49 protein-coding genes and 1 pseudogene (2 of these 50 only partly in view) are annotated in these 56,570 nt (G+C 69.1%); 26 read left to right on the top strand and 24 right to left on the bottom strand.

Annotated elements, in window-relative coordinates; genetic code table 11:
• Together LGM42_RS03275 and LGM42_RS03270 are read right to left on the bottom strand one after the other, a co-directional pair.
• Positions 1-652, bottom strand: the 5' portion of a protein-coding gene (locus LGM42_RS03275) for a helix-hairpin-helix domain-containing protein (protein ID WP_226231556.1). It extends 230 nt beyond the left edge of the window; only the first 652 of its 882 coding nucleotides appear in the window; the start codon lies at positions 650-652; its stop codon lies beyond the left edge, outside the window.
• 182 nt (positions 653-834) lie between these two features.
• The gene (locus tag LGM42_RS03270; RefSeq protein WP_226231555.1) at positions 835-2,358 is read right to left on the bottom strand and encodes a sigma-70 family RNA polymerase sigma factor; all 1,524 of its coding nucleotides are present in this window, start codon (positions 2,356-2,358) and stop codon (positions 835-837) included.
• A gap of 298 nt (positions 2,359-2,656) precedes the next feature.
• On the opposite strand from LGM42_RS03270, the gene LGM42_RS03265 reads away from it, so the two are divergent.
• Together LGM42_RS03265 and LGM42_RS03260 are read left to right on the top strand one after the other, a co-directional pair.
• Positions 2,657-3,082 carry a hypothetical protein gene (locus tag LGM42_RS03265; RefSeq protein WP_226231554.1) on the top strand — a complete coding sequence of 142 codons (426 nt, stop codon included), beginning with the start codon at positions 2,657-2,659 and terminating at the stop codon, positions 3,080-3,082.
• Positions 3,083-3,110: 28 nt separating this feature from the next.
• Complete coding sequence (locus LGM42_RS03260; RefSeq protein WP_060311728.1) at positions 3,111-3,962, top strand: SH3 domain-containing protein; 852 nt, start codon at positions 3,111-3,113, stop codon at positions 3,960-3,962.
• 120 nt (positions 3,963-4,082) lie between these two features.
• Here the strand turns inward: LGM42_RS03260 and ilvD are convergent, their stop codons facing one another.
• The 5 genes from ilvD to LGM42_RS03235 form a co-directional block, all read right to left on the bottom strand.
• Positions 4,083-5,942, bottom strand: coding sequence for a dihydroxy-acid dehydratase (gene ilvD, locus LGM42_RS03255; protein ID WP_226231553.1), 1,860 nt, complete (start codon positions 5,940-5,942; stop codon positions 4,083-4,085).
• Between the two features lie 304 nt (positions 5,943-6,246).
• A complete protein-coding gene (locus LGM42_RS03250; protein ID WP_226231552.1) occupies positions 6,247-7,269 on the bottom strand; it encodes an Ldh family oxidoreductase in 1,023 nt (340 codons plus the stop codon).
• Positions 7,262-8,854, bottom strand: coding sequence for an aldehyde dehydrogenase (NADP(+)) (locus LGM42_RS03245; protein WP_226231551.1), 1,593 nt, complete (start codon positions 8,852-8,854; stop codon positions 7,262-7,264). Before LGM42_RS03245 ends, LGM42_RS03250 begins: the two co-directional genes overlap by 8 nt.
• Before the next feature lie 83 nt (positions 8,855-8,937).
• The gene (locus LGM42_RS03240; protein WP_226222381.1) at positions 8,938-10,563 is read right to left on the bottom strand and encodes an APC family permease; all 1,626 of its coding nucleotides are present in this window, start codon (positions 10,561-10,563) and stop codon (positions 8,938-8,940) included.
• Between the two features lie 234 nt (positions 10,564-10,797).
• Complete coding sequence (locus LGM42_RS03235) at positions 10,798-11,718, bottom strand: dihydrodipicolinate synthase family protein (RefSeq protein WP_226231550.1); 921 nt, start codon at positions 11,716-11,718, stop codon at positions 10,798-10,800.
• A gap of 251 nt (positions 11,719-11,969) precedes the next feature.
• On the opposite strand from LGM42_RS03235, the gene LGM42_RS03230 reads away from it, so the two are divergent.
• The 8 genes and pseudogenes from LGM42_RS03230 to LGM42_RS03195 all read left to right on the top strand — a co-directional run.
• Complete coding sequence (locus LGM42_RS03230) at positions 11,970-12,902, top strand: 4-hydroxyproline epimerase (RefSeq protein ID WP_226231708.1); 933 nt, start codon at positions 11,970-11,972, stop codon at positions 12,900-12,902.
• The gene (locus LGM42_RS03225) at positions 12,899-14,026 is read left to right on the top strand and encodes an NAD(P)/FAD-dependent oxidoreductase (protein WP_226231549.1); all 1,128 of its coding nucleotides are present in this window, start codon (positions 12,899-12,901) and stop codon (positions 14,024-14,026) included. Before LGM42_RS03230 ends, LGM42_RS03225 begins: the two co-directional genes overlap by 4 nt.
• 127 nt (positions 14,027-14,153) lie before the next feature.
• Complete coding sequence (locus tag LGM42_RS03220; RefSeq protein WP_226231548.1) at positions 14,154-14,387, top strand: 2Fe-2S iron-sulfur cluster-binding protein; 234 nt, start codon at positions 14,154-14,156, stop codon at positions 14,385-14,387.
• The gene (locus LGM42_RS03215) at positions 14,384-15,661 is read left to right on the top strand and encodes an FAD/NAD(P)-binding oxidoreductase (RefSeq protein WP_226231547.1); all 1,278 of its coding nucleotides are present in this window, start codon (positions 14,384-14,386) and stop codon (positions 15,659-15,661) included. The genes LGM42_RS03220 and LGM42_RS03215 overlap by 4 nt, the downstream gene beginning before the upstream one ends.
• Positions 15,662-16,054: 393 nt before the next feature.
• Positions 16,055-16,405: an ArsR/SmtB family transcription factor gene (locus LGM42_RS03210; RefSeq protein WP_060311098.1), complete on the top strand. Its 351-nt coding sequence runs from the start codon at positions 16,055-16,057 to the stop codon at positions 16,403-16,405.
• The gene (locus LGM42_RS03205) at positions 16,395-16,829 is read left to right on the top strand and encodes a YeeE/YedE family protein (RefSeq protein ID WP_060311097.1); all 435 of its coding nucleotides are present in this window, start codon (positions 16,395-16,397) and stop codon (positions 16,827-16,829) included. Before LGM42_RS03210 ends, LGM42_RS03205 begins: the two co-directional genes overlap by 11 nt.
• Before the next feature lies 1 nt (position 16,830).
• Positions 16,831-17,253 carry a DUF6691 family protein gene (locus LGM42_RS03200; RefSeq protein WP_226231546.1) on the top strand — a complete coding sequence of 141 codons (423 nt, stop codon included), beginning with the start codon at positions 16,831-16,833 and terminating at the stop codon, positions 17,251-17,253.
• Positions 17,254-17,304: 51 nt separating this feature from the next.
• Positions 17,305-17,544: pseudogene (locus tag LGM42_RS03195) on the top strand (PLP-dependent aminotransferase family protein); the annotation flags it as partial.
• Positions 17,545-17,628: 84 nt separating this feature from the next.
• Here LGM42_RS03195 and LGM42_RS03190 read toward each other — a convergent pair.
• The 3 genes from LGM42_RS03190 to LGM42_RS03180 all read right to left on the bottom strand — a co-directional run bounded on the left by LGM42_RS03190 (position 17,629) and on the right by LGM42_RS03180 (position 20,840).
• Entirely contained in the window at positions 17,629-17,907 is a 279-nt protein-coding gene (locus tag LGM42_RS03190) for a hypothetical protein (protein WP_060311094.1), read from the bottom strand.
• A 96-nt stretch (positions 17,908-18,003) separates the two neighbouring features.
• A complete protein-coding gene (locus tag LGM42_RS03185; RefSeq protein ID WP_373453021.1) occupies positions 18,004-19,317 on the bottom strand; it encodes a cytochrome-c peroxidase in 1,314 nt (437 codons plus the stop codon).
• A 59-nt stretch (positions 19,318-19,376) separates the two neighbouring features.
• Positions 19,377-20,840 carry a metallophosphoesterase gene (locus LGM42_RS03180; RefSeq protein ID WP_226231545.1) on the bottom strand — a complete coding sequence of 488 codons (1,464 nt, stop codon included), beginning with the start codon at positions 20,838-20,840 and terminating at the stop codon, positions 19,377-19,379.
• 170 nt (positions 20,841-21,010) lie between these two features.
• Here LGM42_RS03180 and LGM42_RS03175 point away from each other — a divergent pair, with 170 nt between their 5' ends.
• The gene (locus tag LGM42_RS03175) at positions 21,011-21,859 is read left to right on the top strand and encodes a class I SAM-dependent methyltransferase (RefSeq protein WP_060311091.1); all 849 of its coding nucleotides are present in this window, start codon (positions 21,011-21,013) and stop codon (positions 21,857-21,859) included.
• Positions 21,860-21,967: 108 nt separating this feature from the next.
• Here LGM42_RS03175 and LGM42_RS03170 read toward each other — a convergent pair whose 3' ends face one another.
• The 5 genes from LGM42_RS03170 to LGM42_RS03150 form a co-directional block, all read right to left on the bottom strand.
• Positions 21,968-22,279: a hypothetical protein gene (locus LGM42_RS03170; protein WP_226231544.1), complete on the bottom strand. Its 312-nt coding sequence runs from the start codon at positions 22,277-22,279 to the stop codon at positions 21,968-21,970.
• Positions 22,276-24,297 carry a BCCT family transporter gene (locus LGM42_RS03165; protein WP_060311089.1) on the bottom strand — a complete coding sequence of 674 codons (2,022 nt, stop codon included), beginning with the start codon at positions 24,295-24,297 and terminating at the stop codon, positions 22,276-22,278. Before LGM42_RS03165 ends, LGM42_RS03170 begins: the two co-directional genes overlap by 4 nt.
• 310 nt (positions 24,298-24,607) lie before the next feature.
• The gene (locus LGM42_RS03160) at positions 24,608-25,795 is read right to left on the bottom strand and encodes a porin (RefSeq protein WP_226231543.1); all 1,188 of its coding nucleotides are present in this window, start codon (positions 25,793-25,795) and stop codon (positions 24,608-24,610) included.
• Between the two features lie 127 nt (positions 25,796-25,922).
• Complete coding sequence (locus LGM42_RS03155; protein ID WP_226231542.1) at positions 25,923-28,343, bottom strand: glycoside hydrolase family 31 protein; 2,421 nt, start codon at positions 28,341-28,343, stop codon at positions 25,923-25,925.
• Positions 28,344-28,369: 26 nt separating this feature from the next.
• The gene (locus LGM42_RS03150; protein WP_059582281.1) at positions 28,370-29,641 is read right to left on the bottom strand and encodes an MFS transporter; all 1,272 of its coding nucleotides are present in this window, start codon (positions 29,639-29,641) and stop codon (positions 28,370-28,372) included.
• A gap of 472 nt (positions 29,642-30,113) precedes the next feature.
• Here LGM42_RS03150 and LGM42_RS03145 point away from each other — a divergent pair, with 472 nt between their 5' ends.
• The 8 genes from LGM42_RS03145 (at position 30,114) to LGM42_RS03110 (ending at position 39,438) form a co-directional block, all read left to right on the top strand.
• The gene (locus tag LGM42_RS03145; RefSeq protein WP_059639331.1) at positions 30,114-31,058 is read left to right on the top strand and encodes a MurR/RpiR family transcriptional regulator; all 945 of its coding nucleotides are present in this window, start codon (positions 30,114-30,116) and stop codon (positions 31,056-31,058) included.
• The gene (locus LGM42_RS03140; RefSeq protein ID WP_124658066.1) at positions 31,055-32,047 is read left to right on the top strand and encodes an isoaspartyl peptidase/L-asparaginase family protein; all 993 of its coding nucleotides are present in this window, start codon (positions 31,055-31,057) and stop codon (positions 32,045-32,047) included. Before LGM42_RS03145 ends, LGM42_RS03140 begins: the two co-directional genes overlap by 4 nt.
• A gap of 26 nt (positions 32,048-32,073) precedes the next feature.
• Positions 32,074-33,978, top strand: a complete 1,905-nt coding sequence (locus tag LGM42_RS03135; RefSeq protein ID WP_226231541.1) for a dipeptide ABC transporter ATP-binding protein — start codon at positions 32,074-32,076, stop codon at positions 33,976-33,978.
• Between the two features lie 102 nt (positions 33,979-34,080).
• Entirely contained in the window at positions 34,081-35,643 is a 1,563-nt protein-coding gene (gsiB, locus tag LGM42_RS03130) for a glutathione ABC transporter substrate-binding protein GsiB (protein WP_060311085.1), read from the top strand.
• Positions 35,644-35,710: 67 nt separating this feature from the next.
• On the top strand, positions 35,711-36,631 hold the full coding sequence (gsiC, locus tag LGM42_RS03125; RefSeq protein ID WP_059582267.1) for a glutathione ABC transporter permease GsiC: 921 nt from the start codon (positions 35,711-35,713) through the stop codon (positions 36,629-36,631).
• 7 nt (positions 36,632-36,638) lie between these two features.
• Positions 36,639-37,532, top strand: a complete 894-nt coding sequence (gene gsiD, locus LGM42_RS03120; RefSeq protein WP_059582264.1) for a glutathione ABC transporter permease GsiD — start codon at positions 36,639-36,641, stop codon at positions 37,530-37,532.
• The gene (locus LGM42_RS03115; RefSeq protein WP_226231540.1) at positions 37,532-38,614 is read left to right on the top strand and encodes a P1 family peptidase; all 1,083 of its coding nucleotides are present in this window, start codon (positions 37,532-37,534) and stop codon (positions 38,612-38,614) included. Before gsiD ends, LGM42_RS03115 begins: the two co-directional genes overlap by 1 nt.
• Positions 38,611-39,438, top strand: a complete 828-nt coding sequence (locus LGM42_RS03110) for a M55 family metallopeptidase (RefSeq protein ID WP_226231539.1) — start codon at positions 38,611-38,613, stop codon at positions 39,436-39,438. The genes LGM42_RS03115 and LGM42_RS03110 overlap by 4 nt, the downstream gene beginning before the upstream one ends.
• Before the next feature lie 35 nt (positions 39,439-39,473).
• On the opposite strand, the gene LGM42_RS03105 is transcribed toward LGM42_RS03110, so the two are convergent.
• A complete protein-coding gene (locus LGM42_RS03105; RefSeq protein ID WP_226231538.1) occupies positions 39,474-39,668 on the bottom strand; it encodes a hypothetical protein in 195 nt (64 codons plus the stop codon).
• Between the two features lie 74 nt (positions 39,669-39,742).
• On the opposite strand from LGM42_RS03105, the gene LGM42_RS03100 reads away from it, so the two are divergent.
• Positions 39,743-40,522: an AraC family transcriptional regulator gene (locus LGM42_RS03100; protein ID WP_060311081.1), complete on the top strand. Its 780-nt coding sequence runs from the start codon at positions 39,743-39,745 to the stop codon at positions 40,520-40,522.
• A gap of 436 nt (positions 40,523-40,958) precedes the next feature.
• On the opposite strand, the gene pcaG is transcribed toward LGM42_RS03100, so the two are convergent.
• From pcaG to LGM42_RS03085, 3 genes are all read right to left on the bottom strand, one after another.
• The gene (gene pcaG / locus LGM42_RS03095; RefSeq protein ID WP_060311080.1) at positions 40,959-41,552 is read right to left on the bottom strand and encodes a protocatechuate 3,4-dioxygenase subunit alpha; all 594 of its coding nucleotides are present in this window, start codon (positions 41,550-41,552) and stop codon (positions 40,959-40,961) included.
• Positions 41,553-41,555: 3 nt separating this feature from the next.
• Complete coding sequence (gene pcaH / locus LGM42_RS03090) at positions 41,556-42,263, bottom strand: protocatechuate 3,4-dioxygenase subunit beta (RefSeq protein ID WP_226231537.1); 708 nt, start codon at positions 42,261-42,263, stop codon at positions 41,556-41,558.
• A 279-nt stretch (positions 42,264-42,542) separates the two neighbouring features.
• Positions 42,543-43,127 carry a YiiX/YebB-like N1pC/P60 family cysteine hydrolase gene (locus LGM42_RS03085; protein ID WP_226231536.1) on the bottom strand — a complete coding sequence of 195 codons (585 nt, stop codon included), beginning with the start codon at positions 43,125-43,127 and terminating at the stop codon, positions 42,543-42,545.
• A 120-nt stretch (positions 43,128-43,247) separates the two neighbouring features.
• On the opposite strand from LGM42_RS03085, the gene LGM42_RS03080 reads away from it, so the two are divergent.
• The 4 genes from LGM42_RS03080 to LGM42_RS03065 all read left to right on the top strand — a co-directional run bounded on the left by LGM42_RS03080 (position 43,248) and on the right by LGM42_RS03065 (position 45,906).
• Positions 43,248-43,985, top strand: a complete 738-nt coding sequence (locus LGM42_RS03080) for a helix-turn-helix domain-containing protein (protein ID WP_059582244.1) — start codon at positions 43,248-43,250, stop codon at positions 43,983-43,985.
• A gap of 76 nt (positions 43,986-44,061) precedes the next feature.
• Positions 44,062-45,048, top strand: a complete 987-nt coding sequence (pcaQ, locus tag LGM42_RS03075; RefSeq protein ID WP_226222358.1) for a pca operon transcription factor PcaQ — start codon at positions 44,062-44,064, stop codon at positions 45,046-45,048.
• A gap of 127 nt (positions 45,049-45,175) precedes the next feature.
• On the top strand, positions 45,176-45,535 hold the full coding sequence (locus LGM42_RS03070; RefSeq protein ID WP_099317895.1) for a type II toxin-antitoxin system RelE/ParE family toxin: 360 nt from the start codon (positions 45,176-45,178) through the stop codon (positions 45,533-45,535).
• A 74-nt stretch (positions 45,536-45,609) separates the two neighbouring features.
• Positions 45,610-45,906, top strand: a complete 297-nt coding sequence (locus tag LGM42_RS03065; RefSeq protein WP_006479223.1) for an XRE family transcriptional regulator — start codon at positions 45,610-45,612, stop codon at positions 45,904-45,906.
• A gap of 87 nt (positions 45,907-45,993) precedes the next feature.
• On the opposite strand, the gene LGM42_RS03060 is transcribed toward LGM42_RS03065, so the two are convergent.
• From LGM42_RS03060 to LGM42_RS03050, 3 genes are all read right to left on the bottom strand, one after another.
• The gene (locus LGM42_RS03060; protein ID WP_226231535.1) at positions 45,994-47,268 is read right to left on the bottom strand and encodes an APC family permease; all 1,275 of its coding nucleotides are present in this window, start codon (positions 47,266-47,268) and stop codon (positions 45,994-45,996) included.
• A gap of 141 nt (positions 47,269-47,409) precedes the next feature.
• Positions 47,410-51,873, bottom strand: a complete 4,464-nt coding sequence (locus LGM42_RS03055) for a DEAD/DEAH box helicase (protein ID WP_226231534.1) — start codon at positions 51,871-51,873, stop codon at positions 47,410-47,412.
• A 268-nt stretch (positions 51,874-52,141) separates the two neighbouring features.
• Positions 52,142-52,666, bottom strand: coding sequence for a metal-dependent hydrolase (locus LGM42_RS03050; protein WP_226231533.1), 525 nt, complete (start codon positions 52,664-52,666; stop codon positions 52,142-52,144).
• A 398-nt stretch (positions 52,667-53,064) separates the two neighbouring features.
• Here LGM42_RS03050 and ggt point away from each other — a divergent pair, with 398 nt between their 5' ends.
• Both ggt and ppk2 read left to right on the top strand, forming a co-directional pair.
• Positions 53,065-54,786, top strand: coding sequence for a gamma-glutamyltransferase (ggt, locus tag LGM42_RS03045; RefSeq protein ID WP_011547886.1), 1,722 nt, complete (start codon positions 53,065-53,067; stop codon positions 54,784-54,786).
• A gap of 210 nt (positions 54,787-54,996) precedes the next feature.
• Positions 54,997-55,947 carry a polyphosphate kinase 2 gene (ppk2, locus tag LGM42_RS03040; RefSeq protein WP_059582228.1) on the top strand — a complete coding sequence of 317 codons (951 nt, stop codon included), beginning with the start codon at positions 54,997-54,999 and terminating at the stop codon, positions 55,945-55,947.
• 55 nt (positions 55,948-56,002) lie between these two features.
• Here the strand turns inward: ppk2 and LGM42_RS03035 are convergent, their stop codons facing one another.
• Together LGM42_RS03035 and LGM42_RS03030 are read right to left on the bottom strand one after the other, a co-directional pair.
• The gene (locus LGM42_RS03035) at positions 56,003-56,290 is read right to left on the bottom strand and encodes an H-NS family nucleoid-associated regulatory protein (protein WP_060311073.1); all 288 of its coding nucleotides are present in this window, start codon (positions 56,288-56,290) and stop codon (positions 56,003-56,005) included.
• 175 nt (positions 56,291-56,465) lie between these two features.
• Positions 56,466-56,570 carry the 3' end of an IMPACT family protein gene (locus LGM42_RS03030; RefSeq protein WP_059582223.1) on the bottom strand. 483 nt of this gene lie beyond the right edge of the window, so the window shows 105 of its 588 coding nt (coding positions 484-588); its start codon lies off the right edge, out of view; it ends in the stop codon at positions 56,466-56,468.

Raw genomic sequence — 56,570 nt, 5'->3', positions numbered from 1 at the left:
GCGGCGGCACGTAACCGTCCGCGTTCAGGCGCCGGTGCGTGAGCGTCGGCAGCACGCCGGCGGCCGCCTTGTTGCGGTACTGGCGATCGATGTAAAGCAGCAGTTCGACCGGCGGCTCCGTGCCGGGGCCGGCGTTTCGCATGTGACCTTGCCAGCGTCGGCGGCGGCTCAGCACGTCGTCGAGCGCGGCGCGGATGCCGACCGCGCGCCGCGGGCCGACGCCCGCGATCGTTTCGAGCTGGCCGTTGCGGGCCGCGCGTTCGAGTTCCTCGAGCGTATCGATGTGCAGCGCGTCATGAATGCGCAGCGCGAGCGCGTGACCGATGCCCGGCACGGCTTCGAATGCGGACGCGCGTTCCGCGTCGCCGCGCAGGCGGTCGAGCTGGCGCCAGCGGCCGGTCACCAGCAGCTCGGCGATCGCCTGCGCGACGCCCGCGCCGACGTCGGGCAGTGCGCCGAGCGCCTCGACGCCGCCGGTTTCGAACACGGTGCGGACGTCGCGGTCGAGCGCGTCGACCGTGTCGGCCGCCGCGCGGTACGCGGCGACCCGGTACGGATTCGCGCCCTGGTCGACGAGCCGTTGCGCGGCCTCGCGCAGGCAGGCCGCGATAGGCCGGTTTTCCTCGTACGTCTGGCTGACGGTCGACTGCATGGCGAGGGACCCGAAAAGCACAAACGGAATGGCTGCGGCGAGCGATGCGCCGGTCGGCTTTCAACCATTGTCGTGACGCGCGATGAAGAAGACTTGATGTGCGTCAATGGCAAACGTAGCACAGGCGCGCCGCGCACGGTCATGCAGCATTTCGGCACGACCGTGCGCGGCGCGCGATGCGGTTACGCGTCGAGAAACGACTGCGCGTTCTCGGCCTCGGCGGCCGTGCGCAGCGCAGCGAGCGCCCGTTTCTCGATTTGCCGCACGCGCTCGCGCGACATTCCCGCATCCTGCGCGATCGCGTCGTAGGTGTCGGGCTCGGCGCCGCCGAGGCCGAACCGCCGGCGCAGCACGTCGGCCTCCGTCGGCGTGACCGACCGCAGCAGCGACAGCACGCATTCGCGCATGCGCGTGTCGGCCAGTTGCTCGAACGGGCTGGCCGATGCCCGATCCTCGATCAATTCCACGAGGCCGGTATCCGCATCGGGCAGCGGCGTGTCGAGCGAAACCGGCTCGGCCGGCAGCGCGAGCACCGCGCGCAGCTTGTCTTCGTCGAGGCCGGTTTCGGCCGCGAGTTCGGCCGGCGTGGCCCGACGGCCCGTGCGCTGGCGAAAGCGCAGCACATGCCGCTGCACGCGTTGATACTGGTCGCCGACATGCACCGGCACGCGGATCGTGCGGGAGCGATCCGCGACCGCCCGTGCGATCGCCTGGCGGATCCACCACGTCGCATAGGTCGAGAACTTGAACCCGCGCCGGTATTCGAACTTCTCGATCGCGCGCATCAGGCCGAGGCAACCGTCCTGCACGAGGTCGGACAGGTCGACGCCGCGGTTCAGGTACTTGCGCGCGATCGACAGCACCAGCCGCAGGTTCGCCTCGAGCATCGCGCGCGTTGCATCGCGCACCTTTTGCTGGCCGTCGCTCAGTGCCGCCGCGAGCGCGCGCCGTGCGACCGCGTCGAAGTGCGCTGCATCGACCGCCGACGGATCGTGCGCTGCGCTCGCGAGTGCGCGCACGGTACGGCTTGCGTCGTCGACGGCCGGCGGGACCCACGCGAGCGAGCCGAGCAGGGCGGCCACGTGGTTGCGCGCGTCGCGATATTCGTCCGAACGGCTGCCATGCGCATGCAGCGCGCCGCGCAGCGCCGAGACCGCCGTGTGCAGCGCATCGTAGCGGGCGGGCGCCGGCGTATCGTCGTCGCCGTCGGCCGACCCGGTCGCGCCTGTCGTGCGATGACGCTCGAGCAGCACGTCGACCGCGGGCGGATAGCCGGCGATCGCATGCAGTACCTGATGACGGCCCGTCTCGATTTCGCGGGCGAGCGCGATTTCGCCTTCGCGCGTGAGCAGCGGCACCGCTTGCATGCGCCGCATGTAGAGCGCGAGCGGATCGGTCGACGCGCTCGTGCCGCGTGCGAGCTCGCCGAGCATGGCCCTGCCTTCGTCGAGCGCGTCGCGATCGACCTCGACCGGCGCCGCGCCGGCGAACGGTGCGGGCGCGGCCGGCTCGTCGAGTACCGCGATGCCGATGTCGGCGAGCGCGGCGCGCACGACGTCGAGCGCATCGGGGCTGTCGCTTTCGGGCGGCAGCGCGTCGACGAGGTCGGCGTGCGTCAGATAACCCTGCTCGCCGGCGAGCGCCAGCAACTGGATGATCGGATCGAGCGGTGTGTCCGCCCGGGGAGTGGGGCGTGGCGTAGTCATGTCGATGGCGGCGCGAGCCGCGTTCCTGTCTGGGCGGGCCGAAGCTCGCCGGTTTGCGGTTGCCGGTGGATCGCGGACGCCCGTCCGCGCCGGTCAGCCCGACATCGTTCAAGTTGAGGGCATTTGCGCCAACTTCAACGCCGGCGCCGCGGACGGGCCAGCACGCGGCGTGCCCGCGCGGCGCTCCGGAGCAGGAAACAAAAAGTAACCGATCATACGCGCGGAAATCCGCAGGGGACGTAAGCTAGAGTCACGCGCGCTGCCTGGCGGTGGCGCGCGGATTCTGCCGGAGTACGAGATGAACCCGATTCCCGCCGCGAGGCCGGCCGTCGTCGCGCTGGCCGCACTGATGCTTGGCGGCTGCTACTACACGAGCCCGTACGGCTATGCACCTTATTACGCACCCGTGCCCGCCACGGTGACGCAGCGCGAGATTCCGGCCGCACCGGCCACGCCTGGCCCGGCCGAGTCGACCGTGCCGCAAGCGCAGGTCGACGCCGGCACGGCGGTGCCCGTGTATGTCGCCCCGGCCTACGTGCCGGCGCCGTATCCGTATTACTACCCGGCGTACTACTCGGGCTGGTACGGGCCGCCCGTGACGATCGGCTTCTGGGGCCGCTGGGGCGGCGGCGGATACTGGGGTGGGCGCGGCGGGTACTGGCATCGTCCATGGGGTGGCGGCCATGGGGGCGGGGGCCATTGGGGCGGCGGCCATCGGCACTGACGGGCGCGCGGCGGCGCGGGAGAGCATCATGTTGAACACGATTGTCCGAAGTCTGTGCGTCGTCCTGGCCGGCCTCGCGGCCGTGCCGGGCGTCGCCGATGCGCAGAGCAGCGCTTACACGAATTCGCCGGCCGAGCTGTTTGCGGGGCCGGCGCCCGATTATCCGGTGGTCGCGCAGATTCCGCCCGGCACGGCGCTGGACGTATTCGGCTGCCTGAGCGACTACACGTGGTGCGACGTCGCGCTGCCGGGCGTGCGCGGCTGGATCGATGCGCAGTTGCTCGACTATCCGTACCAGGGCAACTATGTGCCGCTGCTCGAGTACGGCGCGATCATCGGTGTGCCGGTGACCGGATTCGCGATCGGCGCGTACTGGGACCGCTATTACCGGCACCGCCCGTGGTATCCCGACCGCGATCGCTGGGCGCGCCGTGCGGAGCCGCGGCTCGGCCCCGGCGGCATGCCGCCGGGGCAAGGGCGGCCGCGGCCGGGCGCACCGATGCAGGTCGCGCCGGCCGGCCCGCCGCCCGTGCATGACACGCGGCCATCGGCCACGCGCGGCGGCTGGAACGGCGCGAATCGCGTGCCGCCACCGGCTGCGCCTGCTCCTGCACCGACACCGATGCCGGGTGGAGTGGGTAATGCGCGCCCGGCCAGCCCGCCAGCGCCGACCCCGATGCCGGGTGGGGTGGGTAATGCACGTCCGGCCAGCCCGCCGCCGGCCGTGCCGCGCCCGTCATCGCCCATGCCGGGCGGCGAGGGCCACATGATGCCGCCGCCGGTGCGGCAGGGAGGCGGCGGTTATGCGCGGCCGCAAGGCGGCGGAAATGGCGGCGGTAATCGCGGCGCAGGCGGTGGCCCCGACGAATTCCGTCACTGAGGGCGCCGGTGCCGCGGCTTCTCCGGGCACCGGACGAAAAAAAGCCGCTCCGAAGAGCGGCTTTCGGATCGGGCGAGCGGGAACGGGCGAGCCGCTACCGGCCGCCCGTGGCGCGCCGTATCAGTCGTCGAGCAGGGACAGGTCGCGTACCGCACCCTTGTCGGCCGACATCACCAGCTTCGCGTATGCCTTCAGCGCCGCGGACACCTTGCGCGGACGCGGCTGGGCGGGCTTCCAGCCCTTCGCGTTCTGCTCCTCGCGGCGACGCGCCAGTTCCTCGTCCGACACCAGCACGTCGATCGTGCGGTTCGGGATGTCGATGCGGATGCGGTCGCCGTCGCGCACGAGGCCGATCGCGCCGCCCGCTGCCGCTTCCGGCGAGCAGTGGCCGATCGACAGGCCCGACGTACCGCCCGAGAAACGGCCGTCCGTCAGCAGCGCGCATGCCTTGCCGAGGCCCTTCGACTTGATGTAGCTGGTCGGGTAGAGCATTTCCTGCATGCCCGGGCCGCCCTTCGGGCCTTCGTAGCGCACGATCACGACGTCGCCGGCCTTGACCTTGTCGTTCAGGATGTTCTCGACCGCTTCGTCCTGCGATTCGGTCACGTGAGCGGAGCCTTCGAACACGAGGATGCTCTCGTCGACGCCGGCCGTCTTCACCACGCAGCCGTCGAGCGCGATGTTGCCGGTCAGCACGGCGAGGCCGCCTTCCTTCGAGAACGCATGCTCGTACGAGCGGATGCAGCCTTCGGCGCGGTCGAGGTCGAGGCTCGGCCAGCGCGTGTTTTGGCTGAACGCGACCTGCGTCGGAATGCCGGCCGGGCCGGCCAGGTAGAACGTGCGGACCGCTTCGTCTTCCGTGCGGACGATGTCCCACTGGTCGAGTGCGTCCTTCAGCGTCGGCGCGTGCACGGTCGGCACGTCGGTGTGCAGCTTGCCGGCGCGGTCGAGCTCGCCGAGGATCGCCATGATGCCGCCTGCGCGGTGCACGTCCTCGATGTGGTACTTGTTCGTGTTCGGCGCGACCTTGCACAGCTGCGGCACGCTGCGCGACAGGCGATCGATGTCCTTCATCGTGAATTCGATGCCGGCTTCCTGCGCGATCGCGAGCAGGTGCAAGATCGTGTTGGTCGAGCCGCCCATCGCGATGTCGAGCGTCATCGCGTTCTCGAACGCCTTGAAGCCGACCGAGCGCGGCAGCACGCGTTCGTCGTCCTGCTCGTAGTGCTGGCGCGTCAGTTCGACGATGCGGCGGCCGGCGCGCTTGAACAGCTGTTCGCGATCGGCGTGCGTGGCGACGACCGTGCCGTTGCCGGGCAGCGACAGGCCGAGCGCTTCGGTCAGGCAGTTCATCGAGTTCGCGGTGAACATGCCCGAGCACGAGCCGCAGGTCGGGCACGCCGAGCGTTCGACTTCGGCGACGTCGGCATCCGAATACGACTGGTCGGCCGCGATCACCATCGCGTCGACGAGGTCGAGCTTCTTCAGTTCGATGGCTTTGGTGACCGGGTTCGCGAGGCGCGTCTTGCCGGCTTCCATCGGGCCGCCCGACACGAAGATCACCGGAATGTTCAGGCGCATCGCGGCCATCAGCATCCCCGGCGTGATCTTGTCGCAGTTCGAGATGCAGACCATCGCGTCCGCGCAGTGCGCGTTCACCATGTATTCGACCGAGTCGGCGATGATGTCGCGGCTCGGCAGCGAGTACAGCATGCCGTCGTGGCCCATCGCGATGCCGTCGTCGACCGCGATCGTGTTGAATTCCTTCGCGACCCCGCCCGCGGCTTCGATCTCGCGCGCGACGAGCTGGCCGAGATCCTTCAGGTGCACGTGCCCGGGCACGAACTGGGTGAACGAGTTGACGACCGCGATGATCGGTTTCGAGAAATCGTCGTCTTTCATGCCGGTGGCACGCCACAGCGAGCGCGCACCTGCCATGTTGCGGCCGGCGGTGGAGGTTTTGGAACGGTAAGTGGGCATGGTGAAAGCTGAAGAAATATCGCGGGAAAAGGGTGGAGGCTCGGGAATAAAGGCCTCTCTCGCGCCCGTGCGAACAACCTCTTGAGCTGCGCCCTGGGCAAACTTCGCGATTATCCCACAGCCGCCGGGCCCGTGGCGCCGGCGGGAGCGGGCGAGCGGCGCGCCGGACAGCGGCCATGCTCGCCCGGCGCGCCCGGGCTCGCCGGCACGCAGCCCGACGCAGGTCATTGCCGGCGCAACGGGCGCGCGGCTTCACCGCCCGTTCTGCCGATGGTGAAGCCGCGCCGTGCGGCTCGATCGCGCGTCAATCGAGCAGCGTCAGGATCTCGTCGTACAGCGCCTTCGGAATCCGCACGCCGTTCGCGATGCTGCGCGCGCGAGCGTCGAAGCGCCGTTGCGACGGCAGCCGCGCGCCCTGCGCGACGATCGATTCGAACATCCGTTCGCCGCGCGCGAGCCCCGCGTCGAGATCGTCGCCGAGAAACACCTTCGGGTCGAACGCGATCACGAGCTCGCCGTGGCAAGGCGTCGCGCCGACGCCTTCGTCGAAATCCATCGATTCCCGGCTCGTCATGTCGCCGATCAGCGCGCCGCCGAGCAGCTCGACCATCGCCGCGAGCGCCGAGCCCTTGTGCCCGCCGAACGTGCGCATCGCGCCCTGCAGCGCGGCTTTCGGATCGGTGGTCGGCTGGCCATCCGCGTCGATCGCCCAGTGCGGCGGAATCGTCTTGCCCTGTTTCGCGTGCAGCTCGATGTCGCCGCGCGCGATCGCGCTCGTCGCGAAATCGAACACGAACGGCTCGCCGCCCGGGCGCGGCCATGCGAACGCGATCGGGTTGGTGCCGAACACCGGTTCGTGGCCGCCTTCCGGCGCGACCCAGCTATGGCTGGGGTTCATCGCGATGCCGACCAGCCCTTCGGCGGCGATCGCCTCGACCTCGGGCCACAGCGCGGAGAAGTGATAGCAGTGGTTGATCATCATCGCGGCGATGCCGTGCTGCTTCGCCATCTCGACCAGCACGGGCAGCCCGGTTTCGAAGCTCAGCAGCGAGAAGCCGCGATGCGCGTCGACCGCGACGATCGACGACGACAGCCGCCGCAGCGTCGGCACGGCCTGCGGATCGACCTTGCCCTTCTTCAGCGAGCGCACGCACACGAGCAGCCGGTACACGCCGTGCGAATGGCATTCGTCGCGCTGGCCCTGTGTGATCACGTTGGCGATGGCCCGCGCGTGTGCGTCGGACATCCCGTTGTGCGTCAGCACGCGCAGCGCGAGCGCGTGGACTTCGTCGAGCGACAGGATGACTTCGGTTGCGCGCTCAGCCATGGTTCACCTCGCACGGGGCGGGCACGCCGTCGATGCGTTGCGGCACGTGCAGCGGATTGCCGCTGCGAATCGCGTCCGGCAGCAACGCGTCCGGCACGTCCTGGTACGACACGGGGCGCAGGAAGCGCTCGATCGCGCGTGCGCCGACGGACGTCGTGCGCGTGTCGGACGTCGCCGGGAACGGGCCGCCGTGCACCATCGCGTGGCCGACCTCGACGCCCGTGCCGAAACCGTTGACGAGAATGCGGCCGGCCTTGCGTTCGAGCGTCGGGCGCAGCGCGGCGAACAACGCGGCGTCGCCGTCGGCGAGATGCGCGGCGATCGTCAACTGACCTTCGAGCGACTTCAGCACGCGATGCAGCGTGCCGGCATCCGGGCAGCGCACGATCAGCGATGCGGGGCCGAACACTTCGTCGCGCAATTCGGGGTGCGCGACGAACGCATCAGCGGACGTCGCGAACAGCGCCGCGCGGGCCTGGTGACGGCCGCCTTCCGCGCCTTCGGCCAGCAGCTCGACCGCATCGTGATCGCGCAGCGCCGCGACGCCTTGCGCGTAGCTCGTGTGGATGGCCGGTGTCAGCATCGTCTGCGCGGCGACGGCACGCACGGCATCGGCCGCCGCGGCTTCGAATGCGCGCAGCGCGGGGCCGTCCACCGCGAGCACGAGGCCTGGATTCGTGCAGAACTGGCCGGCGCCGAGCGTGAGCGACGCGACGAACTGCGCTGCGATGGTGTCGTGACGGGCGTCGAGCGCGGCGGGACACAGCAGCACGGGATTGATCGAGCTCATTTCCGCATAGACGGGAATCGGCTCGGCTCGCGCGGCCGCGATATGCATCAGCGCGACGCCGCCGCGGCGCGAGCCGGTGAAGCCGACCGCCTTGATGCGCGGATCGGCGACGAGCGCCTGACCGATCTCGCGCGACGCGTCGAACAGCAGCGAGAACACGCCGGCCGGCATCCCGCATTCGCGCACGGCCTGCTGGATCGCGCGGCCGACGAGTTCCGACGTGCCCGGATGCGCGGAATGCGCCTTGACGATCACCGGGCAGCCGGCCGCGAGCGCCGACGCCGTGTCGCCGCCGGCCACCGAGAACGCGAGCGGGAAGTTCGACGCACCGAACACGGCGACGGGCCCGAGCGCGACGTTGCGCAGGCGCAGGTCGACGCGCGGCAGCGGCTTGCGCTCGGGACGCGCCGGATCGATCCGCGCGTCGAGAAAGCCGCCGTCCCGGACGAGCGACGCGAACAGCGCGAGCTGCCCGACCGTGCGGCCGCGTTCGCCTTCGATGCGTGCGCGCGGCAGCCCGGTTTCGACGACGCAGCGCTCGATCAGGTCGTCGCCGAGCGCCATGATGTGGCGGCCGATCGCGTCGAGGAACGCGGCGCGCGCGTCGGGCGACGTTTCGCGATAGGTGTCGAACGCGTCGTCGGCGAGCGCGCACGCCGTTTCGAGGTCGTGCAGGCTCGCGCCGCCGAATGCCGGTTCGAGCGGTTCGCCGGTGGCGGCGGCGAGCGCGTGGAGGGTGCCGTTCTGCCCGGTGACGGCCGACGGGCCGATCAGGAGCTGACCTGTGAGTTGCATGGTTTTCCTCGGAAAAGGCAGGGCCGGGCGTACTGCGCCCGGCCGTTGGAAGGGGAAAAGGGCTGAAAAAGGGCGCGGGCGCGTCAGTCCTCGTCGTCGTCGAGTTGCAGCTTGTCGGCGCGCACGCCGGTGTTTGCGCCCCAGTAGTAGATGACGAGCGCGACGGCCGCGACGACGACCGTGTCGTACGGATGCGCGAGCCGGCCCGTGCCGCCGAAGCCGCCGAGATACGACAGCACGATCATCGCTGCATAGAACGCGATCAGCCACGCGGACGAACGCACCTGCTCGGCGAGGCTCAGGTGCGCGGTCGGCACCCAGCGGCGGCACGCGAGATAGATGACGAACATCACGATCTGCAGCCCGAGTAGCCAGGACACCGTGCTCCAGCCCGACCAGTAGACGATCAGCGCGGCGATCACGAACGACGCGGGGCCGGTGACGCCGAACGCGCTGGCGCGGAACGGCCGCGGCAGGTCGGGCGCGGTGCGGCGCAGCGCGGCGACCGACACGGGCGCGACCGCATAGCTCAACACCAGCGCGGCCGACACGATGTTGATCAGCGCTTCCCACGACGGAAACGGCAGCGTCCAGAAGATCGCGAGGCCGAACGTGAGCCACAGGCCCGCGCGCGGGATGCCCGACGCTTCGTCGACGCGCGTGAACACCTTGAAGAACGTGCCCGTTTTCGCCCAGCCGTAGACCACGCGCGGCGTCGCGTTCATATAGATGTTGCCGCAGCCGCTCGGCGAGATCATCGCGTCGGCGACGACCATCACCGCGAGCCAGCCGACGCCGAGCGCAAGGGCGATGTCGCGGTACGGCAGCGAGAACGCCTTGCTCACGTCGTGCCAGCCGGCGGCGAGCATGGCCGTCGGGATGCTGCCGATGAACGCGAGCTGCAGCAGCACGTAGATCAGCGTCGACAGCAGGATCGACAGGATCAGCGCGATCGGGATCGTGCGCTGCGGATTGCGCACCTCGCTCGCGACCGAGACGATCGGCGTGAGCCCGAGATACGCGAAGATGATGCCGCCGGCCGACACGGCCATCTCGATGCCCGGCATGCCGAACGGCGCGAAGCCGTGCACGGTCAGGTTCGCGGGCTTGAAGAACGTGAACAGCACGCCGATCACCGCGAGCGGCACGATGAACTTGAAGACGCTGATGATGTTGTTCGCCTTCGCGAACGTCTTCACGCTCGAATAGTTCAGGTAAAAGAAGAAGCAGAGCAGCGCGGCCTGCACGAGCCAGCCGAGTGTCGTCGGGTCGCTCGATCCTTCGATCGTCAGGCCCGGAAACCACGCGGCCGCGTACTGGCGCGCGGCGACCACTTCGATCGCGATCAGGCTCGAGAACGCGATCAGCGTGATGAAGCCCATCAGGTAGCCGAGCAGCGGGCCGTGCGAGAACACCGGGTAGCGCACCACGCCGCCCGCGCGCGGCAGCGCGGCGCCGAGTTCGCAGTAGACGATGCCGAGCAGCAGCACCGCGAAGCCGCCGAGCAGCCACGAGAAGATGCCGGCCGGGCCCGCGATCGTCGATACGTGACTCGCGGCGAACAGCCACCCCGAACCGAAAATGGCGCCGAGACCGATGAACGTGAGATCGGTCAGCGACAGCTGTTTCTTGAACTTGCCGTGACCCGCGTCGGGGTGCGCGGAACGGGAAAGCGGGACGGACGGGTGTGCGTTGCCTTGGCCTGGCATGGGCTTGTCTCCTGGAGGGAATATCGGCACAGGCTCGATGTGCGCCGCGCTCCGACGGAGCAGTGGCGCTCGCCTGCAGGCCGGCGTCGCCCGGTTCGAACGACCGGGGCGGGCCGCGGCCCGTTCACGCGCGGCGCGACGCCGGGGTTGGCGTGAACGGCCCGCAGGCCATGCCGGACCGGAGACGGCGGCGCGTAGCGGGGCAAGCCCGCGCGCCGCCGCCGGGGGCGTCGATCAGAGACCGACGTCGGGCAGCACCGGGCGCGTTTCCAGCGCCTTCGCGACGATCGCCTTCACTTCCGCGAGCGTGTCGCCTTGCAGTGCGAGGCGCGGCGGACGCGTGATCGCGCTGCCGCGGCCGACCAGCTCTTCGCACAGCTTGATGCACTGCACGAGGTCCGGGCGTGCGTCGAGGTGCAGCAGCGGCATGAACCAGCGATACAGCGCGAGCGCTTCGTCGAAGCGCTTCTGCTTCGCGAGGCGGAACAGCGTCTCGCCTTCCTTCGGAAATGCGTTCGACATGCCCGACACCCAGCCTTCGGCGCCGACCGCGATGCTCTCGACCACGACGTCGTCGAGGCCCGCGAACAGCACGAAGCGATCGCCGACCGCGTTGCGCAGGTCGATGAAGCGGCGCGTATCGCCCGACGAATCCTTGAAGCAGACGATGTTCTCGCAATCCTGCAGCGCGATCAGCACGTCGGGCGTCACGTCGTTCTTGTAGATCGGCGGGTTGTTGTAGACCATCACCGGCAGGTCGGTGCTCGTCGCGACCGCGCGAAAGTGCGCGGCGGTTTCGTGCGGTTTCGCCGAGTAGACGAGCGCGGGCATCACCATCACGCCGTCGACGCCGACGCGCCGCGCTTCGCGCACCGTGTTGCGCGCGAATTCGGTCGTGAATTCGGCGATGCCGGCGATCACCGGAACCTTGCCGCCGGCCGCGTCGCGTGCGGCTTCGATCACCTGGAGCTTCTCGCTCGTCGACAGCGACGTGTTTTCGCCGACCGTGCCGCAGACCACGAGGCCCGACACGCCGTCGTTCACCAGGTTCTTGACCACGCGGTGCGTGGCGTCGATGTCGAGGGAAAAGTCCGGCTTGAACTGCGTGCTGACGGCCGGGAAAACCCCGGTCCACTGAATGGCGTTTCGGCTCACTGAAATCTCCTACGTGTTCGTATCGGTCGGCCGACAGGTGTCGGTGTGGCAACCAGTATCGCCGCGCAAATGCCCATCACGCTTGAGTCGTATCGCGGAGCAAAATGACGAAATCGGCACAGCGGCCGGCAGGGGCGTCGGGGGCGCGTTGCACTATGCCGATTTCGTCGTCGTCCTCATCGAAAAGCCACAAGCGGACGGACGCGCGACGGAGGAAGCTATGCTCCTTTCCCCACTTCGGACGGCTCATGATGAAGCGCATCCAGATCATCGATTCGCACACGGGCGGCGAACCCACTCGGCTCGTCGTGTCCGGCTTTCCGTCGCTCGGCAACGGCACGATGGCCGAGCGCCGCGACGTGCTCGCGCGCGAGTACGATCGCTACCGCACCGCGTGCATCCTCGAGCCGCGCGGCAGCGACGTGCTGGTCGGCGCGCTGCTGTGCGAGCCCGTGGCGCCCGACGCGGCGGCCGGCGTGATCTTCTTCAACAATAGCGGCTACCTCGGCATGTGCGGGCACGGCACGATCGGCGTCGTGCGCACGCTGCATCACATGGGCCGCATCGCGCCGGGCGTGCACCGGATCGAGACGCCGGTCGGCACCGTCGAGGCGACGCTGCACGACGACCTGTCGGTCAGCGTGCGCAATGTGCCCGCGTATCGCCACGCGCAGGCCGTCGAAGTCGACGTGCCGGGATACGGCCCCGTGAAGGGCGACGTCGCGTGGGGCGGCAACTGGTTCTTCCTGGTCAGCGACCACGGGCAGCACATCGCCGGCGACAACGTCGCGGAGCTTACCGCGTATGCGTCGGCCGTGCGCGCAGGGCTCGAACGCGCGGGCATCACCGGCGCCAACGGCGGCGAGATCGATCACATCGAGCTGTTCGCCGACGATCCCGCGCACGACAGCCGCAGCTTCGTGCTGTGCCCGGGGCTCGCTTATGACCGTTCGCCGTGCGGCACCGGCACCAGCGCGAAACTCGCGTGCCTCGCGGCCGACGGCAAGCTCGCGCCGGGCGCGGTGTGGCGGCAGGCGAGCGTGATCGGCAGCGTGTTCCACGCGAGCTACGAGCTGGCCGACGGCGGCATCGTGCCGACGATTCGCGGCAGCGCGCATCTGAGCGCGGAAGCGACGCTGCTGATCGAGGAAGACGATCCGTTCGGGTGGGGCATCGGGTCGTGAGCGAAACGAAGACCGACGTCGTCGTGATCGGCGCCGGCATCGTCGGCGCGGCGTGCGCGCACGAACTCGCGCGGCGCGGGCTGCGCGTGCTCGTCGTCGACGACGCGAGCGGCGGCGCGACCGGCGCGGGCATGGGGCACCTCGTCGCGATGGACGACAACGCGGCCGAACTCGCACTGAGCCATTACTCGATCGAACTCTGGCGCGCGTTGAGCGGCGAGATGCCCGACGGCTGCGCATACCGCAATTGCGGCACGCTGTGGCTCGCGGCCGATGCGCACGAGATGGATCTGGCGCGCGCGAAACAGGCGACGCTCGCCGCGCACGGCGTGGCCGGCGAGCTGATCGATGCGGCAGCGCTCGCGCGACTGGAGCCGATGCTGCGCGCGGGCCTCGGCGGCGCGCTGAAGATTTCCGGCGACGCGATCCTCTACGCGCCCGTCACCGCGAACTGGCTGCTGCAGCGCGCGCCGCGCATCACGTTGCGTCGCGACCGGGCCGTCGCGGTCGATGGCCCGAGCGTGATGCTCGCGAGCGGCGACGTGCTGCGCGCGGAGCGTGTCGTCGTCGCGAACGGCGTCGCGGCGCGCTCGCTGCTGCCCGAACTGCCGCTGCGCCCGAAAAAGGGCCATCTGCTGATCACCGACCGCTATCCGGGCCACGTGTCGCACCAGCTCGTCGAGCTCGGCTATGCGGCGAGCGCGCACGCGAGCGACGGCACGTCGGTCGCGTTCAACGTGCAGCCGCGGCCGACCGGTCAGTTGCTGATCGGCTCGTCGCGCCAGTTCGACACCGAGGATTCGCAGGTCGAGCCGCCCGTACTCGCGCGCATGCTGCGCCGCGCGGTCGGTTACCTGCCGGATCTGGCCGAGCTCAACGGCATCCGCGCATGGACCGGCTTCCGCTCCGCGAGCCCCGACGGCCTGCCGCTGCTCGGCGAGCATCCGTCGCGCCCGGGCGTGTGGCTCGCGGTCGGGCACGAAGGGCTCGGTGTGACAACCGCGCCGGGCAGTGCGCGGATCGTCGCCGCGCTGATGGCCGGCGAGCGGCCGCCCATCGATATCGAGCCATATTTGCCGGGACGCTTTCTGAGCGCGTCCCCCGTAGCTGGAGCGCTGACATGAAACGACCCCCACGCTCACTTCGTCCGCTGTCGACCGGAGTTGGCGCTTCGGCGCTGACTTCGGCCCCATGCAAGGCACCCCCCGCGGGGGCTGTCAGCCGCCTTGGGGCGGCCCGGCGGAGGCTGACATGATCATTCATCTGGACGGCCGCGCGCTGACGGTGGCCGACGGCGCGACCGTCGCGGCCGCCGTCGCGGCGAGCGGCGACGACACGACGCGCGTGTCGTGCACGGGCGCGACGCGTGCGCCGTTTTGCGGGATGGGTATCTGCCAGGAGTGCCGGATGACGATCGACGGCCGGCGCCGGCTCGCGTGCCAGACGCTGTGCCGCGACGGCATGCAGGTGGAGCGCACGCGATGAAACAGGAACGACAGGAACGATTGAGCGTCGACGTCGCGATCGTCGGCGCGGGCCCGGCCGGGCTGTCGGCCGCGGGGGCCGCCGCCCGAAGCGGCGCGACGGTTGCGATCGTGGACGACAACCCGCGCGCGGGCGGGCAGATCTGGCGGCAGCCGGCAGCAGTCGCACCGACGCCGGCCGCTGCCGCACGCCTCGCCGTGCTGGGCCAGCCGAACGTCACGCATCTCGCGGCGACGCGCATCGTCGCCGAAACGCAGCCGGGCACGCTGCTGCTCGAAGACGACGAACGCGGGCGGCTGCTCGATTTCCGGACGCTGATTCTCTGCTGCGGCGCGCGCGAACTGCTGCTGCCGTTTCCGGGCTGGACGCTGCCGGGCGTGACCGGCGCGGGCGGCTTGCAAGCACTGATCAAGTACGGGCTCGACGTGCGCGGGCAGCGCACGGTGATCGCAGGCAGCGGGCCGCTGCTGCTGGCGAGCGCGGCGACGGCCCGGCAGGCCGGCGCGCGCGTATCGCACGTGCTCGAACAGGCCGCTTGGCGCGACGTGGCCGGCTTCGGTACGGGGCTGTGGCGCTGGCCGTCGAAGCTCGCGCAGGCCGCGAAGCTCGTCACGACCGCGTATCGGCCCGCTGCGTACGTCGTCGAGGCATTCGGCGACGAGCGGCTCGAACGCGTGCGGATCCGGCACGGCGATCGCGAATTCGACGTCGACTGCGACCGGCTCGCATGCGGCTTCGGCCTCGTGCCGAATACCGTGCTGCCGCGGCATCTCGGCTGCCGGATCGAGAACGACGCGGTGGCCGTCGACGCGCACCAGCGCACGAGCCGCGACGGGTATTTCGCGGCGGGCGAGTGCACGGGCGTCGGCGGCAGCGAGCTGGCGATGGTCGAAGGCGAGATCGCCGGCTATGCGGCGACCGGGCAGACCGCTCGACTGGCCGCGCTCGTCGCGCGGCGCGCGCACTGGCAGGCTTTCGCGGATGCTGTCCGTGAGCGCTTCGCGATTCGCGAACCGATCCGCCGGCTCGCGCGGCCCGACACGCTGCTGTGTCGCTGCGAAGACGTACGGTTCGACGCGGTCGCGCGGGAACCGGCCTGGACGGCCGCCAAGCTGCAGTCGCGTTGCGGGATGGGCGCGTGCCAGGGCCGTGTGTGCGGCGCGGCCGCGCAGGCGCTGTTCGGCTGGACGCCGCCCCCGCCGCGCACGCCGCTCGTGCCCGCGCGGGTCGGCACGTTGATGCTCGACGGCACGGGGGCCTGCGACAGCGCATGATGCGCGACGCTGGCGGACTGTGATGAAGCGGCCCCGGTTTGCGCCGGGCCGTGCCGCTCCTTCCATCTTTACTTCACCTTCACTTTTCCTGGCCGCCGGCCTCGGCCCGCCACGAGCGCGCAGGCGATCGAGCGTCGTGGGCATGGGCACGGGTGGCGGCTCCTTCTGTCGCGGTGCCAGTTCATCGACACAGTGCCCGCGCCGTCGAGCTCCATCCGCAGGATGCGATCGCAGTTCAACTGCATGAAGCGCCTCGCGGCGGGGCCCGCGTGATGGTAGGCAAGGAGGTTTGATTGAGGGTGATCAACCGAATTGCCGATCCGGCAAGCAGCGGGAAAAAGAATAATATACAAAATAATATAATATTGATTCTTTAATCATGTCCCTCCGCCGATGAACGACGATTTCCCGGCCGGGCTACCCGGCCCCGACCAGATGCGCGCCGCCGCCGAATCGGCCTGTGCACTGCTGAAGGTGATGTCGAATCCCGACCGTCTGCTGCTGCTGTGCGAACTGTCGCAGGGCGAGCGCTGCGTGAGCGATCTCGAGGCGCGCCTGGACATCCATCAACCGACGCTGTCGCAGCAGCTCGGCGTATTGCGGGACAACGCGCTGGTTCGTACGCGCCGCGAAGGCAAGGCGATTCACTATTCGCTCGACAGTCCGGCCGCGATCGCGGTGATGGGCGTGCTGTACGAACAGTTTTGCGGGGCGACCGTGAAGGAGGCGCGCGATGCAGATTGATGCGCTTCATTTCACGCCGTGGCTATCGCTCGTCGGCGGCGTGATGATCGGGGGCGCGGCCGTGTGGCTCGTCGCGTTCAACGGCCGGATCGCCGGTATCAGCGGGATCGTCGGCGGCCTGCTGACGGCGGGCCGTGCAGAGCGCGGCTGGCGCGCGGCGTTCGTCGCCGGGATGATCGTCGCACCCGTCGTCATGCGTTTCGCCGGGAGCAACTCGATGCCGCAGGTCGACGCCAGTTGGCTTGACGTGATGGCGGCCGGGCTGCTGGTCGGGATCGGCACACGATACGCGGGCGGCTGCACAAGCGGCCATGGTGTATGCGGAATTTCGCGCGGCGCGCTGCGCTCGGCGGTCGCGACGGCGACCTTCATGGTCGCCGGCTTTGCGACCGTGTTCGTGCGGCTGCACGTTGCGGGGGGCTGACATGCAGGCAGGATTCGCGTTTCTGGCAGGGCTGCTGTTCGGCGTCGGCCTCATCGTGTCGGGTATGGCCGATCCGCGGAAGGTGCTCGGTTTTCTCGACCTGGCGGGCCGCTGGGATCCGTCGCTTGCGTTCGTGATGGCCGGCGCGATCGGCGTTGCGGTGTTCGGGTTCGCGTGGGCGAAGCGCCGCACACGGTCGTGGCTCGGCCTGCCGATGCAGTTGCCCGCGCAGCGGGCGATTACCGTGCGCCTCGTCGCGGGAAGTGCCGTATTCGGCATCGGCTGGGGAATTGCCGGGTTTTGTCCCGGGCCTGCGATCGTGTCGATCGGCTTCGGGGCGGCCAAGGGAATCGGGTTCGTCGTCGCGATGCTGGCCGGAATGGCGTTGTTCGAGTGGATCGAGCGACGGCGGAATGGGCCGTGAGGCTGGTGCGGCGGCTGCGCCCGTCACGTCGTGCGTTCGTCCATCGCCGCGATGAGCCAGTTGCCCGACGGGATGCTGTGGATCGCGTTGGCGGAAGGCGTGCGCTCCGATGTGTTGTTCGACGCCGCGCTCGCGCATGGAGTCAAGATCGCGCCCGGTTCGATCTTCTCGAATGCGGGCCGTTTCGACGGCTATATCCGGCCCGGCTGCGCGCGCGTATTCGATGCGGCGCACGAGGCGGCGTTCGACACACTTGGCCGCCTCGTACGGGAAGCCATGGCGGCCGGGTAAGCGCGACGGCGCCGGCCGGCCGGACTTCCGAATATGCGAGTGCGCCGGCCGGGCGCGGCACCGAAGCGGCAAGCCTCCGCCATTTCATCGGCCGACCGCGTGCGTGGCGAGGTGCTGGCGAATCAGCGACAGGTAACGATCGCCGACCGAGAAATCGCGTGCCGCGCGCGGCCGGGCGGCGGCCGGCCGCAGCGTGGCCGGCACGCTCATGCCCAGATACCGGCACACGGCCGACGGAAAGGGCTTGCGCGTATGCCCGAGCTGACGCGCAGCGCGTTCAATGCGGGCATCGCCGACCTGGGCACGAAGCCACGCCAGCACTTGGCGATCGGTGTCGTTGACGATACGGACCAGATGTTCCATCGCGCACCTCACTGTTCATAAATACAGTACTGTAAATATAACCAGTGTTTGCGGGAACCGCAAGCGGCGGCCCGTCGGCTGGCCGTTCGGCCAGGGTCAGCGCGCCGGCGCGGCGGTGCGCGTAAGCCGGGCAGCGGCCGCTGCCGGTCCGGCGATGCCCGTATACCGCGCATCGGTGAGCGTGCCGAGAAATGCGACGATGTCGTCGATTTCCGCGTCGGTCAGCGCGGGCGGCGTACCGGGCCGGCGGTTCATCGGCGTCGAGTTGACGTTGATGTTGCCGCGATAGGCGGCCGGCACGTCGTCGAACGTTCGGGCCCCGTGATACCAGAAGCCCGGATCGGTCGAGCGCGTGTTGTAGAACGCGACCGCGTCGCGCAGCGTCGTGAACACGCCGTTGTGCATGAACGTCTGCTTGACCGCGACGTTGCGCAGCCCCGGCGTGCGCAGGTAGCCGCACCACTGCGTCGGTTCGGGCCAGCGCAGCCGCCGCGCGGTGTCGCACAGCCCGTTGTCGAAGTGGCGCGGATCGCGGTTCGCCGGCAGCGCCCGGTTGCGCGGCACCGCGATCGCGTCGTAGCCGAAATCGGTGAACAGCGAGCGCTCCGGGCGGCTCGACGTGTCCGACAGCGTATGGCAGGTCATGCAATTGCCCTTGTCCGGATTCCGGAACAGCGCGAGCCCGCGCATCTCGGCCGGCGCGAGCGGCTTGCGCGTGCGCAGGAACGCATCGAAGCGCGACGTGAACGGCGCCATCTCGTCGCTCTGCAGATAGGCTTCGACGGCCGAACCGAGCGCGCGCACCAGGCGCTCGGGATCGCGCCGCACCGGCGCGCCGAAGCGCGCGGCGAGATCGGTCGCGAGTTCGGTCGCATTCACCTTGCGCAGCAGCGCGGCCGGCGACCGGTTGTTCATCTCGTTCGGATCGAACAGCGGCCCGCGGATCTGTTCGGCGAGCGTATCCGCGCGGCCGTCGCTGAACAGGCCGCCGAACGGCGACGGCGCGGGCGCATCGTCGTCCTGATAGAAGTGGCGGCGCGGCACGTAGCGCACGTACAGCAGCGACGGCGCATTGCGCTGGCTGAAGCGCCCGGGCCGGCTGCCTTCCGGCACGCCGGGCCCGGCAAGCGACGCGGCCGACAGCGTCGGCGCGAACGCGCGGCCCGGATCGTGGCAGCCCGCGCAGGACATGCCGCGCGGCTCGGACAGCCGTGCGTCGAAGAAGATCCGGCGGCCGAGCGCGACGAGCGTCGGGTCGGGCGCGAAGCGCGCGGTCGCCGCATCGATCTTGCCCGTCACCTGCGGCGTGCCGTTGCCGATCGTGTCGACGACGCGCGACGGCGGCGCGCCGGGCAGCAGGACCGTTTCGGCCGGCGCGGCGTGGGTCGCGAGCGTCAGGCCGGCGAGCAGGGTGGCGGCAAGCGTGTGCAGACCACGTACGCCCGGCCCGTCACGTCGAACTTCGTCACTCACGGCGCGATGAACCCCGTCTTGTCGCAGGCGAGCGTCCTGCCCGACTGATTGCACGACGCCAGGAGCTTGCCGGCCGCCGAATACGCATGGAACACCCAGCCCGTTGCCGGGGCGGCGTTGCGCTCCATGATCAGGAAGCCGAAGCTGTTGTTGTGCGACAGCCGCTCGATCACGGCGCCCGGTGCGGGTGTCAGGCCGGCCGGGAACGGGTCGGGCAGCGCGACGTCGAGGTTGTCGCCGCCGTTGCCGGACACGATCGTCGCCGGGTGCCCCGACGAGAAGTTGATCGCCTGGAAATCGTGCACGTGGCCGTGCAGCGCGACGTGCACGCCCGGCGGGTAGTACGCCTGCGCGTTGAGGCTCGACATCACCGACTGCAGCGCGAGGTTGCCCGGCGCGGGTGTGCTGCCGGCGATCGGCGCGAATGCGAGAATCGGATGATGGTTCGTGAAGATCGTCGTCGTCATGCCGGGCTTCGACGCGAGCGATGCGACCGTCTGGAACTGCTTCTGGTAGATGCCGAACTGCGCGTCGGTGGTCTTGAGCGGCGTGCGGCCGACCTTCGCGGTGTCGAACACGATCACCTGCGAGCCATCGCCGAGTGAAACCGCATAGGGCTCCGAATAGTTTGCGTCGTTGTCGTTGGCCGGATCGTCGCACGAGCGGGCGGCCGAGTACGGGCGCGGGTTGAGGAAGCGGAACCAGCCCTGGCCCGCCCGCGCGCATTCCTCGTGGTTGCCGCGCACGACCACCCACGGCGCCTTCGCGAGCAGCGGCGCGGCCGGGCGGAACAGGTCGGCCTGCCAGGTATCCCAGCCGTAGCCCCACGGGCTGTCCTTGCAGCCGGCGATGTCCGGCGGGCACGCGTTCTCGCGGTAGTGGTAGTCGCCGACGTGCAGCACGAGATCGGGCGACAGCTTCGCGACGCTGGCCGCGATCGTGCCGAGCGGCCAGACCGCGGCGTCGTTGCACGCCTGCCATGCGTTGTCGGCCTTCTTCATCCGGCAGCCCGTGTCGGCGATGATCGCGATGCGCCGCGGCTGCGCTTTCGGCAGCGGCAGCGTGCGGCCCGCGACGCTCGCCGCCTGCGCGCCGGCGGGCAGCGTGGCCTCGCAGACGGACACCGGGAAGCTCGACGGTTTCGAATCGGCCGGGTCGCTGGCGGTCGGCCGCTGGGCGACGGTCGCCGCGCCTGCGCGCAGCGCCATGCGCGACAGCTTGCCGTCGACGGTCAGTTGCGGGCATATCGGATCGCCGGCCGACGCGGGCGTGTAGTCGGTGATGACGCGCGCGATCGCCTGGTTCGCATCGCCGATCTCGACCCATGCGGCCTGGACGTTGGCGGACGCGCTGGCCGGATCGTCCGGCGTATCGATGTGATTCGAGCACGCGGACAGCGCGGCGAGGGCAACAAGCGGGGCGCAGCGCACGAGCAGCGCGCGCGAGAGGATTCGTCGCATGGGAAGGGGAAGCGCCGTAGGAAAGCCGTCAACGATACGCAGCGCGAATGTAAGAAATGTGAAAAGCGCGGCGCGACAGCGCGCATGAACGCGGCAATCGGCCTTGACTTCAAGCCGGCTTGAAGCAGTATCGTCCGGTTCGTCATCAACGAATCGGAAGGGAATCGACGATGGAAGCCAACCGGCCCAACGAAGCGCAATCCGCGCTATGGAACGGTCCGTCGGGGCGCGCATGGGTCGATGCGCAGGCGCTGATGGACCGGATGTTCGAGCCGTTCGAAACGCTGCTGGCGGATGCCGCGGCAGCGTCGTCCGCAATGCACGTGCTCGATGTCGGCTGCGGCACGGGCGCGGTCACGCTCGCGATCGCGCGGCGGCTCGGCGCGGGCGCGCAGTGCACGGGCATCGACATTTCGGCGCCGATGATCGACGCTGCCCGCGCGCGTGCCGAACGCAGCGGCGTGCGCGCCCGGTTCGTGTGCGCGGACGGGCAGACGCATGCGTTCGAGCCTGCCAGCGTCGACCTGTTCGTGTCGCGCCTCGGCGTGATGTTCTTCGACGACCCGGTGCGGGCGTTCGCGAACCTGCGGCATGCGGCGCGGCCCGGCGCGCGGATGCGGTTCGTCGCGTGGCGCGGCGCGGCCGACAACCCGTTCATGACGACGGCCGAGCGGGCGGCCGCGCCGCTGTTGCCGAACCTGCCCGCGCGCCAGCCCGGCGCGCCGGGACAGTTCGCGTTCGGCGACCGGCAGCGGATCGCGTCGGTGCTGTCGGATAGCGGCTGGGCCGACGTCGCGATCGAGCCGGTCGACCGCGCGTGTGTGCTGCCGGCGTCCGCGCTGGACGACTACATCGCTCGGCTGGGCCCCGTCGGCCTCGCATTGCTGAAGACGGACGAAGCAACGCGGCAGCGCGTGATCGACACGACGCGCGCGGCGTTCGAGCCGTACGTGCATGGCGCCGAGGTGCGGTTCGATGCGGCGTGCTGGCTGGTGACGGCGCGCGCGCCGTCTGCCTGACGTGTAGCGTGAAAGCCGCGGAAGCGGATCAGGGAAGCCCTGGCCGCCCGTCCGCGCCGGGATGACGCGCACCCGTGTGACGAAGCAGGGCCGCGCGACGTGCGTGCGTCAGCGTTTGCGCGCGCGCAGCATCAACCCCGCGCAACCACCGGCCGCCAGCACGAGACCGAGCAGGACGGCCTCCACACCGAGCGCGAAACCGGGCGGCATTTCGCCGCTGTTCGGCACCGGCGCCAGGTTGCCGGCCATTGCGATTGCGCCGCCGGCGAGCAGCGCCGCGCAGACGATCCAGTAGATCTTGCCGCGCGGCGGCGCCGCGCGGATTCGCCACAGCGCGATGGCGCCGCCGCCGAGGTACAGCACGGCGAGCGTGCCGAGCGCGATGACGTCGGCCGCGCGGCTGTGCAGCAGCCCGCTCATTCGGCCTCCGTCGCGTGCCCTGGCGCGCGGCTCAGCAGATGCGTGCGCGTGTCCGCCGCGAGCGACACGTAGCGTTCGTACTGGCGCAGCACGTCGGCAATCACTTCGTCGCCGCGCAGGTATTCGACGTCGTAGCCGAGCCGGCCATCCTCGAAGAACGTGACGATGCCATACACGTGCGCACGCGACGCGTCCGGCTCGGCCGCCTCGCGCACCAGGAACGCGGCCGCGGATTTCGCGGTGACGCGCACGCCGTACACGAAATCGCGATGGTCGGCGGTCGGCACGGTGAGCCGCACCGCATCGTCGCTGTCGCGCTGCACGTGCGCATCGACGCCGCTCGCGCGCAACTCGTCGGCGACCTTGCGCAGCGCGGGCTCGACCGTTTCCGCGACGAACTGGCGCGCCTCGGCCTCGGTCGTTTGACGCAGGATGTGCGTCAGGCGAAGGCGCCAGTGCTGGCCGGTCCAGAAGCTCGTCGCGGGTGCGACGTCCTGCGAATAGTGCGCGCGGTCGGCCGCGAGCCCGCGCCACAGCCCGTAGCAGAGCGCGAGCATGATGAGGGCAACCGGCAGCGCGGCGATCAGCGTCATCGCCTGCAATGCGCCGAGCCCGCCCGCGACGAGCAGCACCGCGGCCGTCACGCCGAGCAGCGCGGCCCAGAACAGCCGCTGCCAGACCGGCGAATGCGCGCTGCCGCGCGTCGCGATCTGGTCGATCACGAACGCGCCCGAATCCGCGGACGTGACGAAGAACACCGCGATCAGCACGATCGCGACGATCGACAGCAGTTGCGGCAACGGCAGGAAATCGAAGAAGCGGAACAGCAGCGCATCGACGCTGGTCGCCGTCTGCGCGAGCGCGCCGGCCGCGCCGTGCGTATCGAGCCAGATCGCGCTGTTGCCGAACACCGTCATCCACACGAGGTTGAACGCCGTCGGCACGAGCAGCACGCCGATCACGAACTGACGGATCGTGCGGCCGCGCGAGATGCGCGCGATGAACATGCCGACGAACGGCGACCACGACACCCACCACGCCCAGTAGAGGATCGTCCAGCCGCCGAACCAGCCTTCCTCGCGCGGCGGCGCGTATGCATAGGTGCGGAACGACAGGTCGACGAGGCTCGACAGGTACTGACCGATGTTGTCGGCGAGCGCGCGCAGCAGGAACGCCGTCGGGCCCGCGATGGCCACGAACGCGAGCAGCAGGAACGCGAGCAGCAGGTTCAGCTCGGACAGCCTGCGCACGCCCTTGTCGAGGCCGCTCGCGGCCGACAGCCCCGCGAGGATCACGACGAGCGCGACGAGCCCGAGGCGAAACGTATTGCCGCCCGTGTCCCAGCCGGCGACCGTATGCAGGCCCGCGCTGATCTGCATCACGCCGTAGCCGAGCGTCGTCGCGATGCCGGCGACCGTGCCGACCAGCGCGAACGCATCGACCGTGTGGCCGATCCAGCCGTCGATGCGCTCGCGCAGCACCGGATACAGCCCCGAGCGCAGCGTCAGCGGCAGGTTGTAGCGGAAGCCGAAGTACGCAAGCACGAGCCCCATCAGCCCGTAGATGGCCCACGCATGGAAGCCCCAGTGGAAGAAGGTCATCAGCATCGCCTCGCGCGCGGCGTCGGGCGTGCCGGGGGCGACCGTCGGCGGCTTCAGGAAATGCTGCATCGGCTCGCCGACGCCGAAGTACATCAGGCCGATGCCCATGCCGGCCGCGAACAGCATCGCCGTCCACGACACGAAGCTGAATTCGGGTTCGGCATCGTCGGGGCCGAGCCGGATCTTGCCGAAGTCGCTGGCGGCGATCAGCACGAGAAACACGAGGAAGCCGGTGACGGCGAGCACGTAGAACCAGTCGAAACGTGCGATGACCCATTGCTGGCCGGCGAGGAACAGCGCGCCGGCTTCGCTCGGGTGCAGCGCGCACACGACGAGCAGCGCGCCGATCACGGCGAGCGCGGGCAGGACGACCTGCGGCTTGAATGTCGTGCGAGGCGAGGGACGGAGATCCGGCATGGCGGGTATCCAGTTGTGGGCGCAACGACGCGCAACGCCGCCCGGCGCGCACGTCGCGCGTCGGACCCTGATACGGCATGCGTCGAGTGTACCGCGGTGTCAGGACTGCAAGAACGGGTATGCAGAGGGAATCGAACCTGACGAATTGTAAGGTATCGGGGCGATCGGGAAAACCGGCGCGGTGCGCCGGCCGGGCTGGTGGCGGGACGGGGAAACGTCGTGGAGAACGTCTATGAGGCGCCCGGACGGCGCATGCAGGGTGCGCATCGTCCGGGGCGTGGAGAGCGTGCCGAAGGGCCGCCCGGCGGGTTCAGAACGTGACGGCGATCCCCGCCATGCCGACGAACTGGCCGCGCGTCGTCGACGGCGTGAGCTGCTGCGAATCGCCGACGATCGGCGCCGCGTCGACGATGTGCCCGGCGCCTTGTGCGCCGAGCGTCTGCCCGCTCGAATGCGTGTACGCCTGCAGCGCGTAGAGCGTCGTGCGTTTCGACAGGCTGTACGACTCCTTCAGCGAATACTGTTGATAGCGGGCCGCGCTCGCGACGCCGTTCGCCTTCGATGCGAGCGTGTACGCGAATGCGCCGGCCACCGAGAACGTCGGCGTGAAGCGGTACGCGGCGAGCGCGCCGTAGGTGTTGAACACGGCCGTGTCGGTGAAGGCCGAGCCGTTGCCGGGCAGGTACTTCACGTTCGAATAGTTGAGCCCCATCGTCAGGTCGCCGAGCGTGTAGTTGCCGGCCGCCGCGACCTGTTCGACGGCCTTCGCGGTCAGATAACCCTGGTTCAGCACGGATACCGCGAAGCTGCCCGACGCTGCGGTGGCCGGATTCTGGAAGCCCGCGGACGTGCCCGAGCTGTTGATCCGCAGGTAGCCGGCCGCGATCCCGATCGGCCCGTTCGCGTAGCGCAGCGCGGCGCTGAACGTGTTGCCCTTGCCGGTCGCGCCGGCGATGCCGCCGAATGCGTACATCGCGCTCGCGGTGAGTCCGGCGAAGGTCGGCGACGTATAGGTGACCGAGTTGTTCACGCGGATCGTCGTGTCGAGGCCGTCGATGTCGCCGGGATGCGCGCCGGTGGCGCCGGTCAGCCAACTGCTCGACGCGTACGGGCCGACGAACAGGAAGTATGGCGTGTACTGGCGGCCGGCCGTGACCGTGCCGTAGCGAACGTTGCGCAGGCCGACGAAGGCCTGGCGGTTGAAGATCGTGCCGGCGGCGGCCTGCGCGCCCGTATTCAGGTTGAAGCCGGCCTGCAGGTCGAAGATCGCGTGCGTGCCGCCGCCGAGATCCTCGTCGCCGCGCAGCCCGAACTTCGACGCATACAGGTTGCCGTCGCGCATATAGACGTTCGAGTGTCCCTGCTGGTTGTTCACGTACGCGATCGAATCGTCGACCACGCCGTACAGCGTCACGCTGCTCTGCGCATGGGCGGCGGTCGTGCCGAGCGACGCGGCCGATAAAATGAGGATTGCATAACGGTTGACGGGTGCTGTCATTGTCGATCTCCGGGTCTCTTCATCTTTTCAAGGGGGCGGGAGGTTGAATGCCTCCTCTGTGGCAGGCGGCGGGCCGCGCGAACGGCCCGCCTGATCGGGTTGGCTTCGGCCTCAGCGATTCAGCGGTTCAATGGTCGAACGCGACGACGAGGCGGCGCCATGCGCCGTCCCGCGTATCCTGCTCGACGCGCGCACCGCGCACGGCCACCGGGCCTTGCAGCGACGTGGGCAACAGGATCTCGACACGGTCGGCCGGGCGCGCCGGGCGGCCGTCCCAGCGGACCGACACGCCGAGCGCGCCGGACGCCTCGCGGCCGGTCTCGATGCGCCACAGTCCGTATTCGCCGTCGCGCCAGGCTTCCGTTTCGCCGTCGTCCTCGACGCATTCGCCGTACGCGACGCCGTCCTCGATCCGTGGCGCGACGAGGAAGCCGCGCGTGTCGGCGCGCGCACCGAAGTGCTGTTCGGCGACGTTCAGCGGCAGCACGCGGCCTTCGCGCAGCAGCATTACCGGCGTGTCGAGCGGCGCGGGCAGCGTCACGCTCGCGCCGCCGTCGAACGATTGCGCGCTCGCGCAGCACGTCCAGCGTGCGCCCGACGGCAGATACACCGTGCGCTCGGACTGGCCGGGATCGACGACCGGCGCGACCAGCAGCGCGTCGCCGAGCATCATGTCGTCGCACGCGTCGTAGCAGCGCACGTCGCCCGGGAAGTCGGCGAAGGTCGGCCGCAGCACGGGCTCGTAGCGCGTCGTCGACAGCCACAGCAGGTGATAGAGGTAGGGCAGCAGCCGGTAGCGCTGCTTGATCAGCGACGCGATCTGCGCGGTGATCTCCGGGTACATCCACGGTTCGTTGACGGTGCCGTCGTCGTTCCACGAATGAATGCTGAAGCGCGGCATGAAGATGCCGAACTGCACCCAGCGCAGCAGCAACTCCGGCGACGGCGCGGGGCCGGAGAAGCCGCCGATGTCGTGACCGATGTTCGATACGCCCGACAGCGCGAGCCCGAGGCCCATCTTCAGGTTGTAGCGCAGCGTTTCCCACGACGTGTAGTTGTCGCCGGACCACGTCTGCACGTAGCGCTGCATGCCTGCGCCGCCGGAGCGCGACACGAGGAACGGCCGCCGCGCCGGCGCATGCGCGCGCTGCGCGTCGCGCGACGCGCGCATCATCAGCATCGTCTGCAGGACCTTCGCCTCGCGCGCCGGAAACGGCTGGCCGAAGCCGTGCGCGATCGCGTCGGGCGACCAGATCTCGTATTCGTTGTTGTCGTTCCAGGTCGACCCGATCCCGTATTCCAGCAGCGCCGACGTGACTTGCTCGCGCCACCAGCGGTAGGCGTCCGGCTGCGTGAAGTCGACGTACGCGCCGACCTCGTCCCAGAACTGCACCCACGCGGGCTCGCCGGAGGCCGAGCGGATCAGCAGGCCGCGCTTCGCGGCGTCGTCGAAGGCCGGATGGTCGCGCAGCAGGCACGGCTTGATGTTCGCGCACAGGCGGATGCCGTGGTCGCGATAGTGCTGCACGAAACCCTTCGCGTCGGGAAACTTGTCGCGGTTCCAGTTGAACACGTAGCGCTTCGCGCCGATCGACGTATAGCCCGACGACAGGTGGAACGAATCGCACAGGATGTCGTGCGCGTCGCACTGCTCGACGAACTGGTTCATCTGCTGCTGCGCGTCCGGCGCATCGGTGTAGCTCATCGTCGAGCCCGAATAGCCGAGCCCCCATTTCGGCGTGCGCGCCGGACGCCCGGTCAGCCACGTGAAACGCCGCGCGGCCGCGAGCGGCGTATCGGGCGACGCGATGAAGTAGTAGTCGAGATCGCCGTGCTCGGCGACGAAGTAGCGATAGAGCCCGTGGTAGTTGTCGAGTTCGCGGCCCATGTCGAACGTGCAGTCCGACAGCGTGTCGTAGAACAGCCCGAACCCCTGGCGCGCATCGGGCGACCACGTGATGTAGAACGGGATGTGCTTGTAAAGCGGGTCGGTGTGCTTCGCGCTGTAGCCCATCGCGTCGATGTTGCGCATCTCGAAGCGCGCGCCCGTGCGGTCGAGTTCGCCCGCGCGTTCGCCGAGGCCGAATACCTTGTCGCTCCGCTCGCGGGCGACGTAGTGATAAGCACGATCGTCCCACCAGCCGAAGTTGTACGCCTGCGTCGCGCGGTCGGCGAGCACGATGCGCCATGCGCCGTCCGCGCCGCGCATCGACCACGTGCAGTGGCCGCCTTGCCGGCGCACCGCGAGCCGGATCTGCGCGGTTTCGATCCGCACGCCGTCGTCGTCTTCGGCGAAGTCGTAGTGGGGCAGCGCGAAGCCGCTCAGGTCGAGGCGGTCGCGCCCGTCGAGCGGCACGTCGTCGAGGCCGGGCGCGATGGTCCACGTGCGCGGGGTGCGCGCCGTCGCGTCGGGCAGCACGCGCAAGCGCACGATGTCGTCCTCGAGCACGAAGATTTCGATGCTGGCGCCCGTATCGGACGCGAGCAGCACGCGGTTCGCGTGGTGGCTGGCGACGCGGAACGCGGGCGGATGAAGGAGCGAAGTCATAAGGCGATTCCTGGTGAAAACGGAGCTCAGGCGTGCTGCGCGAGCAGGCGTTCCTGCTTCGACTGGCCGCGGATCAGCACCGCGAGCAGCGTGACGCCGATGATGTCGAACAGGCCGAGGCACGCGAACAGCGGCGCATAGCCGATCTTGTCCGCGAGCGCGCCGACCAGCAGCGAGAAGCCGAGGCCGCCGATCCACGCGGCCATCCCGGCGAAGCCGCTGGCGGTGCCGACCTCCTCGGAATCGAACACGTCGGCCGACAGCGTGTTGACGAGCGCGGAGATCATCTGGTGCGCGAAGCCGCCGACGCAGAACAGCGCAATCGCGGTGTACGGCGACGACACGAGCCCGATCATCGCCGGCCCGAGCATCAGCACCGCGCCGAGCGCGACGCCGGCGACGCGCGACCACACGAGCGGCAGCTTGAAGCGGTTAGCGAGGTAGGGCGACAGGTAGCCGCCGGCGATGCCGCCGAGGTCGGCCGCGAGAAACGGCATCCACGCGAACACCGCGATCTGCGTGAGCGGCATGTGGCGCTCGGTCGCGAGATACAGCGGAATCCAGAAGCTGAAAGTCTGCCATGCGGGTTCCGCGAAGAAGCGCGGCAGCGCGATCGCCCAGAAGCGCCGGGCGGTGACGACGTCGCGGACGCGGCGCCTGGACACGGGCGGCATCGTGGCCTGGCCGTCGCGGATCAGCGTGCGTTCCCGCGCCGTGATGCGCGGATGGTCGGCCGGCGACCGGTACTGCGTGTACCAGAGCGCGGCCCAGATGAAGCCGAGCGCGCCGGTGACCATGAACGCGGCCTGCCAGCCGAACCGCATCGAGATGAACACGACGAGCGGCGGCGCGATCGCGGCGCCGAGCGACGTGCCCGCGTTGAAGTAGCCCACCGCGACGGATTTCTCGCGGTCGGGAAACCATTCGGCGACGGCCTTCATCCCCGACGGAATCGCGGCCGCCTCGAACAGGCCCAGAAAGCCGCGCAGGATGCCGAGCGACAGCCAGCCGGACGCGAAGCCGTGCGCGACGCCGACCACCGACCACAGCATCGCGAACAGCGCGAAGCCGAGCCGCAGCCCGATCAGGTCGACGATGAACCCGCATACCGGCTGCATGATCGTGTAGCCGATCTGGAACGCGCCGACGATGTACGAGTACTGCTGCGTCGAGATCGCGAACACCTGCTTGAGCTCGGGCGCGAGCACCGCGAGGGAATTCCGTGCGAGGTAGTTGAGAATCGTGCCGAGACACACGAGCACGATGATCCACCAGCGCAACGCCTTGACTGTCTTCACTGCTGTCTCCTGTCAGGCAGGGCGGGCGCGCGGCGCCTGCCCGGTCCATGAGGGCCATCCGTCGGGATGGCTTGTTTCGTTTTCGTTCGTACGATGTCCGATCTTGCTGCCCGCCGGTTTGTACCGGTTTATATCGAATTCACGGTGTTCGAGCGAACATTTGATCGTCATCACACTGCAATGTTATCTGACGACTGATCATTTTCGAACATCCTATGTTCGAATGCGAATCCGGTCAACGTGAATCTGCATTCGAACGAACTTGCTTGGGGTTTTCCCGATGACGGTGCGCCCGACACAGGGGTCGCGACGGAAGGGCGTCGTCCGTCGAAGGCCCGTGCGGCGCGGGCGGGCGACTTCGCGGACGGCTGACGAAGGTGCGCGGGGGTGACAACCCTGATGAAAATTTATTTTTTTCCTGGCATCAGATTGTGTAAATTCATTTTCATCGAACCTTGCAACAACCCTTCGCATGACGCCTCTCGTTCCGCCCGATGTCAGTCACGACGAACCCGCGATCGCCGAGCGGATCGCGTCGGCGATGCCGTTGATGACGCCGATTCACCGGCGCATGGGCGAATTCGTGCTGGCGAACCCGTTTCGCGCGGCGACGATGCGGATCGACGAGCTCGCGCAGGCCGTGAACGCGTCGATCGCGACCGCGAACCGCTTCGCGAAGGCGCTCGGTTTCGACGGCTATCCGGCGATGCGCGCGGCGCTCGTGCGCGGCTTCGAGGCCACGCTCGGGCCGGTCGAGCGGCTGCGTTCGGCGCAGGAGCAGGAGCCCGGCGTACGCGGCGCGGTCTGGATCGATGCGGTGTTCGACCAGGCTGTCGCCAACATCGAGAACACGCGCGCGCAACTGGATGCGGCCGACGTCGAGGCGGCGGTCGAGGCGATCGTCGGCGCGCGGCGCGTGCTGATTCTCGGCGCCGGGTCGAGCGCGTTTCTGACCGGATTGATGGAGCACGGACTGTCCGTCTGCCATGACAGCGTGCAGTCGCTCGCGCTGCTCGGCGGCCCGTCGCATGCGGCGCGACGTCTGTACACCGCCGATTCGCGCGATCTCGTGATCGCGCTCGCGTTTCCGCGCTACGTGAAGGACACGATCGAGCTGGCCCGTCGTGCGGCCGCGCGCGGCGCGCGCGTGCTCGGTATCTCCGACGGCCCGCAATCGCCGCTCGCGCCGATCGCGTCGCTGAACCTGTACGTCAAGGCCGAGCGGCGCTTCGCGGCCACGTCGGAGGCCGCGGTGCTGACGATGATCGAGGCGCTGATCGACGCGGTCGCGCTGCGCACGCACCGGTCCGCGAAATCTGCCGCCGAGATGACCGAATTCCTGCTGCCGTGGCTCGTGCAGCCGCAAGCGGCGCTGCCGGCCGCCAACCCTTCTTCCCCCCGTCCGAAAAAATCATGACTTCACCCGCGATCGTCGCGATTCACGGCGGCGCAGGCACGATCCTGCGCGAAGCGATGGATACCGACACCGAACGTCGGTACCGCGCCGAACTCACCGCGATCCTGCAGGCCGCGCAACAGGTGCTGGCCGACGGCGGCAGCGCGCTCGACGCCGTCACCGTCGCGGTGCGGATGCTCGAGGATTGCCCGCTGTTCAACGCCGGGCGCGGCGCCGTGTATACGGCCGAAGGCAAGCACGAACTCGACGCGGCGGTCATGGACGGCGCGACGCTCGGCGCCGGCGCGATCTGCTGCGCGACCCGCGTGCGCAATCCGGTACTCGCCGCGCGGCGCGTGATGGAGGCGAGCGAGCACGTGCTGTTCGCCGGCGCGGGCGCCGACGCATTCGCGGCCGCGCAGGGGCTCGAGCTCGTGGAACCCGACTACTTCGATACCGAAGCGCGGCATGCGCAGTGGGTCAAGGCGCGCGCGGCGGCCGGCGCGATGCTCGATCACGATGCGGCGACGTTCGTGTTCGGCCAGTCGCAGCCGCAACCCGCCGAGCCGCTCGATCCGGACCGCAAGCACGGCACGGTCGGCGCGGTCGCGTGCGACGTGCATGGCCATATCGCGGCGGCGACGTCGACGGGCGGCATCACGAACAAGCAGCCGGGGCGCGTCGGCGATTCGCCGATCATCGGCGCCGGCTGCTATGCGGACGACGCGACCTGCGCGGTCTCGTCGACGGGCACCGGCGAGATGTTCATTCGGCTCGCGACGGCCCACGACGTCGCCGCGCAGATCGCATATCGCGGCGCGTCGCTCGCCGACGCCGCGCACGACGTCGTGATGAACAAGCTGCCGCGCCTGGCGGGCCGCGGCGGAATCATCGCGGTCGACGCGCACGGCAACGTCGCGATGCCGTTCAACACCGAAGGGATGTACCGCGGCTACGCGCGCGTCGGGGAAGCGCCGGTCGTCGGCATCTACCGCGACGACGCGGCCTGAAACCGGATCGCACGAGGAGATACGCGATGACTTCGAGCCGTAACCCGTCGGCCCTGGCGCTGCCCGAGCAGCGCGTGGTGGCCGTCGATGACCTGTCGGTCACGTTCCGCCGCGAAAGCGCGACGTTCGACGCGGTGCGCAACGTGTCGTTTCACGTCGATCGCGGCGAGACGCTCGCGATCGTCGGCGAATCGGGCTCCGGCAAGTCGGTCACGTCGCTCGCGCTGATGCGGCTCGTCGAGCACGGCGGCGGCGAGATCACGAGCGGACGGATCGCGTTCCGGCGCCGTGGCGGCGCACTGGTCGATCTCGCGCAGGCGAGCGCCGCGACGATGCGCGGCATCCGTGGCGCGGACATCGCGATGATCTTCCAGGAGCCGATGACGTCGCTGAATCCGGTGTTTACGGTCGGCGACCAGATCAGCGAGGCGATCGCGCTGCACCAGTCGAAGAGCGCGGCCGAAGCCCGCGCGGAAGCGCTGCGGCTGCTCGATCTCGTGCGCATCCCGGAAGCGCGCCGCGTGTTCGCGCGCTATCCGCACCAACTGTCGGGCGGGATGCGGCAGCGCGTGATGATCGCGATGGCGCTGTCGTGCCGGCCCGCGCTGCTGATCGCCGACGAGCCGACGACCGCGCTCGACGTGACGATCCAGGCGCAGATCCTGCAACTGATCCGTGGGCTGCAGGACGAAATGAACATGGGCGTGATCTTCATCACGCACGACATGGGCGTGGTGGCCGAAGTGGCTGACCGCGTGCTCGTGATGTATCGCGGCGAGAAGGTCGAGGAGGGCGAGTCGGACCGCATCTTCGCGACGCCCGCGCATCGCTACACGCGGGCACTGCTCGCGGCCGTGCCGCGGCTCGGCTCGATGCAGGGCACCGACGCGCCGGAGAAATTCCCGCTGCTGAAGGTGGACGGCACGAGCGCGACGGCCGCGGCCCCGACCGCGGCGTCCGCCGCGAACGACGCGCAGCCGCTCGTCGATCACGCCGCGCCGCCGATCCTGCGCGTGCGCGATCTCGTCACGCGCTTTCCGGTGAAGAGCGGCGTGTTCGGCCGCGTGTCGCGGTACGTGCATGCGGTGGAGCGCGTGAGCTTCGAGCTGCGCGCGGGCGAGACGCTCGCGCTCGTCGGCGAATCGGGCTGCGGCAAGTCGACCACCGGCCGCTCGCTGTTGCGCCTCGTCGAATCGCAGAGCGGCTCGATCGAATTCGACGGACGCGACATCAGCGCAATGAAGGGGCATGACCTGCAGGCGCTGCGGCGGAACATCCAGTTCATCTTCCAGGACCCGTTCGCGTCGCTGAACCCGCGCCTGACCGTCGGCTTCTCGATCATGGAGCCGCTGCTCGTGCACGGCGTCGCGAGCGGCCGTGAAGCGCAGGCGCGCGTCGACTGGCTGCTCGACAAGGTCGGCCTGCCGCCGGAAGCCGCGCGCCGCTATCCGCACGAATTCTCGGGCGGCCAGCGTCAGCGGATCGCGATCGCGCGCGCGCTCGCGCTGAACCCGAAGGTCGTGATCGCCGACGAGTCGGTGTCGGCGCTCGACGTGTCGGTGCAGGCGCAGATCGTCAACCTGATGCTCGACCTGCAGCGCGAACTCGGCGTCGCGTACCTGTTCATCTCGCACGACATGGCGGTGGTCGAGCGCATCAGCCATCGCGTCGCGGTGATGTATCTCGGCCAGATCGTCGAGATCGGCCCGCGCCGCGCGGTGTTCGAGGCGCCGCAGCACCCGTACACGAAGAAGCTGATGAGCGCCGTGCCGGTGGCCGACCCCGCGCGCCGGCATGCGCCGCGCCAGCTCGCGGCCGACGAGATTCCGAGCCCGATCCGCGCGGTCGGCGACGAGCCGCTCGTCGCGCCGCTCGTCGCGGTCGGCCCCGATCATTACGTCGCGACGCATCGCGTCGGCGGCGCGTATTGAGTAGTGGAGTCGTGCGTTGCGATGACGGCGCACGAACCGGCAGGCAGTCGAAACCGAAACGCCCGTGAGGCGTCACCGATTCACCGATAGGAGCCCAGCAAAATGAACAAGCAGCATCCGTTTCCGATGTTTCGTCCGCGCGCATGCTTCGTCGCGCTCGCCGGCGCGTTCGCGCTGTCGGCCGCGCTGCCCGCGTTCGCGCAGCAGACCGCGGTGATGGCGGTGGATTCGACCTTCACGACGATGGACCCGTACGATGCGAACGACACGGTGTCGCAGGCCGTCGTCAAGTCGTTCTACCAGGGGCTGTTCGGCTTCGACAAGGACATGAAGCTCGTCAACGTGCTCGCGACCGGCTACGAAGCCAGCCCCGACGCGAAGACGTACACGATCAAGCTGCGCTCGGGCGTGAAGTTCCACGACGGCACCGATTTCAACGCGGCGGCCGTGAAGGCGAACTTCGACCGCGTGACCGATCCCGCGAACCACCTGAAGCGCTACAACATGTTCCGCGTGATCGAGAAGACCGAGGCCGTCGATCCGACCACGGTGAAGGTCACGCTGCGCGAGCCGTTCTCGGCGTTCATCAACACGCTCGCGCACCCGTCGGCCGTGATGATTTCGCCGGCCGCGCTGAAGAAGTGGGGCCGCGACATCGCGCTGCATCCGGTCGGCACCGGCCCGTTCGAGTTCGTCGAGTGGAAGCAGACCGACGATCTGAAGGTGAAGAAGTTCGCCGGCTACTGGAAGAAGGGCTACCCGAAGATCGACGCGATCGACTGGAAGCCGGTGGTCGACAACAACACGCGCGCGGCGCTGATGAAGACGGGCGAAGCCGATTTCGCGTTCCGCATTCCGTTCGAGCAGGCGGCCGACCTGAAGAGCAACCCGAAGGTCGACGTCGTCGAGCGGCCGTCGATCGTGCAGCGCTACGTGTCGCTGAACATGCTGCAAAAGCCGTTCGACAACCCGAAGGTGCGACAGGCGCTGAACTACGCGGTGAACAAGGAAGCGCTGGCGAAGGTCGCGTTCTCCGGTTTCGCGACGCCGTCGACCGGCGTGGTGCCGCAGGGCGTCGATTACGCGACGAAGCTCGGGCCCTGGCCGTACGACCCGGCGAAGGCGCGGGCGCTGCTGAAGGAAGCCGGCTACCCGAACGGCTTCGAGACGACGCTGTGGTCCGCGTATAACAACTCGACGTCGCAGAAGGCGATCCAGTTCGTGCAGCAGCAGCTCGCGCAGGTCGGCGTGAAGGTGCAGGTGCAGGCGCTGGAAGCCGGCGAACGCGTCGCGAAGGTCGAGAGCGCGCCGGATCCGGCGAAGGCGCCGGTGCGGATGTACTACATCGGCTGGTCGTCGTCGACGGGCGAGGCGAACTGGGCGATCACGCCGCTGCTGGCCGGCGCGTCGGCGCCCCCGAAGCTCGTCAACACCGCGTACTACAAGAACGACGCGGTCGACGGCGATCTGACGAAGGCGCTCGAGACGGTCGACCGCACGAAGAAGGCCGAGCTGTATGCCGATGCGCAGAAGCAGATCTGGGCCGATGCGCCGTGGATCTTCCTCGTGCAGGAGAAGATCGTGTATGCGCGCAGCAAGCGGCTGCAGGGCGCGTACGTGATGCCGGACGGTTCGTTCAACTTCGACGAGATCTCGGTGAAATGACGGCGGCTTGCCCGCCACGCAGTGCCGGCGGCGTAAGCCGCCGGTGCGCTGATTCGATCGGTGTCCCATGCTGAATTTTCTCGTCAAACGCCTGTTCGGCCTGCTGCCCACGCTCGCGATCGTCGCGGTGCTGGTGTTCCTGTTCGTGCACCTGCTGCCGGGCGACCCGGCGCGGCTCGCGGCCGGCCCCGAAGCCGACGAGGCGACCGTCGCGCTCGTGCGCGCCGATCTCGGGCTCGACCGGCCGCTGCCCGCGCAATTCGCGCGCTTCTTCGCGAAGATCGCGCACGGCGATTTCGGTGTGTCGACGCGCAGCAAGCGGCCGGTGTCGACCGAGATCGGCGAGCGTTTCATGCCGACGCTGCTGCTCACGCTCGTCAGCATGGTGTGGTCCACGCTGTTCGGCATGGCGATCGGCATCGCGTCGGCGGTCTGGCGCAATCGCTGGCCCGACCGACTCGGGATGACGCTCGCGGTGTCGGGCATCTCGTTTCCCGCGTTCGCGCTCGGCATGCTGCTGATGGAGATCTTCTCGGTGAAGCTCGGCTGGCTGCCGGTCGTGCCGGACGGCACGTGGAAGAGCTACGTGCTGCCGTCGCTGACGCTCGGCGCCGCGGTCGCGGCGGTGATGGCGCGCTTCACGCGCGCGTCGTTCGTCGAGGTGCTGAACGAGGATTTCGTGCGCACCGCACGCGCGAAGGGCGTGCACGAGCCGATGGTCGTGCTCAAGCACTGCCTGCGCAACGCGATGATCCCGGTCGTCACGATGATGGGGCTGCAGTTCGGCTTCCTGCTCGGCGGCTCGATCGTCGTCGAGGCCGTGTTCAACTGGCCGGGGCTCGGGCGCCTGCTGGTCGACGCGGTGACGATGCGCGACTACCCGGTGATCCAGGCGATCGTCCTGCTGTTCTCGCTGGAATTCATCCTGATCAACCTGACCGTCGACGTGCTGTACGCGGTCATCAACCCGACCATCCGGTTCAAGTGAGGCGCGCATGAACGCGACTGTCCAGCCCGCGGCGCCGGCCGCACCGACCGCGATCCGCACGCCGTGGCGCGAATTCTGGCGCAAGTTCCGCAAGCAGACCATCGCGCTCGTCGCGGGCGGCTTCGTGCTGGCGCTCGTCGTGCTCGCGTTCGTCGGCCCGCACATCGTGCCGTTCGATCCGGAAAACTATTTCGACTACGACGCGCTGAACGCGGGGCCGTCGGCCGTGCACTGGTTCGGCGTCGACTCGCTCGGCCGCGACATCTTCAGCCGGATCGTCGCGGGCACGCGGATTTCGCTGGCCGCCGGCTTCTTTTCGGTGGCGCTCGGCGCGGTGATCGGCACGTTCTTCGGGCTGCTTGCCGGCTATTACGAAGGCTGGTGGGACCGCATCACGATGCGCGTGGCCGACGTGCTGTTCGCGTTCCCGGGCATCCTGCTCGCGATCGGCGTGGTCGCGATCCTCGGCAACGGGATGATCAACGTGATCTGCGCGGTCGCGATCTTCAGCATTCCGGCGTTCGCGCGGCTCGTGCGCGGCAACACGCTGATGCTCAAGCACATGACCTACGTCGAGGCCGCGCGCAGCATCGGCGCGTCGGACTGGACGATCATCATGCGGCACATCCTGCCGGGCACCGTGTCGTCGGTCGTCGTCTATTTCACGATGCGCATCGGCACGTCGATCATCACGGCCGCGAGCCTGTCGTTCCTCGGGCTCGGCGCGCAGCCGCCGACGCCTGAGTGGGGCGCGATGCTCAACGAGGCGCGCGCGGACATGGTGACGGCGCCGCACATCGCGGTGTTCCCGAGCCTCGCGATTTTCCTCACCGTGCTCGCGTTCAACCTGCTCGGCGACGGGCTGCGCGACGCGCTCGACCCGAAGCTGGAGCGCCGTTGATGCGGGCTGCATCGATGTGGGCGGCGACGCTGCCGGCCGGGCCGCGCGGCACGATCGCCGACGTGCCGGGCGTGACCGTCGGCCATTGCACGCTCGATGCCGGCAGCGTGCAGACGGGCGTGACCGTGGTGAAGCCGCATCCGGGCGACGTGTACCGCGGCAAGGTGCCGGCCGGCGCGGCCGTGATCAACGGTTTCGGCAAGAGCGTCGGGCTCGTGCAGGTCGACGAACTCGGCACGCTCGATACGCCGATCGCGCTGACCAATACGTTCGGCGTCGGCGCGGTCGCCCATGCGCAGATTCGCGCGGCGATCGCGGCGAATCCGCGGATCGGCCGCGACTGGCCGACCGTCAATCCGCTCGTGTTCGAGTGCAACGACGGGTACCTGAACGACATCCAGGCCTTCGCGGTCACCGCCGCGCATTACGACGACGCGTGCCGAGCGGCATCGCGGGACGTCGCACGCGGCGCGGTGGGCGCCGGGCGCGGGATGTCGTGCTTCGACCTGAAAGGCGGGATCGGTTCCGCGTCGCGCGTGGCCGTTGCGGCCGGCCGGCCGTATAAGGTCGGCGCGCTCGTGCTCGCGAATTTCGGCCGGCTGTCGATGCTGACACTCGGCGGTGTGCCGCTCGGGCGCATCGTCGCGCAACGGCGCGCGGCCGAAGCCGCGCACACTGCGCCGCCCGAGCAGGGCTCGATCATCCTGCTGCTGGCCACCGATGCGCCGCTCGACGCGCGGCAACTGTCGCGGCTCGCGCGCCGCGCAGGGGCCGGACTGGCCCGTACGGGCTCGGTCTACGGGCATGGCAGCGGCGACATCGGGCTTGCCTTCTCGACCGCGTACACGATTGCGCATGACGCGTCGACGATCGCGCTGCCGGCCCTCGTCGCCGATGCGGCGCTCGATCCGCTGTTCATGGCCGCGGCCGAAAGCGTCGAGCACGCGATCGCCGACGCGTTGCTGCAGGCGGTGACGGTCGCCGGACGCGACGGCCACGTGCGGCAATCGCTGCGCGACGCCGTGCCCGATCTCGACCGCTTGTTCAACGAAGATAACGCAGGGCATCCGACCCAGTCATGAAGATCCTGATCTCGACCGACATCGAGGGTGTCGCCGGCGTATTCGCCGCCGAGCAGACGCGTGCCGGCAATCCGGAATACGAACGCGCGCGCCGCTGGATGACCGCCGAGGCGAACGCGGCGATCGAAGGCGCGTTCGCCGGCGGCGCGCAGGCCGTCTGGGTCAACGACTCGCACGGCGGCTTTCGCAACCTGCTGCCCGACGGGCTCGATGCGCGGGCGCGTGTCGTGCTCGGCAAGCCGCGTACGCTCGGCATGATGACGGGCCTCGAACAGCAGCCCGATCTCGTATTCATGATCGGCTATCACGCGAAATCGCAGACGCGCGGCGTGCTCGCGCACACGATCAACAGCTTTGCATTCACGCAGGTGTGGCTGAACGGCGTCGAGCTCGGCGAAGCCGGGCTGTACGGCGCGCTGGCGCGCGAATACGGCGCGCACGTCGCGCTCGCGACCGGCGACGACGTATTCGCCGACGAAACGCAGCCGCTGTTTCCGGACGCGCGTTTCGAGACGGTCAAGACGGCCGGCGGCGCATCGAGCGGCGAGACGCTCACGCCGTCCGCGTCGTGCGCGCGCATCGCGGCCGCGGCGCGCGAAACGGTCGCGCGGGCGCGGTCGGCCGGCGTGCGCGCCGGCGCGCATCGGCCCGCGCCGGCCGCGTGCACGCTGCGCGTGCAGACGGCCGCGCTCGCCGACCTGTTCTGCGTGCTGCCGTCGCTCGAGCGCGTCGATGCCGTGACGCTGCGCTTCGACGGGCCATCGGTCGAGCACACGGTGCGCACGCTGAACAGCCTGTCGGCGATGTCGTTCATGCTGCGCTGATGCGTGCCGCGACGATGCCGCCGGCGCGCGGCCGGTCAGCCGATCGCGACGGGGCGGGCCGTCGCGGCGAACGCATCCATCGCCGCGACCCGCGCGAGCGGCGTCTCGTTCATCGGATAGCGGCCCGCATGGCGCGGCACGTCGATGCCGGCGAGCGGGTGCCGCCGCGGGCAGGTGCGGGCCATCGGCGCCGCGTCGACGACGGTGGTCGCGGCCGAGAGGTCGCGCAACGGTGGAGCGGATCGTAGATCGTTCGAAGGCGACCCGCCTTCGATATCGGGTCATTGATGATGGAATTCGGGCCGTGAGAAATACGCTGCTAGATCCTTACGAACACATTCCCCGGAGCGTGGTCGTGACCGCCAACGACTTTGCGGCGGGCATGACGTTTCCGGAACACGCGCACGTGCGCGGACAATTCGCGTTCGCGTCGCGCGGCACGATCAGCGTGTCGACGCCGCACGGCCGATGGCTGGTGCCGCCGCAGCGCGCGTGCTGGGTGCCGGCCGGCGTGCGGCACGAAATGACGATGACCGGGCCGGTCACGATGCTCAACGCATTCGTGACCGTTGACGCCGCGCAGGCGGCCGGGCTGCCCACCCAGTGCGGCGTGTATGGCGTGTCGCCGCTGCTGCGGCAACTGATCGACGATGCGATCGATTTGCCGGCCATGTACGACGTCGACGGTCGCGCGGGCAAGCTGATGGATCTGCTGGTTGCGGAAATCGCGACGATGCCGCGCCTGTCGCTGCATGCGCCGCTGCCGGCCGACGCGCGGCTGGCGAAGGTGTGCCGGCACCTGTTCGCGGCGCCGTCGATCGCGGCCGATCTCGACCGGGTCGCGGCCGACGCGGGCGTGAGCCGGCGCACGTTCACGCGGCAGTTCCGTGCGCAGACGGGTGTGAGTTTCGCCGCGTGGCGCCAGCAGGTGTGCATGCTCGCGGCGATTGCCCGCCTGACCGACGGGCAGCCGGTGACGCGCGTCGCGCTCGATCTCGGCTATGCGAGCGCGAGCGCGTTCACGTCGGCGTTTCGCCGCATTCTGGGCGACACGCCGAGCCGTTATCTGGAGATTCGTCGCTAGGATTCGGCACAGGCCACGCGCTTGCGTGGGCCGCCGCGCCAAAAAAAATACGCGTCCGCCAACTTCGGCCAGACGCGTTTAAAGGCACTCTGTCTGAAAAAATGCGCGGGCCGCCTGCCGGGCAGCGTCGCGCATCATCCCTGTCATTGTTTCTTCGTACGATTCAATTCTGTCTGCTCGTGGTGGAAAACGAAGCATACGCCGCATAACGCGCAAACGATATCGTGTCGCCCACATGATTGATGTGCTGTCGCAGCATGCGTTTCGATCGCGCGTTCGATCTCGGCACGGGAAGCCAATAACGCCAGACGTCCGCAGCCGCCGTGCATCACGACGCGGCGCATCATCGAAGGTGACCCAAAACGCCGTGTGGCGCGATGCCGGTCGGTATCGCGCCACACGGCGGTGCGGTGGCAGGCGCAGCTTGCCGCATGCGTCAAACGTCGAAGAATACGGTCTCTTCCGGCCCCTGCATGCGGATGTCGAAGCGGTAGACGACCGGGCGGCCCGGCTGCGCGTCGCGTTTCGCGACGAGCGTCGCGCGGCGCTCGGCCGGCACCGCGTTCAGCACGGGGTCGACCGCGTTCGCGGCTGCTTCGTCGTCGAAGTAGACGCGCGTGAACGCATGGGTGAGGATCCCTCGCATCATCACGGTCACGTTGATGTGCGGCGCCTCGTCCGCGGCGACGCGGCCCGGCTTCACCGTCTCGACGACGAAGCGCTGCTGCGGATCGGTGCCCGTGCCGACCCGCGCGAAGCCCGTGAAGCCGGATTTCGCGACGTCGTCGCGCGACGCGGGGTAGCGGCCGGCGGCGTCCACCTGCGTGAATTCGAGCACCGCGTCGCCCACGACGTTGCCGTCGCCGTCGAATACCTGCCCGACCAGCAGCACATGCTCGCCTTCGGCGTGCGCGGCGGCGATCGTCGGCGTGAACAGGCTTTTCAGGTCGTAGCCGTATTGCTGCGGGCACAGGCCGTACGCGAAGTACGGGCCGACCGTCTGCGAAGGGGTTTGCTTCAGCGTCGTCATGGTTCAGCGCTCCATCGGGGTGGCGTCGCGGCCGCGCAGCACGATGTCGAATACGTAGCCGAGCGCATAGCCTTCTTCTGTGATGTCCATCGAGAAGCGCGAGATCAGGCGCTCGCGCGCTTCTTCGGGCGTGCCCTGGAAGATCGGGTCGTACGCGAGCAGCGGATCGCCGGGGAAGTACATCTGCGTGACGAGACGCGAGCCGAAGTAATCGCCGAACAGCGAGAAGTGGATGTGATTCGGGCGCCACGCGTTCGGATGGTTGCCCCACGGATACGCGCCGGGCTTGATCGTCAGGAAGCGGTAGCGGCCTTCGTCGTCGGTCAGGCAGCGGCCGGCGCCGAGGAAGTTCGGATCGAGCGGCGCGTCGTGCTGGTCGACCTTGTGCACGTAGCGGCCGGCCGCGTTGGCTTGCCACACCTCGACGAGCGTGTTGCGCACGGGCTTGCCGCCTTCGTCGAGCACGCGGCCGGTGACGACCATCCGTTCGCCCAGCGGCTCGCCGTTCTTCACGGCGTTCTTCGTCAGGTCGTGGTCGAGCGCGCCGAGATCTTCCGCGCCGTAGACGGGCGCGTACTGGTCGCGCAGCTTCTCCTTCAGCGGAATCAGCGGGCGGGTCGGGCCGCGCTTCACGGACGAACGGTACTCGGGGTGAACATAGGCCGGATGCGACGGCCAGTCGCGCGGCGTGAGGATCGTGGGGGAATCCATCGGGCGTCTCCTGTCAGGTTTTTTCGCGAAGTGGATGGCACGACTTTAGCCAATCCGGAAAGTTATGCAAAATGACCTTTTTTCGCGAATCGCATAACGGTTCGTTATGTTCTTACCCACAATGAAAATTCCGCCGGACAGAAAGCCTGTCCGGCGGAAAAAAGCGATCGGGCTTCGCGTCGTCGGCGACGACCCCGTGCACGGCCCTCCAGCCAGCCCGTCACTGTTTTTTTGTCGTTCGTTCTCGTTGTTATCCGGTCTCCCCGAGCGTGCCCGTCGTCATGGACGGCCGGGATCGAGCACGATCCCGTCGAATTCGAGCGCCAGCGCGCCGCTGCGCAGCAGGGCCGCGGGTGTCGCCGCGTGGCCGGCGCCGAGCACCTCGGTCACGTACCGCGAGCAGAAGCCACGCCGCGCCCGCGGCTTGAAGCGACTGCCGAGCAGCGCATCGATCCGCTGTTCGGCCAGCGCATGCGCGTGGCGCTGCGCGTCGGCCGACGCCGCCGCGACACGGCGCGCCAGTGCGATGCGTCCGCCGTCGGTACGGGCGACGAAGCGCGACAGCGGCGTGAGCTTCGTCCACGCGAACGCCGCCGGCTCGGCGATCACCGGTTCGTCGCCCGACGTATCGACGACGATGCCGAAGCGATTGGCCCATGTGCCCGATGTTTCGACCGAGCCGTTCGCACCGGCGGCGGCATCCGGCGCACCGGCCGGCACGCGGATGAACACCAGATCGCCGACATGCGCGCTGGCGGCCAGCGTGCGCACGGTGGCGAGCGGCATCGCGCGATCGGTGCCGCGCGCATCGCGCGGTGCGGTGTGGTGCGGTTCGCAGGCTGCTGTGTCGATTCGGATGGTCATTTCGGCTCCGTCGTTGCGTGACAGGACGGAGCGGATTATGCAGACAAGTAACCCAAAGTGCTGATGTGGATGCGCGAGTGGCCTAATATTCGACCTCGAGCATCATTTTTCGATACCGCCATGACCGAGACCGCCCAACTCATCGAAACGCTGAAGCGCCAGTTGAAGGCGCAGGGCATGACTTACCGGGACGTCGCGCGTGCGCTCGACGTCTCCGAGACGAGCGTGAAGCGGCTGTTCGCGAGCGGCCGCTTCACGCTGGAGCGCGTCGTGGAGATCGCGCAGTTGCTCGGCTATACGCTCGCCGAGCTCGTGCAGGAGGCGTCGGCGTCCGCGCCGCGCCTGCGCGTGCTGACCGAGCAGCAGGAGGCGTTGCTCGTGTCGGACGAGAAGCTGCTGCTCGTCGCCGTCTGCGCGATCAACTACTGGACCGTGCAGGACATCGTGTCGGCCTACCGTCTCACGCAGGCCGAGTGCGTGAAATACCTGCTGATGCTCGACCGGATGAACGTGATCGCGCTGCTGCCCGGCGACCGGATTCGCGTGCGCGTCGCGCGCGATTTCGACTGGCTGCCGGGCGGGCCGATTCGCCGCTACTTCCATGCGCACGTGCTCGACGACTTTCTCGGCAGCCGCTTCGACGGCCCGGGCGAGACGATGACGTTCCTGCAAGGGATGCTGACGGACGCGGCCGCCGCGGAGCTCGAACAGGAACTGCGGCGGCTTGCCAGCAAGGCGGCGGCGCTGCATGCGGAGTCGTCGTCCGCGCCGCTTGGGCAGAAGCACGGCACGGCGCTGCTGATCGCGAAACGGATCTGGGAGCCGACCGGATTCCACGCGCTGCGGCGTCATGCCTGACGTCGCCGGAAAGCTTGGGCCTTTCCGGAAAGTTATGCAAAATGGCGATTCATCGTCATTCGCATAACCATCCGTTATGAACAACCGTATCGCCGACGGCCGCGTCAAATTCCGTCACCTGCAGTGTTTTCTCGCGGTCGCGCAGCTCGGCGGCGTGCAGAAGGCGGCCGAAAGCCTGTCGATCACGCAACCGGCCGTGTCGAAGACGATCGCCGAACTGGAGACGATTCTCGGCGTGAAGCTGTTCGAGCGCGGCCGGCACGGCGCGCAGCCGACCCGCGAAGCGCAACTGTTCATGCCGCACGCGAACGCGTGCGTGCTGGCGCTGCGGCAGGGCGTCGGGCTGCTGGCGCGCGAGGGCGGGGCCGCCGCCGCGACGCTGGAAATCGGCATGCTGCCGACCGTCGCGGCGTCGCTCGCGCCGGCCTTGATGAAGGCGCTGACCGCACGCTGGCCGCGCATCGTCGTGCGGATCGCGACGGCCGCGAACGCCGACTTGCTCGAGCGCCTGAAGTCCGGCGCGATCGAATGTGCGATCGGGCGGCTGTCGGAGCCCGAACGGATGATCGGGCTCGCGTTCGAGCAGTTGTACAACGAGCCGCTCGCCGCGGTCGTGCGCGCCGGGCATCCGCTGCTCGCGAGCGCGGCGCCGGCCACCGAGCTCGCACGCTATCCGGTCGTGCTGCCGCCGTTCGGCACGTTGATCCGCCAGTCCGCCGAGCAACTGCTCGGCGCATGCGGCGCGCCGCCGCTCGATTCCTTCATCGAGGTGCTGTCGGTATCGGTCGCGCGCGCGCTGGCGCTCGAGAACGACGCGGTCTGGTTCGTGCCGCTCTATGCGGCGGAATACGATCTGTCGGCCGGCGCGCTGGCGCGCCTGCCGCTGCCGTCGGCGGGCACCGACGAGCCGGTCGGGCTCGTGCTGCGCACCGATGCGCAGCCGTCGCCCGTCGCGCGGACGCTGATCGACGCGGTGCGCGACATCGCACGGTCGCGGTTCGGCGATGCGCGAGCGCCTCGGGCGCCACGCGCGGCGCGCAAGCCTGCTCGCGACAAGCGTTGATCCATCGGGCCTGACGATGCGCCGGACCCGATCTCCGTTCTTGCCGCGGGATCGGCCATCCGGTCAGTAGCCGTCATCGGGGTGCTTGGCATATCGTACCGTTTTTGATACGATGGACGACAAGACGATGGCGAGACAGCAGATTCAGGTCACGCTCGGCGTGCGGTTCTTCCGGACGGCCCGCGGCAACGAGCCGGTGCGCGAATGGCTCAACGCGCTCGGGCAAGCGGAGCGAAGGGCGATCGGCGAAGAGATCAAGACCGTTCAACTCGGCTGGCCGCTCGGCATGCCGCTGGTCCGGAAGATGGCGAAGGATCTGTGGGAGATCCGCGTTGCGGTGCCGGGGCGAAGCGCACGCGTGCTGTTCACGGTCGTCGGCGACACGATGGTGCTGCTGCACGGCTTCTTCAAGCAGTCGCGGGCCACGCCGTCGGACGATCTCGACGTCACCGTCGCGCGCCTGAAAACGCTGACGCGCGCCATTTGAATTCCCCGGTTGCGCCGGAACGCACCGTCTCCGACGGTCGGGCAGCCGGCAACGCCATGCACCTGGAGTACGACATGACGACCACGAACAATCCGTATATCGGCAGCGATTTCGACGCCTTCCTCGAAGCGGACGGCAACCTCGAAGCGGCCACCGCCACCGCGATCAAGCGCGTGATCGCTTGGCAGATCGGGCAGGAAATGAAGGCGCAGCACATCACGAAAACGGCGATGGCCGCGCGGATGAAAACCAGCCGCGCCGCACTCAATCGCCTGCTCGACGAAACCGACACGAGCCTCACGCTGGCGACGCTCGCGAGCGCGGCCGCCGCGCTCGGCAAACGGCTCAGCTTCGAGCTCGTGCCGGCCTGAGCGGCGCGAACGAACGGCGCGCGGCCGGATCGACGAGATCGTTCACGCGGCGAGTTGTCGAGCGCCGGCCCGCGTGCGCATGCCGGGTCATCGACGCGCTCGGGTGATCTGCAGATACAGCAACGCGCCGCCCGCGAGCAGCAGCGGGCACAGGAAATACCAGCCGGTCGTCACGAACAGCCCGGCCACCGCAATCAGCGAAATCCACGCGCAGCGGTACGCGATCCCGCCGCGCGGCAGCAGCTTCAGCGCGGCCGCCGCGCCGAGCCCGTACACCATCACGAAACATCCGGACGTCACGAGCACGAGCGGCTTCGGCCCGACGTCCGACAGCGTCGTGGCGGCCAGCGCGATGGCCGCGAGCACGGCAATCACGCCGAGGCTGCGGCGCGGCACGCCGCCGACCTGGCTGCCCTGCGCGAGCCACGCAGGCAGCGCGCCGTCGCGTCCGAGCGCCGCGCCGAGCTTCGCCGCGCCGGCAAAATACGCGTTCATCGTGCCCAGCGTGAGCAGCAGCGCGGCGGCCGCCGCGAGCACCTGCGCATGGCCGCCGATGCCGCCCGCGATCAGTTCGGCGAGCGGCGCGCCCGATGCGCCCGCGGAAGGCCCGAGCACCGTCACGCTCGCGGCGGCGACCGACAGATACAGGAACCCGACGACCACGACCGCGATGCCGGCCGAACGCGGCATGTCGTGCGCGGGCCGGCGGAATTCGGCCGCGAGATGCGTGATCGCTTCCCAGCCGGCGAAGCTCCATACGAGCAGCGCGGCGGCCTGGCCGACCGCGAGCCAGCCGTGCGGGGCGAACGGATGCAGGTTCGCGGTGCGCGCATGCGGCGCGGATGCGAGCACTGCGGCGAGCAGCAGCGCGACGAGCAGCGCCGACAACACGAGTTGCATGCGGCCCGACACGGTAACGCCGAATGCGTTCGCGGCCGATACGACGGCGATCAGCGCGGCGGCCGTGACGATGATCGTCGTGTGTCCGCCGCCCGTGACAGCGGCGACGTAGGCACCGCCGAACATTGCCGCGGCCGGCGCGCCGGCCGGCACCGCGAAATAGAAGCACCAGCCGACGACGGCCGCGGCCTTCGGGCCGAATGCGCGCCGCGCGTAGGTCGACACGCCGCCCGCATCGGGATAGCGGGCGCCGAGTGCGGCGAAGGTGGCCGCGAGCGGCCCGGACAGCACGACGAGCGCGGCCCACGCGAGCAGCGAGGCCGGCCCCGCCACGTCGGCGGCGAGCGCGGGGAGCGCGATCACGCCGGTGCCGAGCACCGCGCCGATATAGAGCGCGGCGCCCTGGAAAATGGTCAGCGAACCCGCGTGATGGGCAGCGGGCGAATCGGCATGCGAACGCATGAGCGGCAGTCTCCGGAAGGTCTTGTTTTGTGTGGGCGACGCGCGGAAGTTCGCGCGGTCGATCGTTCGATGCTACCCGAACGAGGGTGCCCGCGCGGCGCGGCGATCAGTAGTCGGGTGCCGCGTGCGTGTCAGCCGATGTCAGCAGGAACGCGCGAGCCGCAAGCGTGCCTCCTCGCGCGCGGCGGGCGACAGGTCGGGCGCGTAGTGGAACGTACCCGATACCAGCGATGCGACGGGCACGCCGTCGCGGAACAGCACGCGATTGCCGGCGAGCGCCGGTACCTTGTCGCCGGGCAACAGCGTGCCGGCGAGATTCAGCGGATCGGCGCCCGTCACGCAGATGTACTGTCCGTCGCCCGGTTGCCGCCGCAGTTCGCGCAGGATCGGGATGGCCTCGGGCAGCGCGAATTGCTCGCCCGCGAGCCCGGCGACGAAGCGTCCGCCGCGAATCTCGCCGCGTGCTTCGAGGCGCTGCAGCACGCGCACGAGTTCGCGCCAGCTCGGCAGCCAGTCGGCTTCGCGTTCGAGCAATCGCCAGAACACGACGCCGTAGCGGCGCAGCAGCGTCCATACGATATGTTCGAGCGCGTCGGGATCGGTCGTGGCGAGGCCGCGTTTCGCCGCCGGCGCGCCGCCGTCGGGCCGCGGATGACGCTGCACGAGCGCCCAGCGGCCCGCGTCGTCCATCCCGCCGATCAGTGCGCCGCCGCGCCGCGTGCGCGGCGCATAAGTCGCGCTGCGCTTGACGGCCGGCTTCAGCAGCGCGCGCAGGCCCGCGTAGCTGTCCGCATTCACGAGGCCGGCCGACACCAGTTCGCCGAGCGCCTGTTCGAGTTCGACGGGCAGCATGTGCAAATCGTCGAGCAGCGCGTCGAAGAACATCGCGCCGTGCGCGGCGAGCGCATCGCGCACTTGCGTGGCGCGTGCGGACAGCGTCGGTTGCGCATCGGGATCGCGCAGCGCCTGCCATGCAGAGAGATGGCGGCGCGGCAGCAGCACGATCGGCGTCGTCTTCACGGGCGTGCCGGCCGCGCGCGCCGGCGCGCCGATGCGCGTCCACACCAGCTTGCCCGAGCGGCACAGCTCGTCGAGGCCGCCCGCCGTGTAGTCGGTGAGCCGCGCGGGCAGCAGCGCGTCTTCCCACGCGCTCGCCGCCGCCTCGTAGCCTTCGAGCTGTTCGACCACGGTCGCCAGCGCGTCGCGGCCGGCGCCGCGCGTGTCGGGTGCCAGATGTTGCCAGTGGAACAGGAAGCGCATGAAATCGGCGCGTTCGACCGGCTCGATCTCGCGGCGCAGCCGCTTCACCGTATAGCGATGAATGCGCGCGAGCAGGTGGCGTTCGCACCATTCGTCGGTCGCCGCGCCCGGCGTGAAGCGGCCGCGCATCACGTAGCCTTCGCGCTCCAGCGCCGCGAGCGCCGTCGCGATCGACGCGGGCGGCAGGCCGAGCGGCGCGGCGATCGCATCGAGCGTCAGCGGCCCGAAGCCGGTGAGCCGCGCGCGGATCACGTCGACGAGCGCCGCATCCGCTTCCCACGGCTGCGCGCACGCGGCCGGCACCTTGAGCGTGGGTGTCGCGGGGGCGTCGGGATGCAGCGCGCGCAGGCAGACGAGCCGCTCGACCGGCACCCACAGCGCGGCACCGCCCGGCGTCGCGAGTTTCGTCGCGCGGCGGCGTTCCGCGAGTTCCGCGAGTCGCTCGGGCCAGCCCGCGTGCGCGTGCGCCTCGCCGTCGGCCACGCACGCGAGGGTGAGCAGTGCGTCGTGCATTTCGTCGGCGTCGCGCACGAGCGGCCACGCTTCGTCGCGCACCGCGTCGATCGCGTCGGCGTCGAGCGCGCCGAGATCGTCGGCCGATTCGGGATCGCTCCAGCGGCGCGACTGCACGGCCTGCGTGCGGCGCTCCTCGAGCGGCGCATCGTCGAGGAACGCGTAGGGCTTCGCGTTCAGGATCTCGGCCGCGAGCGGGGACGGCGCGGGCAAGTCGCGCGCGACGAGCTCGATCGCGCCGCTTTCGATCCGGCGCAGCAGCGCGAGCCAGCCGTCGGTGTCCATCGCGTCGTGCAGGCAATCGTCGAGCGTCTGGTCGACGAGCGGGTGATGCGGAATCTCGCGTTCGCCGACGATGTTCTCGAGGCACGCGACCTGATCGGGGAACACCGTCGCGAGCAGGTCGTCGCTCTTCATCCGCTGCAGTTGCGGCGCGGTGCGCCGGCCGCCGGTGAAGCGCGGCAGCGCGAGCGCGGTGGTCGCGTTCCAGCGCCAGCGCACGCCGAACATCGGCGCGTCGAGCAGCGCCTGGATCAGCACGTGTTCGGCGCTGGCCGAACGCAGGTAGCGCCACACTTCGTCGAGCGCGAAGCTGTGCGCGAGCGACAGCGACAGGATGATCGCGTCGTCGGTCGCGGCGGCCTGCAATTCGAAGTTGAAGCTGCGGCAGAAGCGCTTGCGCAACGCGAGCCCCCAGGCGCGGTTGATCCGGCTGCCGAACGGCGAATGGATCACGAGCTGCGTGCCGCCCGATTCGTCGAAGAAGCGCTCCATCACGAGCGTGTCCTGCGTCGGCAATGCGCCGAGCGCGGCGCGGGTGCGGGCGAGGTAGTCGGCGATCTGGCGCGCGGCGTCGGGCGACAGCCGGAGATCGTCGACGAGCCAGCGCAATGCGGGCGCGAGGCGGCTGTCGCTGGGGGCGAGCGCGGTGGCGGTTGAGGCTTGTGCGTCGGCTTCCGCTTTCGCATTGCTCACCGTGTTGCCGCCCGCGCGCTTGCGCCCGGCGGCGCCGGCCTGCCGGTCGCCTTCGGCGAACAGCGCGTCGAGCCGCGCGCGCAGCCGGCCGACCGCCGCCGACAGCTCGTCGCTGCGCCCGAGTCCTTCGCCGAGCCAGAACGGAATGCCCGGCGATTGCCCCTGCGCGTCCTCCACGCGCACGCGGCCCGTTTCCACGCGAATGATCCGGTACGACTGATTGCCGAGCTGGAACACGTCGCCGGCCAGGCTCTCGACCGCGAAATCCTCGTTGACGGTGCCGACCTGGATGCCCTGCGGTTCGAGCAGCACCGCGTAGTCGGCCATGTCGGGGATCGTGCCGCCGGAGGTGGTCGCGGTCATCATCGCGTTGCGGCGGCCGCGCACCGTGCCGCCGACCACGTCGCGGTGCAGGTACGCGCCGCGCACGCCGCGACGGCTCGTGAATCCCTCGGCGAGCATCTTCATCACTTCGTCGAAGCGTTCGCGCGCCAGCCGCGCATACGGCGCGGCGCGCGTGAAGCTCGCGTACAGCGCGTCCTCCTGCCACTCCGTGCACGCGACTTCGGCGACGATCTGCTGCGCGAGCACGTCGAGCGGCGCTTCCGGAATCCGCAGCGCATCGAGTTCGCCGCGTCGCACGCAGTCGAGCAGCGCCGCGCATTCGACCAGTTCGTCGCGCGACAGCGGAAAGAGCCGCCCCTTCGGCACGCCGCCGACATGGTGCCCCGAGCGGCCGACGCGCTGCAGGAACGGCGCGATGCCGCGCGGCGAGCCGACCTGGCAGACGAGATCGACGTCGCCGATGTCGATGCCGAGTTCGAGCGACGCGGTCGCGACGAGCAGCTTCAGTTCGCCGCGCTTCAGGCGCTGCTCGGCGTCGAAGCGGTGCTCCTTCGCGAGACTGCCGTGATGCGCGGCGATCGCGTCCTTGCCGAGCCGGTCGGCGAGATGGCGCGCCATGCGCTCGGCCGTGCGCCGCGTGTTGACGAACACCAGCGTCGTGCGATGCGCGGCCGCGAGCCCGGCGATGCGGTCGTACACCTGTTCCCATACGTCGGTCGCCATCACCGGTTCGAGCGGCACGTTCGGCAGTTCGAGCGCGAGATCGCGCTCGCGCGTGTGGCCGGTGTCGACGATCGCGCAGTCGCGCGGCGAGTCGGCCGGCCCGCCGACGAGAAAGCGCGCGACCGCGTCGATCGGCTTTTGCGTGGCCGACAGCCCGATGCGCGGCAGCGCGCGGCCGACCAGCGCGTCGAGGCGCTCGAGCGACAGCGCGAGATGGCTGCCGCGCTTGGACGACGCAAGCGCATGGATTTCGTCGACGATGACCGAGCGCACGTTCGACAGCATCTGCCGCCCCGACGTGGACGACAGCAGTACGTACAGCGATTCGGGTGTCGTGACGAGGATGTGCGGCGCGCGCTTGCGCAGCGCGGCGCGCTCGGCCTGCGTCGTGTCGCCGGTGCGTACCGCGGTGCGGATCGCCGGCACCGGCAGGCCGAGCTGCGCGAGCGATTCGGCGATGCCGGCGAGCGGCGCGTCGAGGTTCACGTGGATGTCGTTCGACAGCGCCTTCAGCGGCGATACGTAGACGACCAGCGTCGCGTCGGGCAGCGTGCCGTCGTGCGCGAGCGCATCGCGCACCAGTTCGTCGAGCGCGCACAGGAACGCGGTGAGCGTCTTGCCCGAGCCGGTCGGCGCGGCGACGAGCGTCGAGCGGCCGGCCTTGATGTGCGGCCACGCGAGCGCCTGCGCGCCGGTCGGCACGGCGAACGTGCGCGTGAACCACGCGGCGACGGCCGGGTGGAACACGTCGAGCGCACGGGCGGCGGGGTGGGGAGCTGTGACGTCCATCGGAGCGTTGAAATAGGGTGCGAGCGTGCGGACACATCGCACGCGAATCGAATCGTCAGTGTGCCAGACGCCGCGCGGGCGTGCGGGGCATGCGTGCCGACGATTCCAATGCAGATGGGGGCCTGCACCGCGCTTTCAATGGACGGAAAGTTGCGTACCCGTCGGCACGCCGAGCGCGCGCTGAATTGTGTCGAATTGCAACTTGGGGGCGAGCCCCACGGCTGAATTTTCCGAAACACGGAACGTGCGTTACCAGCGCGAACCGTCCCTAGACGCGATGCAGCCAGCCGAGCCAGTGTTGGACCAGCGGCGCACGCGACCACAGCGACTGCGCGAGCCACAGCGTGCCGGCCCATGCGGCGGCCACGACGATCAGGTCGCAATGTCCGCTGTTCCACAGGTTCAGCGAATGGCGCCGCCAGATCCACGGTACGCCGAGCGGATTGGGCCAGTCGGCGAGCAGGTGCATCACGCCGCCGCAGGCGAAGCCGAACAGCGGCGCGGCCCACGTCGGATGCGGATGATGGACGAGTCCGTGCCACCCGAGCGCGAGCAGCGCGATCCAGCCGATACCCCAGTGCGTGATGGTGCGATGTGTGATCCACAGCCGGCGCTTGCGGGTCCACCAGGCGACTTCGAGCCAGTCGGGCGCGGTGCCGCCCGCGACGCCCGCCGCGAACGCGGCAAGCATGCCCGAGTGCCACGGGCCGGTCGCGCCGGTTTGCGCGACGAGGATGGCGGCGGCGACGCCGGCTGCGAAGCCGGATGCGTGATGCGCATTGTGTGAGGCCATAGGGAGCGAGACGAAGAAACGTGAAGCGGCGCGTGCACGAAACGATGATGCGGCGCGCAAGCGGGGCGCTATCTTCGCAGATCGAACTGTGCAGCGGGCGGCTGGTTCGCAGATTTTTTCGCACCCGCTGCGGGGCCGGTCGTATGGTTCGCAACTTTCGGTTTTGTGCACTCCGCGCCGGCGCGCGTCGCCGACGATGCCGAACGATGCCCGGGCGCGTCGCGGCGCCGCAACGCGACCGCGCGCACGCAATCGGCACGCTTTCGTCGCACCTCACGTGTTCGACCCTTTTTGTCCCCCTATACTACGAAGCCGGCATATGGCCGTCGGCGCGCCGGCGGCCATCCACGGATCAGGTGCTTTTCCTGCCTGAAGGAGATCCACATGGGGGACATGCAATGACTACGCTGAATCGCTTCAAATCATCCGCCGCCGTGTTGGCGACGGTGGCCGGCATCGGCTTCCTGCCGAATGCGCCGGCCTACGCGAAAGGGCCGCAGCCCGCGGTCCTGACGAGCTCCGCGGTGGCGGTGGCCGACAAGTACAGCGCGGATGCCGCGGAGCGAATCTTCAAGGAGGGCGGCAATGCGATCGACGCGGCCGTCGCGATCGCGTTCACGCTCGCCGTCACGTACCCGGAAGCCGGCAACATCGGCGGCGGCGGCTTCATGACGATCTACAAGGACGGCAAGCCCTACTTCATCGATTACCGCGAGCGCGCGCCGCTCGCCGCGACGAAGGACATGTACCTCGACAAGGACGGCAACGTCGTCAAGGGCATGAGCCTGTACGGCCCGCGCGCGGTCGGCGTGCCGGGCACGGTGGCGGGCATGTGGGAAGCGCAGAAGCGCTTCGGCAAGCTGAAGTGGAAGCAGGTGCTCGCGCCGGCGATCCACTATGCGCGCGACGGCTTCGTCGTCGATGAGCAGCTCGCGCAGCGCGGCGTCGACGCGTCGAAGGAATTCGGCGGCAAGACCAATTTCGACAAGTACTTCTCCGGGCTGAAGGCCGGCGCGAACTTCAAGCAGCCCGATCTCGCCGACGTGCTGACGCGCATCGCGGACGGCGGCGCGGAAGGTTTCTACAAGGGCAAGACGGCCGAGCTGATCGCCGCGTCGATGAAGACCGGCGACGGCAACGGGCTGATCACGACCGAGGATCTCGCGCAGTACCGCGCGGTGTGGCGCCAGCCGGTGCAGGCGAAGTGGAACGGCTACGACGTGATCACCGCGCCGCCCCCGAGTTCCGGCGGCATCGGCCTCGTGCAGTTGCTGAAGATGAAGGCCGATCTCAAGCAGGACTTCGAGGGCGTGAAGCTCAACTCGCCGCAGTACATCCATCTCGTCGCGGAAATCGAGAAGCGCGTGTTCGCCGACCGGGCGCAGTATCTCGGCGATCCCGACTTCTACAAGGTGCCGATCGCGCAGTTGACCGACGACGCATACATCGCGAAGCGCGCGGCCGAAGTCAACCCGAAGGAGCCGTCGGATACCAAGAGCGTGCAGCCGGGCCTTGGCACGACGATGCCGGAGAAGGCCGAAACGACGCACTTCTCGGTGGTCGACAAATGGGGCAACGCGGTGTCGAACACGTACACGATCAACGGCTATTTCGGCTCGGGCGTGATCGCCGACGGCACGGGCATCGTGCTGAACGACGAGATGGACGACTTCTCCGCGAAGCCGGGCGTCGCGAACATGTTCGGCGTGGTCGGCAGCGACGCGAACGCGATCGAACCGAAGAAGCGTCCGCTGTCGTCGATGTCGCCGACGATCATGACGAAGGACGGCAAGGTGTCGCTCGTGATCGGCACGCCGGGCGGCTCGCGCATCTTCACATCGATCTTCCAGGTGATCAACAACATCTACGACTTCAAGATGCCGTTGAAGGAAGCGGTCGGTGCGATGCGATTCCATCACCAACTGCTGCCGCCGAACACGATCTTCTGGGAGCCGTACCACCCGATCGAAGGCGAACTCGCGAAGCAGATCGAGGCGCGCGGCTATACGCTGAAGGGGCAGGATTTCAGCGGCGACATCCAGGTCATCAAGATCGACGGCAAGACGCCGGAAGCGATGGCCGATCCGCGCGGGCGGGGCGTGACGCGGATCATTCGTTGAGGTGACGTTGACGTGAAGCGATGCGTGCGCGTCGGCGAAAGCGGCCGCGTACGCCGTCCGGCAGCCAGTGTTTCGACCCGGCTGCCGATTTTTTTGGCCGGTCGTTCGGATGAAGCCCGCGATCCGCGGTTGCCCCCATTTTCATGAATTTGACGCGCGACGCTGGGATAATGGCCGAGTTTGGCTGCGTCAACGATGGAAGGAGGCCCCATGGGCGACAAGGATACCCGCGAGACCGAGGACAACCGCGCCGATACGAACTCGATGGAAGCGCGCCAGCGCCGTTTCGAAGAGGATCTCGTCGACGCGTACGACGAAGAGCTCGAGATGGAGCTCGACGATCGCCGCTTCGACAACGGTGAAGACCTGTTGTTCTCGCCCGAGCGTCGCGAAGCGCGCAAGGAATATTTCCGCGAGCTGTTCCGCTTGCAAGGCGAGCTCGTGAAACTGCAGGACTGGGTCGTGGAAACCGGGCACCGGCTCGTCGTGATTTTCGAGGGGCGTGACGCGGCCGGCAAGGGCGGTGCGATCAAGCGCATCACGCAGCGCCTGAACCCGCGCGTGTGCCGCGTCGCCGCGCTGCCGGCGCCGAACAACCGCGAGCGCACGCAATGGTACTTCCAGCGCTATGTCGCGCATCTGCCGGCAGGCGGCGAGATCGTGCTGTTCGACCGCAGCTGGTACAACCGCGCGGGCGTCGAGCGCGTGATGAATTTCTGCACCGACGACGAGTACGAGGAATTTTTCCGGTCGGTGCCGGAGTTCGAGAAGATGCTAGTGCGCAGCGGGATCCAGATCGTCAAGTACTGGTTCTCGATCACCGATCGCGAGCAGGAGATGCGCTTCCAGAGCCGGATCGAGGATCCGCTGAAGCAGTGGAAGCTGAGCCCGATGGATCTCGAAAGCCGCCGCCGCTGGGAGGCTTATACGGCCGCGAAGGAAGAGATGCTGCAGCGCACGCATATTCCGGAGGCGCCGTGGTGGGTCGTGCAGGCCGTCGACAAGAAGCGCGCGCGGCTGAATTGCATTCACCATCTGCTCGGCCAGGTGCCGTATCACGAGGTGCCGCGCCCGACGATCGATCTGCCGCAGCGCGAGCATCACGAGGATTACATCCGCCGGCCGGTGCCGGACCACATGATCGTGCCGGACGTCTATTGAGCGGTTCGGGGCGGCTGGATCGGCCACGGACGCGCGCCGTGCCGCGCGGCGCGCGTTACTCCCGGATCAGGAACGCGGCGCGGTCGCGGCCGGCGATCCAGGCGGGCGTGCGACCGCGTCCGCTCCAGGTGGCGCCCGTCGCCGGATCGCGATATTTCGCGCCGATGGTGAACAGCTTCGCGCGACCGCTGTAACCCTGCCCGAAGATTTCCCGCGCGGTCAGCGCATGATCCGTCACGATCTGGCGTACCTGCATCAGTGCCGCTTGGCGTTCGCGGCGGCGCGCGGCCCGGATGCGCCGATCCAGTTCTGCGAGCTGGGCCTGCAGTTTTTGCAGTTGCATGCGTCCGATATCCCCGTAGCTGAATTCTGATGATTGGCAGAGGTGCGATGTGCCGCATGTCTGCACGCCCGACCAGACGTTGGCAGAACGCATGGCGGGCAACACTGGAAGATTAAGTTTCAGCGCGCGGGTTTTCTATCGGACGCATCCGATTTTTCACGGGAATCTGTCCGCCTTACAGTGCGGGGAAGCCCGAGCGTCCTTGCGTCAGGTCGAACAGTTCGGATTTTGCTGCCGCCTCGGCCGTTTCCGGCAGCTTGATCACGAGCTTCACCGTCAT

The sequence above is a fragment of the Burkholderia sp. AU39826 genome (assembly GCF_020419965.1).
GTDB lineage: Bacteria > Pseudomonadota > Gammaproteobacteria > Burkholderiales > Burkholderiaceae > Burkholderia > Burkholderia semiarida.
The sequence above is the reverse complement of the archived record's forward strand: the minus strand, read 5'-3'. Positions and strand labels throughout refer to the sequence as shown.

Excerpts from the sequence above, each read along its gene's own strand:
- LGM42_RS03270 (WP_226231555.1), bottom strand. The coding sequence starts at position 2,358 with ATGACTACGCCACGCCCCACTCCCCGGGCGGACACACCGCTCGATCCG.
- LGM42_RS03265 (WP_226231554.1), top strand. The coding sequence starts at position 2,657 with ATGAACCCGATTCCCGCCGCGAGGCCGGCCGTCGTCGCGCTGGCCGCA.
- LGM42_RS03260 (WP_060311728.1), top strand. The coding sequence starts at position 3,111 with ATGTTGAACACGATTGTCCGAAGTCTGTGCGTCGTCCTGGCCGGCCTC.
- ilvD (WP_226231553.1), bottom strand. The coding sequence starts at position 5,942 with ATGCCCACTTACCGTTCCAAAACCTCCACCGCCGGCCGCAACATGGCA.
- LGM42_RS03250 (WP_226231552.1), bottom strand. The coding sequence starts at position 7,269 with ATGGCTGAGCGCGCAACCGAAGTCATCCTGTCGCTCGACGAAGTCCAC.
- LGM42_RS03245 (WP_226231551.1), bottom strand. The coding sequence starts at position 8,854 with ATGCAACTCACAGGTCAGCTCCTGATCGGCCCGTCGGCCGTCACCGGG.
- LGM42_RS03240 (WP_226222381.1), bottom strand. The coding sequence starts at position 10,563 with ATGCCAGGCCAAGGCAACGCACACCCGTCCGTCCCGCTTTCCCGTTCC.
- LGM42_RS03230 (WP_226231708.1), top strand. The coding sequence starts at position 11,970 with ATGAAGCGCATCCAGATCATCGATTCGCACACGGGCGGCGAACCCACT.
- LGM42_RS03220 (WP_226231548.1), top strand. The coding sequence starts at position 14,154 with ATGATCATTCATCTGGACGGCCGCGCGCTGACGGTGGCCGACGGCGCG.
- LGM42_RS03215 (WP_226231547.1), top strand. The coding sequence starts at position 14,384 with ATGAAACAGGAACGACAGGAACGATTGAGCGTCGACGTCGCGATCGTC.
- LGM42_RS03210 (WP_060311098.1), top strand. The coding sequence starts at position 16,055 with ATGAACGACGATTTCCCGGCCGGGCTACCCGGCCCCGACCAGATGCGC.
- LGM42_RS03205 (WP_060311097.1), top strand. The coding sequence starts at position 16,395 with ATGCAGATTGATGCGCTTCATTTCACGCCGTGGCTATCGCTCGTCGGC.
- LGM42_RS03200 (WP_226231546.1), top strand. The coding sequence starts at position 16,831 with ATGCAGGCAGGATTCGCGTTTCTGGCAGGGCTGCTGTTCGGCGTCGGC.
- LGM42_RS03190 (WP_060311094.1), bottom strand. The coding sequence starts at position 17,907 with ATGGAACATCTGGTCCGTATCGTCAACGACACCGATCGCCAAGTGCTG.
- LGM42_RS03180 (WP_226231545.1), bottom strand. The coding sequence starts at position 20,840 with ATGCGACGAATCCTCTCGCGCGCGCTGCTCGTGCGCTGCGCCCCGCTT.
- LGM42_RS03175 (WP_060311091.1), top strand. The coding sequence starts at position 21,011 with ATGGAAGCCAACCGGCCCAACGAAGCGCAATCCGCGCTATGGAACGGT.
- LGM42_RS03170 (WP_226231544.1), bottom strand. The coding sequence starts at position 22,279 with ATGAGCGGGCTGCTGCACAGCCGCGCGGCCGACGTCATCGCGCTCGGC.
- LGM42_RS03165 (WP_060311089.1), bottom strand. The coding sequence starts at position 24,297 with ATGCCGGATCTCCGTCCCTCGCCTCGCACGACATTCAAGCCGCAGGTC.
- LGM42_RS03160 (WP_226231543.1), bottom strand. The coding sequence starts at position 25,795 with ATGACAGCACCCGTCAACCGTTATGCAATCCTCATTTTATCGGCCGCG.
- LGM42_RS03155 (WP_226231542.1), bottom strand. The coding sequence starts at position 28,343 with ATGACTTCGCTCCTTCATCCGCCCGCGTTCCGCGTCGCCAGCCACCAC.
- LGM42_RS03145 (WP_059639331.1), top strand. The coding sequence starts at position 30,114 with ATGACGCCTCTCGTTCCGCCCGATGTCAGTCACGACGAACCCGCGATC.
- LGM42_RS03140 (WP_124658066.1), top strand. The coding sequence starts at position 31,055 with ATGACTTCACCCGCGATCGTCGCGATTCACGGCGGCGCAGGCACGATC.
- LGM42_RS03135 (WP_226231541.1), top strand. The coding sequence starts at position 32,074 with ATGACTTCGAGCCGTAACCCGTCGGCCCTGGCGCTGCCCGAGCAGCGC.
- gsiB (WP_060311085.1), top strand. The coding sequence starts at position 34,081 with ATGAACAAGCAGCATCCGTTTCCGATGTTTCGTCCGCGCGCATGCTTC.
- gsiC (WP_059582267.1), top strand. The coding sequence starts at position 35,711 with ATGCTGAATTTTCTCGTCAAACGCCTGTTCGGCCTGCTGCCCACGCTC.
- gsiD (WP_059582264.1), top strand. The coding sequence starts at position 36,639 with ATGAACGCGACTGTCCAGCCCGCGGCGCCGGCCGCACCGACCGCGATC.
- LGM42_RS03115 (WP_226231540.1), top strand. The coding sequence starts at position 37,532 with ATGCGGGCTGCATCGATGTGGGCGGCGACGCTGCCGGCCGGGCCGCGC.
- LGM42_RS03110 (WP_226231539.1), top strand. The coding sequence starts at position 38,611 with ATGAAGATCCTGATCTCGACCGACATCGAGGGTGTCGCCGGCGTATTC.
- pcaG (WP_060311080.1), bottom strand. The coding sequence starts at position 41,552 with ATGACGACGCTGAAGCAAACCCCTTCGCAGACGGTCGGCCCGTACTTC.
- pcaH (WP_226231537.1), bottom strand. The coding sequence starts at position 42,263 with ATGGATTCCCCCACGATCCTCACGCCGCGCGACTGGCCGTCGCATCCG.
- LGM42_RS03085 (WP_226231536.1), bottom strand. The coding sequence starts at position 43,127 with ATGACCATCCGAATCGACACAGCAGCCTGCGAACCGCACCACACCGCA.
- LGM42_RS03080 (WP_059582244.1), top strand. The coding sequence starts at position 43,248 with ATGACCGAGACCGCCCAACTCATCGAAACGCTGAAGCGCCAGTTGAAG.
- pcaQ (WP_226222358.1), top strand. The coding sequence starts at position 44,062 with ATGAACAACCGTATCGCCGACGGCCGCGTCAAATTCCGTCACCTGCAG.
- LGM42_RS03070 (WP_099317895.1), top strand. The coding sequence starts at position 45,176 with ATGGCGAGACAGCAGATTCAGGTCACGCTCGGCGTGCGGTTCTTCCGG.
- LGM42_RS03065 (WP_006479223.1), top strand. The coding sequence starts at position 45,610 with ATGACGACCACGAACAATCCGTATATCGGCAGCGATTTCGACGCCTTC.
- LGM42_RS03060 (WP_226231535.1), bottom strand. The coding sequence starts at position 47,268 with ATGCGTTCGCATGCCGATTCGCCCGCTGCCCATCACGCGGGTTCGCTG.
- LGM42_RS03055 (WP_226231534.1), bottom strand. The coding sequence starts at position 51,873 with ATGGACGTCACAGCTCCCCACCCCGCCGCCCGTGCGCTCGACGTGTTC.
- LGM42_RS03050 (WP_226231533.1), bottom strand. The coding sequence starts at position 52,666 with ATGGCCTCACACAATGCGCATCACGCATCCGGCTTCGCAGCCGGCGTC.
- ggt (WP_011547886.1), top strand. The coding sequence starts at position 53,065 with ATGACTACGCTGAATCGCTTCAAATCATCCGCCGCCGTGTTGGCGACG.
- ppk2 (WP_059582228.1), top strand. The coding sequence starts at position 54,997 with ATGGGCGACAAGGATACCCGCGAGACCGAGGACAACCGCGCCGATACG.
- LGM42_RS03035 (WP_060311073.1), bottom strand. The coding sequence starts at position 56,290 with ATGCAACTGCAAAAACTGCAGGCCCAGCTCGCAGAACTGGATCGGCGC.